This window comes from Sphingopyxis sp. HIX, assembly GCF_001468285.1.
In the GTDB taxonomy this organism is placed as follows: Bacteria; Pseudomonadota; Alphaproteobacteria; order Sphingomonadales; family Sphingomonadaceae; genus Sphingopyxis.
The window spans coordinates 1-57450 of sequence record NZ_LNSB01000033.1 but is presented as its reverse complement, the minus strand read 5'-3'; the positions used below and the strand labels follow the sequence as shown (position 1 = coordinate 57450).

The following is a 57450-nucleotide window of genomic DNA, read 5'->3' as shown; positions in this document are numbered from 1 at the left end:
ATGTACCAGCCGCCGGCGGGCGCTTCGCCGCTGTCGTTCGCGGTCTTCCACGTCGCGCGGCCGTCGGCGACGCGATACTCCTCGGCGGCGTCGCCCGACATGGTCACGCCGCGCACGGTGGTCGCCGCGACGGTCCCGTCGGGGGCGAAGCTGGTCACCTGGTCCATCTCGGTGATCCAGCCGCGCAATTCCTGCGACCAGCGATAGGCGGTGCGGCCGTCGGGAAGCTGCCAGCGCCACTGGTCGCCATGCTTGCCGGCCTCCGAAACGACGACATAATGCGCCGCGTCGGCGGGGGGCTTGAGCAAGTCTTCCTTGGGAACGGGCTTCGACGCCGCCGCGGGGGCGGGGGCCGCGTCATGCGCGAAGACGGGAAGGGCGGCGGTAGAGGCCAGCAGGGCGGCGGTCAAAAGCAGGCGCATCATATTCTCCCCTGTGCGCGGTAAAGCGCGACAATGGGTGGAGAATTTCGGCGCGCGAAGCAAGATGCGACGGGCGGCGACCGTGCATCGACGAAGGCGGTTCAGTCGCGCTTCTGCAGCCCGATCACCGCGTGCATCGGCAGCTCGGCGTAGATGTGCGGGAAGAGGTCGCCGCCGCGCGCGGGTTCCCAGCGGACGCTGTCGCCGAGGCAGGCGAGGTCCACCTCGGCGATCATCAGGCCCGACTGACCCGCGAAATATTTGGCGATCGTCGCCTCGAGCTGCTCGGCGGTCGACAGGTGGATATAGCCGTCGGCGATATCCACCGGGGCGCCGCGGAAGACGCGCTCGCGCTCGAAATCGGCCCATTGCTGCGCGGTGAGCACCTTGAAGGCCGTGGGCGCCGTCATTCCGATGGCGCCTCGGTCTCGGGCGTTTCAGCCGCGGCGTCGCCCTCTTCCTCGTCGCTGTCCTCGATCAGCGCCGCCGAGACGACATGCTCGTCATCGGCCACGTTGAAAAGCTTCACGCCCGCCGAGCCGCGGCCGATGACGCGCATCGAATCGAGCCCCATGCGGATGAGCTTCGCCTGGTCGGTGACGAGCATCAGCTGGTGTATCTTGGTCGCGGGGAAGCTCGCGACGACGAGGCCGTTGCGCGCGATATTGTCGATGTTGGTGATCCCCTGGCCGCCGCGGCCGGTGCGGCGATATTCATAGGCCGAGGAGAGCTTGCCATAGCCGTTGGCGCAGACGGTGAGGATGAACTCCTCGCGCGCTGCGAGTTCGGCCATCCGCTCGGCGGGGAGCGTCGGTTCGTTCTCATTGTCCTTCCACGGCGCGGCGCGCAGATAGGCCTCGCGCTCCTCGCTGGTCGTGCCGACCTTGTGCAGGATCGAGAGCGAGATCACCTCGTCGCCGTCGGCGAGGCGCATGCCGCGCACGCCGGTCGAATTGCGGCTTTGGAACTCGCGGACGTCGTCGCCGGCGAAGCGGATCGCCTTGCCTTGGCGGGTGGCGAGCAGCACGTCGTCGCTTTCGTCGAGCAAAGCGACGCCGATCAGCCGGTCGTCCTCGTCCTCGCCCTCGAACTTCATCGCGATCTTGCCGTTCGAGGGGATGTTGGTGAAAGCGTCCATGCTGTTACGACGCACATTGCCCTTCGCGGTTGCGAACATGACGTGCAGCGCGCCCCATTCATTCTCGTCCTCGGGCAGCGGGAGCACGGTCGAGATGGTCTCGCCGGTGGCGAGCGGCAGCAGGTTGATCATCGGACGGCCGCGCGTCGCGGGCCCGCCCTCGGGCAGGCGCCACACCTTCATGCGATAGACCTTGCCCGCGGTCGAGAAGAAGAGCACCGGCGTGTGCGTCGAGGTGACGAACAAATTGGTGACGACATCCTCGTCCTTGGTCGCCATGCCGGCGCGGCCCTTGCCGCCGCGGCGCTGCGCGCGGAAGGTTTCGAGCGGGGTGCGCTTGATATAGCCGTCGAGGGTGACGGTCACGACCATCTCCTCGCGCTCGATCAAATCCTCGTCCTCGATGCCATCCGCGGCGGGGGCGACGATCGTGCGGCGCGGGGTAGCAAATTCGTCGCGCACCGCGACCAGTTCCTCGCGCATCACGCCATAGAGTTTGACGCGGTCGGCGAGGATCGAAAGCAGTTCCTCAATCTCGGCTGCCAACTCCCCGAGTTCCTTGCCGATTTCATCGCGGCCGAGCGCCGTGAGGCGGTGCAGGCGGAGATCGAGGATCGCCTTCACCTGCACTTCGGACAGGCGGTAGGACGTGCCTTCTTCGGCCTCGCCCTCGATCGCCTCGACGAGGCGGATGTAAGGCGCGATCTCGCCGATCGGCCATTCGCGCGCGAGCAGCGCCTCGCGCGCGGCGGCGGGCGAGTTCGAGCCGCGGATGATGCGGACGACTTCGTCGAGGTTGCTGACCGCGACGACGAGGCCGAGCAAGATATGCGCGCGGTCGCGCGCCTTGCCGAGCTGATATTTGCAGCGGCGGGTGATCACCTCTTCGCGGAACTCGATGAAGGCCGATAGAATGTCCTTCAGCCCCATCATCTCGGGGCGGCCGCCGCGGATCGCGAGCATGTTCGCTGGGAAGCTCGACTGCGCCGGGGTGTGGCGCCAGAGCTGGTTGAGCACGACGTCGGCGGTCGCGTCGCGCTTCAGCTCGATCACGACGCGAACGCCCTCGCGGTTGGTTTCGTCACGGATGTCGGCGACGCCCTCGATGCGCTTGTCGCGCGCCGCCTCGGCGATCTTCTCGACCAGGCCCGACTTGCCGACCTGGAAGGGAATCGACGTCAGAACAATCGATTGACGGTCGTTCCTGCCTTCCTCGATGACGTACGTCGAGCGCATCATGATCGAACCGCGGCCGGTCAGATAGGCGTTGCGCGCGCCGCCCTGGCCCAGCATCATCGCGCCGGTCGGGAAGTCCGGGCCGGGGATGATCGCCATCAGTTCCTCGAGGCTGAGCGCCTCGCCGCCTTCGAGCTGACGGTCGATCATCGCGACGGTCGCGTCGATCACTTCGCCGAGGTTGTGCGGCGGGATGTTGGTCGCCATGCCGACCGCGATGCCGCCGGCGCCGTTGACGAGCAGGTTTGGATAGCGCGCGGGCAGCACCATCGGCTCACTTTCGGAGCCGTCATAATTGGGCTGGAAGTCGACCGTGTCCTTGTCGAGGTCGTCGAGCAGGGTGATCGCGACCTTGGCGAGGCGCGATTCGGTGTAACGCATTGCGGCCGGCGGATCGGGGTCCATCGAGCCGAAATTGCCCTGGCCGTCGATCAGCGGGACGCTCATCGACCAGTCCTGCGTCATGCGCGCGAGCGCGTCGTAGATCGAGCTGTCGCCGTGCGGGTGATATTTACCCATGACGTCGCCGACGATGCGCGCCGATTTGCGATAGGGCTTGCCGGCGACATAGCCGCTTTCATAGGCCGAATAGAGGATGCGGCGGTGCACCGGTTTCAGGCCGTCGCGCACGTCGGGGAGCGCGCGGCTGACGATCACGCTCATCGCGTAATCGAGGTAGGACGTCTTCATCTCGTCGACGATGTTGATCGGCGAAATGCCGTCGTCGGGCGATTCCATAGGCGTATTTTCTTCGGTCAAGACCCGGCCTTTTTTCTGCTTTTCGGGAGGTGGTTCCGGTCTAGCCGAAGGGGGCGGCAAAGGCCAGCGATTCGGGCGATTTTCGCAGGAATATTTCACTGCCGAAACGCGTGCTTTAGCCGCGCAGAATGACGTCACGACGGCGCGAAAGCGGGGCTTGCCAATCGGCCTTCCGCGCCTAAAGGTCGGGCGGTGAGAATGACGCCGAGTTTCGCCCGCCGATGGCCCTGATCGCGCTGATCGGCGCGTGCGAGAGCGTGCCCGACGGCGGGCTGCGCGCGCTCGTCACCGTCGCCGGAGAAACGCTGATCGAGCGCCAGGCGGCGCGGCTCGCCGATGTCGGCGTCACCCATATCGCGATCGCGGTCGCGGCGGTGCCCGCCGACCTGCTCGCGACCTGCGACCGCATCCGCCGCCGCGGCATGAAGGTGACCCCGGTGCGCGAAGCGAGCGACCTGCTCGCGCTGGTCGAGGGCGACGACCGCATCATCCTGGTCGCCGACGGGCTGCGCGCCGGGGGCACGCATTATGCGGCGATCGCCAAGCCGGGCTCGCCCGCGATCCTGGTCACCGGCGACACGGTGCTGACGCAGGGGTTCGAACGCATCGACGCGACGCGGCGCTGGGGCGGGCTGGCCAGCATTTCGGACCATATGGTCCGCGAACTCGCCGAGATGCCGGGCGAATGGGACATGATCCTGACGCTGCTGCGCATGGCAGTGCAGGCGGGCGCCCGGCGGCTCTATTGCGAGCCGGCCCTGTTCGAGCAGGGCGAGATCGCGATCGTCGCCGACCGCCCGACCGCAGCGCTGATCGAGCAATCGAGCCTGCAACGCGTCGAATATGGCGGCATGGGGCTGGGGCGATCGGCGATCATGATGCCCGTGGTGCGGCTGCTAGGGCCGTTGCTCGTCAAATCCTCGGCGACCGCGCGCTATTTGCCCTATGTCACCGGCCTGCTCTGGATCGCGGTCGCGGCGCTCGCGGCGAGCGGGCTGGCAGCGGCGGGGGCGCTGGTTGCGATCCTCGGCGGTTTCGGTCTCGCGGCGATGCGCTTCGTTGCGGCGTTCCGCGCCGAAAGCGCGGCGCAGGACCGGGTGCGCCACATGATCCGCAGCTTCGCCTGGCTGCTGCTCGCGCTCTTTCCCTGGCTCGTCGCGCTCGGTGGGACGCGGCACGAGATGCCGCCCTTTTCGGAGGCCGCGCTGGCGCCGTGCCTCGCCGCGGCGATCCTGCTCGCGCGCTGGCTTTACGAGGATTCGGGCGAGCGGCGGCGCTTTCACTGGCTGCTGCCCGACGCTGACCAGGCGTGGATGATGCTGGCACCCGCGCTGATTTTCGGCTTCGCGCCGCTGATGTTCGCGATCCTGCCGCTGCTCGCGCTGTTCCAGATCTTGCTGTGGGTGCGCCTCGCGCGGCGGCCCGAGGCCTGATCCATCGCCGCGATCAAGGTTTAGTCGGCATTAACGCCAAGCTGCTATGCGCGAGTGAAGATGGCTGAGACCCCTCTCTTTTCGCAGCTGGCGTCGGTGAATCCGGCGCTGTCGGCGCGCCTGCAGGAAAGCACGGCTTTCCTCGCGGCGCCGGCGGCGACGCGATTGTCCGAAGAGCAGCGCGCGCTGATCCTGGGGATCGCGCGGCGGCTGGTCGAGAGTGTGGCGGGACTGCTGGGCGGCGCGGTCGATTCGCTTGCCTTGTGGGACGATTGGGCGGCACAGGGATTGCCCGGCGCCGCGCAGCTTTCGGGCCTGTGCTTCGCCCGCGCCGAGGAACATCGCTGGCGGGGCCAGCCGGTGCAGGACGTCGGCGAGGCGCCGCCGCCGCGCGTCATCGCCGCCGACGCTGCGATCGACGTGCCGGTTGCGGCCGACGATCCGCTGTCGGCGATCGACCGCGCCTATCTGGCGTTGCAGATTGCCGACCGGCGGCGTTTCGACGCACTGGGGCATCCGCGCATCGCGATGGAGGATATGGACCTCGACCTGCTCCGCGCCTTGCTGCTCGACATCGCGGCCTGGGCTCTCGTGCAGGCGGGCAAGGACAGCGCCGAGGCGGCGCGGCTGGGCGAAGCGGTGCGCGGCGCGCTGGCGCAGCATCGCCCCGAGCGCGGGATCGATCGCGCGGCGGCCGACTATCATGCGGCGCTGGCCGGGGTCGGGGCGGGGGCGCTGGCCGACGGCGCGGCGGCGGCGATCGCGCGCCACGACTGGCCGAGCTTCATCGCGCTCGCCGCGGCGACGCATAAATATCGCTACGACGCGATGGCGCTGGCGCTGATCACCGCCGAACCCGCGCAGCTGGCGCCGATGCTCGCGCCGCTGCTGCGCGACCAAGCGGCGCTGGTACCGCTCGAAGGATCGCTGGCGATGCTGCCGGGGCGCGCGGTCGCGAGCGCGGCGCCCGACGATTATACCGCGGCCTTGCAGGCGCGCGCGGCGCTGTTCGGCGAAGCGGAAGGCGCGGCATGATGGCCGAGCGCGTCATTCGCGGCCGCATCGACCGCGGCGGGATTCTCGTCAGCGGCGACGCGCCGCTGCTGCGCCTGCAGCAGCGCGCGGGCGGCGGCGAGGGTAGGCCGCTGGCGCTGCCCAATCTGGCGCGGCTCGTCGCGCTGGCGCAGCGGCTGCAGCGCGAGATCAGCCGGCCTTTGATCGCCGCCGACGACCATAGCGACATCCATGCGCTGGTGCGCATCCTGCCCGATGCCGAGGGCGCGACGCTGGAGATCAGCGACTGGCGCACGCGGCCGGTCATGCAGTCGCAGATCCCGCCGGTGACCGAGGTCGCGGCGGTGTCGCCGCGCGCGTGGATGTGGGAAAGCGACGTCCAGCTGCGGCTGATCGCGCTGACCGCGGGCGCCGAGGCCGACGCCGTACCGGCGGAGTGGGAAGGGCGCTCGCTGTCCGAGCTGTTCGAATTGCAGCCCGATGCCGACGGGCATTTTGCGGTACTGCGCGCGCTTGCGCGGCAGGCGCGCTTCGCCGGGCAGCTGGTGCGCACCGACGACGGCAAGGGCGGGCGGATGGCGATGACGCTGGCCGCCGAGCCCTTGTTCGACGCGACGGGGGGCTTCACGGGCTTTCGCGGCACCGTGCTGCCCGACGACGCGCCGCCGCCGGCGCCGGCACCCGCGGCGCTCACCGATCCCGCCTTCGGCTCGCTGCCTTTGTCCGACCCCGCCTTTGGGCGTCGCATCGACGGCGCGCTGCGCGGGCCGTTGGCGCGCATCATCGCGACCGCGGAGACGATCTCGGGCCAGTTCGACGGGCCGATCCGCGCCGATTATGCGCGCTATGCCGGCGATATAGCGCATGCGGGGCGGCATCTGCTGGGGCTGGTCGACGACCTCGCCGACCTCCAGAATATCGAGCGGCCGGGGTTCAAGGCGGCGCGCGACGAGATCGACCTCGGCGACCTCGCACGGCGCGCCGTGGGGCTGCTCGGCATGAAGGCCGAGGAAAAGGGCATCCGCATCGACGCGCCGCCCCTCGACGACAAGATGCCCGCGACGGGCGAGTTCCGCCGGGTTTTGCAGGTGCTGCTCAACCTGCTCGGCAATGCGATCCGCTATTCGCCCGAGGATTCGATGATCTGGATCCGCCTCGACCGCGACGGCGACCGCGCGACGGTGACCGTCGCCGACCAGGGGCAGGGGATCGACGCCGCGCAGCAGGCGGTGGTGTTCGAGAAATTCGAGCGACTGGGCCGTACCGACAGCGGCGGATCGGGGCTGGGCCTCTATATCGCGCGGCGGCTGGCACGCGCTATGGACGGCGACCTGACGGTGGACAGCGCGCCGGGGCAGGGGGCGAGGTTTACGCTGAGCTTGCCGGCGCGGGACGCCTGAATCGAAACGGCGGCGCAGTTTCCTGCGCCGCCGTTCGAAATTCCCTTGAAACTAGCGTTTATCGCTTGTCGACCGGCACGTACGGGCGCTGCGTCGGGCCCGTGTAGAGCTGGCGCGGGCGGCCGATCTTCTGCGCGGGGTCCGAGATCATCTCGTTCCACTGCGCGACCCAGCCGACAGTGCGGGCGAGCGCGAAGAGCGCGGTGAACATCGTCGTCGGAAAGCCGATCGCCGACAGGATCACGCCCGAGTAGAAGTCGACGTTGGGGAACAGCTTCTTGTCGATGAAATAGGGGTCGTTGAGCGCCATTTCCTCGAGCTGCAGCGCGACCTCGAACACCGGGTCGTTGACCTTGAGAGCCTCGAACACCTCGCGCACGGTCTTCTGCATCACCGTCGCGCGCGGGTCGTAATTCTTGTAGACGCGGTGGCCGAAGCCCATCAGGCGGAACGGGTCGTCCTTGTCCTTGGCGCGCGCGATATATTCGGGGATGCGTTCGGGACGGCCGATTTCGCGCAGCATGTTGAGCGCGGCCTCGTTCGCGCCGCCATGCGCAGGGCCCCACAGGCAGGCGATGCCCGCGGCGATGCACGCGAAGGGGTTCGCACCCGACGAACCCGCGAGGCGGACGGTCGAGGTCGACGCATTCTGCTCGTGATCGGCGTGGAGGATGAAGATGCGGTCGAGCGCGCGCTCGACGACGGGGTTCACGACATATTCCTCGGCGGGCACGCCGAAGGTCATGCGCAGGAAATTGCCGGTGTAGCTCAAATCGTTGCGCGGATAGACGAAGGGCTGGCCGACCGAATATTTATACGCCATCGCCGCGATCGTCGGCATCTTCGCGATCAGCCGGTGGCTGGCGATCATCCGCTGGCGCGGATCGTGGATCTCGGTCGAGTCATGGTAGAAGGCGCTGAGCGCGCCGACCACGCCGCACATCACCGCCATCGGGTGCGCGTCGCGGCGGAAACCGCGGTAGAAGGTCGCGAGCTGCTCGTGCAGCATCGTGTGGCGGGTGATCGTATTGTCGAAGTCGGCGAGTTCGTCGGCGCTCGGCAGCTCGCCGTTGAGGAGGAGGTAGCAGACCTCCATGAAGCTCGAATGTTCGGCGAGTTCGCCGATCGGGTAACCGCGGTGGAGGAGCACGCCCTCGTCGCCGTCGATATAGGTGATTTCCGATTCGCAGCTCGCGGTCGAGGTGAAGCCGGGGTCGTAGGTGAAGGCGCCGGTCTGGGCGTAGAATTTGCGGATGTCGACGACGTCGGGGCCGACGGTGCCCTTGAGCACCGGATTGTCGACGGTGGTGTCGCCCAGGGTGATTTTTGCAGTTTCGGTCATGTCATTCCCCTGATCTTGCGGCGGGAGAGTCGCGGTGGCTACGCCCCTGCCGGATTATTGTGCGCTGCGTCAAGTCGCGCCAGGCTGGCATCGCGGCCCAGCAGCAGAAGCACGTCGAAAATACCCGGCGATACGGTGCGCCCCGTGAGGGCCGCCCGCAGCGGCTGGGCCAGTTTCCCCAGCCCGACGCCGGCCGCTTCGCTTTCCTCGCGAACCGCGGCCTCCACCAATTCCTGCGACCATGTCGGCAGCGCGCGCAGACGATCGGCGATCGACGCGAGCATCCCCTCCGGCGTGTCCTTTAGCACCGCCGCGGCCTTGTCGTCCATCGCCAGCGGTTCGGGGACGAAGAGGAAGGTCGCGCCGTCGGCGATCTCGTGCAGCGTCTTGGCGCGCGGCTTGAGCGCGGGCATCGCCGCTGCGAGCAGATCCCGCTCGGCGGCGGTGAGGTCACGGCCGAGCAGCTTGCCCGTCATCGGCGCGACGAGCGCGGCGAGGCGAGTATCGTCGGCCTCGCGGAGATAATGGCCGTTGAGATTCTCGAGCTTTTTGAAGTCGAAGCGCGAGGGCGAGCGGCCGACATGGTCGAGGTCGAACCATTCGGTCGCCTGTTCGCGGCTGATGATCTCGTCGTCGCCATGGCCCCAGCCCAAGCGAAGGAGATAATTGTTCACCGCTTCGGGCAGGTAACCCATCTCGTCGCGATAGGCGTCGACGCCGAGCGCGCCGTGGCGCTTCGATAATTTGGCGCCGTCGGCGCCGTGGATCAGCGGCACATGCGCATAGACCGGACGGCGCCAGCCCATCGCGTCGATGAGGGCCAATTGGCGGAAGGCGTTGTTGAGATGGTCGTCGCCGCGGATCACATGCGTCACGCCCATATCGTTGTCGTCGACGACGACGCTGAGCATATAGGTCGGGGTGCCGTCGCTCCGGAGCAGGACGAAATCGTCGAGCTCGGCATTCTGGACGGTGACCTCGCCCTGCACCTTGTCGTGGATCGTCTCGGCGCCGTCCTGCGGCGCGCGCAGGCGCACGACGTGCGGGACCGCGGGGTCGCCGTCGCTGCGGTCGCGCCAGGGGCTGCGGACGCGGAAGGGCAGGCGCTTTTCCTGCGCCTCGGCGCGCATCGCGGCGAGTTCGTCCTGCGTCAGGTAGCAGCGATAGGCGGCGCCACTGGCGAGCAGCTCGTGCGCGACGTCGGCGTGGCGACCGGCGCGCGCGAACTGGAACACCGTCTCGCCGTCCCAGTCGAGGTCCAGCCACTGCATGCCGTCGAGGATCGCGTCGATCGCGGCGTCGGTCGATCGCGCGCGGTCGGTATCCTCGATGCGCAGCAGGAACTTGCCGCCATGGTGGCGCGCGAACAGCCAGTTGAACAGCGCAGTGCGCGCGCCGCCGATATGCAGGAAACCCGTGGGCGACGGGGCGAAACGCGTGACCACGTCTGCGCCGGTCGCTTCGGATGATATTGCTTGATTTTCGGTTGCCACCACGGCCTCTTTCACTCACTTTGCCGGCCCCGGCGAAGGTCCGGGGGCGGGGTTCGGGGGTGCCCCTAGCATGGCGACAAGGCCGCTTCAAACGCCCATTGGCATGGCGGTCGCGGCGGCGATGCGGCGGCTGTCCGAAAGCATCGAGGCGCGGCTCGACGCCGAGCGCGAGCGGATAGCGCTGTGGCTGCCGGTGATGCTGGGCGCGGGGATCGCGGCCTGGTTCTCCTTGCCCACCCAGATGCACTGGATCGGCCTGTTGCTGGCGCTCGCGGCGCTGGCGCTCACGGGATTGCTCATGGGGTGGCAGCGGCGCGCGGGGCGGATGCTGGTCCTTGGCAGCGCCGTGGCGGCGGCGGGGATGCTGTTGATCTGGGGGCGTGCGCTGTGGGTCGAGGCGCCGGTGCTCGCGGCGCCGGTGGTCACGCAATTTTCGGCGGTGGTCGAAAGTGTCGAGCCGCTGCCCGCCAAGGGCCAGGTGCGGCTGATCCTGCGTCCGCACGGCCGCCCCGACCTGCCGCCGCGCGTGCGGCTGACCGCCGACGGGGTGCAGGGGGCGGGGATCGCGCCGGGCGAAGCGGTCGGGCTGCGCGCGCGGCTGATGCCGCCGCCCGCGGCGAGCCTGCCCGGGGGTTATGATTTTGCGCAGCGCGCGTGGTTCGACCGGCTGGGCGCGGTCGGGACGGTGCTCGGCGAGATCCGGCGTGCGCCGGGGGCGGGGCAGGGCGAGCAGACGCTGCGCGCGCGGCTGAGCAGCCATATCCATCAGCAGATCGACGGATCGGCGGGCGGGATCGCGGCGGCGCTGGTCGCGGGCGACCGCGGCGCGATCGACCCCGCCGACGAGGAGGCGATGCGGCGGAGCGGGCTCGCGCATCTGCTGTCGATCAGCGGGCTGCACGTCACCGCGGTGGTGGGTTTCGCGATGCTGCTGGCGATGCGGCTGCTGGGCTTGAGCCGGCGGCTCGCGCTCGGCGGCTATGTGCTGCCGCTCGCCGCGGCGGTCGCGGCGCTGGCGGGGGGCGGTTATACGCTGCTGGCGGGGGCCGAGGTGCCGACCTTGCGCTCGTTCATCGCGGCGCTGCTGGTGCTCGTGGCGATCCTGCTAGGGCGCGAGGCGCTGACCCTGCGGCTGGTCGCGGCGGGCGCGCTGATCGTGCTGCTGTGGCGGCCCGAGGCGCTGGCGGGGCCGAGCTTCCAGCTGAGCTTCGCGGCGATCACCGCGATCGTCGCGCTGCACGAGGGGCGCTGGATGCAGCACTTCATGGCGCGGCGCGAGGAGGGCTGGCCGCGGCGGCTGGGGCGCGGGATCGTCGGGCTGGTGATCACGGGCCTGGTGGTCGAAGTCGCGCTGGCGCCGATCGCGCTCTTCCATTTCCACAAGGCGGGGCTCTACGGCGCGCTGGCCAATGTCGTCGCGATCCCGCTGACCACTTTCGTGATCATGCCTGCCGAGGCGCTGGCTCTGCTGTTCGACGCGGTCGGGCTCGGTGCGCCCTTCTGGTGGGTAGCCGAGCAGGCGCTGAAGCTGCTGATCTGGCTCGCGCACAGCGTCGCCGATGCGCCGGGCGCGGTCGCGACGCTGCCGGTGTTTCCGCCCTGGGGTTTCGGGCTCGCGGTGTTCGGCGGGCTGTGGCTGCTGTTGTGGCAGACCGGCTGGCGGCGCTGGGGCGCGGTGCCGTTGCTCGCGGGCATGGCGGTGCTCTTCGTCCAGCCGCGGCCCGACCTGCTTGTGACGAGCGACGGCAAGCATGTCGCGGCGGCGCTGCCCGATGGCAGCTATGCGCTGCTGCGCGACCGCGCGGGCGATTATGTGCGCGATTCGGTCGCCGAGGCGGCGGGGATCGACGCGCCGCTCGGCGCGCTCGCCGAGCTCGACCATGTGATATGCAACCGCGACTTCTGCCGCTGGCGCCAGCGCGGGCGGACGATCCTCGCGGCGCGGGGCCGCGACCGGATCGAGGGGAGCGAGATGGCGGCGGCGTGCGCGGCGGCCGATGTCGTGATCAGCGACCGCTGGCTGCCGCGCGAATGCGTGGGGCGCTGGCTCACGGTCGATCGCGACAGCCTGCCCCAGACCGGCGGGCTCGCGCTTTATCTGGGCGAGCCGCCGCGCGCAGCGGCCAGTCTACGTGCGGGCGACGAACATCCGTGGCGCCGCCCGCCGCAGGTCAGTGGTAACGACGAAGCAATCCCGACAATTTCCCCTGCACCATGACGCGCTCGGCCTCGTAGCGCTGGGGCTCATAGGCGCTGTTCGCGGGGTCGAGGCGGATCATCTTGCCCTCGCGGCGGAAATATTTGAGCGTCGCGTCCTGTCCGTCGACGAGCGCGACGACGATGTCGCCCTCGCGCGCGGTGCTGACCTTCTGGATCAGCGCATAGTCGCCGTCGAAGATGCCCGCCTCGACCATCGAGTCGCCCGAGACCTCGAGCGCATAATGTTCGCCCGCGCCGAGCAGCGCGGCGGGGACGGCGAGATTGTTGTAATCCTCGAACGCCTCGATCGGCACGCCCGCGGCGATCTTGCCGTGCAGCGGAACCTCGACGATGTCGTTCGCGGCGATCGGCTTGAGCTGGGGCGCGGGCTGGCGCAGCGGGATCACATTTTCACGAACTTTATGCATATCGGCGATCTTGCCGCCCTCGGGAAGTTTGACCACTTCGAGCGCGCGGGCGCGGTTGGGGAGGCGGCGAAGGAAACCGCGTTCCTCCAGGGCGCTGATAAGGCGATGGATTCCCGACTTGGACTTGAGGCCCAGCGCTTCCTTCATCTCCTCGAACGACGGCGAGATGCCGCTCGCGTCGAGCTTTTGCTGGATGAAGTGGAGCAGTTCATGCTGCTTGGCGGTCAACATCGGGCGTTCTCCATGAAGCCGGTTCGGACATAAGGAGAACGATAAAGGAACAGATGCGAACTTGTCAAGCGATGTCGATATAAGCGGCGACATCGCCCGCGTCGCGGGGGGCAGCGTCGATCTCGCGCAGGACGAGCGCCGTCGCGGCGGCGAGCGGGAAGGTGCGGCCGCTGTCCTGGCTGTCGAACACCGCGAGGCCGCCGTGGTGCAGCTGCGCGCGCAGATAGTCGCGGCGCTTGCCGCCGGGCCCGAGCGCGGCGCGCAGCGGGGCGTGGCGGATCTCGGGGAGCGGCGCGGCGGCGCCGGCGAGGTGGCGGACGAGCGGAATCAGGAACAGCGTCGCGGTGACGAAGGCCGACGAGGGGTTGCCGGGCAGCCCGAGCAGCAGCGCGTCGCCGAGCGTTCCGGCGATCAGCGGCTTGCCCGGGCGCATCGCGATCTTCCAGAAATCGAGCGCGCCGCCGGCATCGTCGAGCGCGCCGCGGACATGGTCGTGATCGCCGACCGAGGCGCCTCCGACGGTGACGATGACGTCGTGACGTCGTGCCAGGTCCTTCAGAACCTTGGACAAAGTCTCGCGGTCGTCGCGGATGTGGAGCGGCAGGCCGACGACCGCGGGCTCGGCGGCGAGCATCGCGGCGAGCATCGTGCCGTTGCTGTCGGGGATCTGGCCGGGGGCGAGCGCGTGGCCCGGCTGGACGAGCTCGTCGCCGGTGGTGAGGATCGCGACGCGCGGGCGGCCCCCGACGACAAGCTGCGCGCCGCCGCCCATGATCGCGGCGGCGATCGCGCCGGGGGTCAGGCGGCTGCCCGTGGGGAGGAGCGTCGCGCCGGTCGCAAAATCGCTCGCGCGGTCGCGGACATGCTGGCCGGGCAGCGTCGGGGCGGGGTCGGTCAGTGTGAGCGTGGCGCCGTCGACCGCGACATCTTCCTGAATCAGTACGGTGTCGGCGCCTTCGGGGAGGGGCGCGCCGGTGAAGATGCGCATCGCTTCGCCGCGGCTGAGCGGCGCGGCGGCGACGGCGCCCGCGGCGACCTCGCCGGCGACGGTCCAGGGGCCGGGCAGGTCGGCGTGGCGGATCGCATAGCCGTCCATCGCCGAGAGCGGCGCGGCGGGCTGGTCGCGCCGGGCGATGACGTCTTCTGAAAGATAGCGGCCAAGCGATTCGGAAAAAGCGACTTTTTCGGGCGCGAGCGGGGCGCGGAGTGCGAGGAGCCGGGCCTGGGCTTCCTCGACCGGGAGCAATTTGCTCATGCCGCGGACCAGTCGCCCGAGCGGCCGCCGCTCTTTTCGAGCAGGCGGATGTCGCCGATCATCATCGCGCGATCGAGCGCCTTCGCCATGTCGTAGAGGGTGAGCAAAGCGACCGAGGCGGCGGTGAGCGCCTCCATCTCGACCCCCGTGGGGCCCGTGGTCGCGGCGGTCGCGGTGACGGCGATGCCGTTCGCTTCCCAGGTGAAGTCGACACCGACCTTGCTCAGCGCGAGCGGGTGGCAGAGCGGGATGAGGTCCGAGGTGCGCTTGGCGGCCATGATGCCCGCGATGCGCGCGGTCGAGATGACGTCGCCCTTGGGGGCGTTGCCGCTGCGGATCGCTTCGAGCGCTTGCGGAGACATGGCGATGCGGCCCGCGGCGACGGCGTGGCGCTGGGTCGCGGGCTTGGCGCCGACATCGACCATATGCGCGGCGCCGCTGTCGTCGAGATGAGTCGGTTTGAGCGTCATGCCGGGGAGCGAAGCAAGGCGGGGGCGGAAAGGCAAGGGGAATGGATGCACGTGGCCCCGCGGCAACCTCCTCGCCTTCATCCACACTATTGGACCCACATGCTTGTGGAGAAATCGCAGACGGCCGTTGCCCGCGCATCCGCAACGAGGATAGTCTCGACCGTGCGACCAGCGGTTTGCGCCTTTCGGAACAGGAGATGAGTTTGTCACGCTTGCGCTTTGTCATTCCCTCGCTCCTGATTGCGAGCTGTCTGGCCGGACCGGCTGGTGCGCAGGCGGGCAAGACCGGCGGGGTGCCCGCCAGGATCGACATTCCGAAAGTCGAAAAGGAGGGCGTGTGGCAACCGACAGCCGACGGCATACAGGTGCCGCTATGGCCTGCACACGTCCCGCTCGCAAAGCCGGATACCGGCGATCATCCCGAAGCAACCGGCAATGGCTCTCCCCTGGTCGGCGGCAGGCCGTGGCATTGGGCCAGCTATGTCACGCGGCCGACGATGACGATCTATCGGCCGAAAGGGCGCAATAGAGGCACGACGATGCTGGTGTTGCCAGGCGGCGGATTCCACGCGGTGGCGACCGATCTGGAAGGCACCGAGATTTGCGAGTGGGTCGTTCGGCAGGGTATGACCTGCGCCCTGCTGAAATACCGGACGCCGCAAGTGTGGCCGAAGGAAAAGGGGAAACAGCAGCGACCGAAGATCCTCCTGGGTCTGGAAGACGCCCAGCGCGCGATGGGGCTGTTGCGGGAGCGGGCCGCGACCTACGGCGTCGAGCCGAACAAGATCGGCGTCATCGGTTTTTCGGCTGGCGCGTATCTCGCGGCGAATATGAGCAACACCGAGGAGCGCAGCTATCCGCCGGCCGACGCGGCAGACCGCCAATCCCCGCGGCCCGACTTTGCCATCATCGCCTATACCGCGCGAATGCTGGATAACAGCAAGGGGAGGAACAGCCTGGAACTGCAACCATGGGTCGAGATCAGCGCGAAGGCGCCGCCGACGTTGATCATCCACGCCATGGACGATCCCATCGACGATATCCGGCAGGCGATGGCCTATGCGCTGGCACTGAACGACGCGGGGGTGCCGGTCGATATGCGGCTGTACGCGAAGGGCGGTCACGCCTTTGGGATGCGGCCGACCGGCGATCCGATCACCACCGAATGGCCGGGGCAGGTCGAGCAATGGCTGCACAGCCTCGGCATGTTTTGATGCCGGATCGGTGGAGCCGAGGGGGCCGTTCTCGATCCTTGTTTGCAAAGGTCGCGCGGTTGGGGCGCGGCAACCAATCGGCGGCTAGCGCCGGACAGCTGGCTGCCGGCTAACCCCCAACATCAACCGCGGCCCTCCAGCAACGCCATCGTCGCAGCGGTCACGTCGGCCTGCCGCATCAGGCTTTCGCCGACTAGGAAGCTGTTCACGCCGCTTGCCGACAGGCGCTGGCAGTCGGCGTGGGTGGCGATGCCGCTTTCGCCGACCAGCAAGGTGCCCGGCGGGACCAGCTTGGCGAGTCGTTCGGTGACCGCGAGGTCGGTTTCGAAGGTTTTGAGATCGCGGTTGTTGACCCCGATCAGGCGCGATTGGAGCTGGCTCAGCGCGCGGTCGAACTCGGCCTCGTCATGGACTTCGACGAGGACGTCCATGCCGCGGTCGATGGCAGCCGCTTCGATCTCGCGCATCGCGCCGTCGTCGAGCGCGGCGACGATGATCAGGATCGCGTCGGAGCCGATCGAGCGTGCTTCGGCGACCTGCCACGGGTCGATCATGAAATCCTTGCGCAGCACGGGCAGGCTGCACGCGGTTCGCGCGGCGATCAGATATTCCTCATGGCCCTGAAAATAGGGCGCGTCGGTGAGCACCGAGAGGCAGGCGCCGCCGCCGGCCTCATAAGCGCGGGCGTGGTCGGCGGGGTTGAAATCGTCGCGAATCAGTCCCTTGGAGGGCGATGCTTTCTTGATTTCGGCGATCAGTGCGAATTTGCCCGCGTCGATCTTCGCCTGCAACGCCTTGTGGAAGCCGCGCACGGGGCCGGCGTCGATCGCGTCGAGATCGGCGATGCTGCGCGACTGGCGGCGCTCGGCGACTTCCTCGGCTTTGGTCGCCAATATCTGCGTGAGTTTGTTCATTTATAAGCGATCCAGCAGTCGAGCAGCGTGTTGGCGAGGCCCTTGTCGATCGCCTCGGCGGCTTCCTCGGCGCCTTCGGTGCGCGTTTCGACCGCGCCCGCGACGACAAGCGCCTCGGCGGCGTTGTAGAGCACCGCATCGCGATAGGCGCCGGGGTCGCCCTGGAGCAAAGCGCGGAGGGCTTGGGCGTTGCATTCGGCGTCGCCGCCGCGCAGTTCCTCGAGCGGGCGCGTCGGCAGGCCGGCGTCGGCAGCATGGCTGCGCTGCATGACGACGCCGTCGGGGGTGACCACCGCGACCTCGTTGCCGCCCGCGAGCGACAGTTCGTCGAGCCCCTCGTCGCCCGAGACGACGCGCGAATGCTCGGTGCCGAGGCGGTGCAGCGCCTCGGCATAGACGGGGACATAGGCGGGGCGCGCGATGCCGACGAGCTGGCGCGTGACGCGCGCGGGGTTGGCGAGCGGGCCCATGAGGTTGAAGATCGTCCGGCGGCCGAGCGCGCGGCGGATCGGCATGATGCGCTTCATCGCCGGGTGGCGCGTGCCCGCGAAGAGGAAACAGATGCCGAGGTCGGCGAGCTGCGCTTCGGCCATGCGGTCGGCGCGGTCCATGTCGAGGCCGAGCGCTTCGAGCGTGTCGGCGGCGCCCGATTTGGAGGAAGCGGCGCGATTTCCGTGCTTTGCGACGGGAACCTCGCACGCCGCCACGACGATCGCGACCGCGGTCGAGACGTTCAAGGTGTGGTGGCCGTCGCCGCCGGTGCCGCAGACGTCGATCGCGCCCGCAGGCGCTTCGACCGGGATCAGCCGGTCGCGCATCGCCTGCGCCGCGGCGGCGATCTCGACCATCGTTTCGCCGCGGTCGGCGAGCGCCGTCAGGAAACCCGCGACATCCTGGTCGCTGCCGCCGCCGTCGAGCATCACGCTAAACGCGTGCGCGGCCTCGTCATGATCCAGCAGCGCGGCGGGATCGGGGAAGGGGCCGAACCGGCTCATAGGCCCAAGCGTTCGTGTACCGGCAGGCCCGCGCTCGCCATGAAGTTCGCGAGCATCGCATGGCCATGTTCGGTGGCGATGCTTTCGGGGTGGAACTGGACGCCGTGGATCGGCAGGTCGGCGTGGCGGAAACCCATCACCGCGCCGTCGTCGCTGGTCGCGTTGATCAGCAGGCTCGGCGGAATGTCGACGACCTCGAGGCTGTGGTAGCGCGTCGCGGTGAGCGGCGAGGGCAGGCCTGCGAAGAGCCCGCTGCCGTCGTGGCAAACGGGCGAGGTCTTGCCGTGCATCAGGTGACCGCGCTGGACCGTGCCGCCGAAATGCTGGCCGATCGCCTGGTGGCCGAGGCACACGCCGAGCAAGGGGCGCGCGGCGTCGGCGCAGGCGGCGACGAGGTCGAGGCTGATCCCGGCCTCGTTGGGGGTGCAGGGGCCGGGCGAGATGAGGATCGCCTCGGCACCGGTCGCGAGGGCTTCGGCGGCGGTGAGCGCGTCGTTGCGTTCGACGCGCACCTCGGCGCCCAGCTCGATCAGATAATGAACGAGGTTGAAGGTGAAGCTGTCGTAATTGTCGATGACGAGGATCATGGGGTTGGGCCGTAATGCGGGAAGCCGCGCGAGTGAAGCAATATTGCGTGCGGAAAACCGAAGCTTTGCTTTGTCCGTCATGCCGGGCTTGACCCGGCACCCGCCTTTCCCTGTCTTGAGAAAGGCAGGCCCCGGATCAAGTCCGGGGTGACGATGGGCGGGACGTCGGCGATCTACTCCGCCATCAGCTTCGCGAGATCGTCTTTCCAGAACTTCGCCCACGTGTGCGTGCCGTGGCCCTTGGTTTCGGGGCTCGCGGGGATCAGGATGAATTTCGCGCGCGGCATGCGCGGCGCGGCCTTTTCGGTGATGCCGTAGAGCGGCGGGTTGATGAAATCGTCGGCGCTGTTGATCCAGAGCACCGGGACGGTGATTTTTTCGAGGTCCGCCCAGGGGTTGTAGGTGCGCGAGCTTTCGAGCTGGTAGATGGTGTCGTTGGCGTCATTGCGGCCGTAGACGCGCGCGAAAGCCTCATCCTTGTACTTCTCCGCCGCCTCGCGCGTCGGATATTGCGCCTGCAGAGCATAGGGGTTGGCGCCCGCTATGATGCTGAGCGTCGCGGCGGTGCGCAGGCCCGCGGCGGGCGGCGCGCTATAATTGCCCTCCTGCCACGCGGGATCGGCCTTGATCGCGTCGATCGACAGCGTGCGCCACATGCGGTTCTGCCCCGCAATCTCGACCGGCAGGCAGGCGAAGGGCGCGAGGCGCTCGGCGAAGCCGGGCCAGGCCTCGCCCCAGACGAAGGCGTGCATGCAGCCCATCGAGGTGCCGAGGATCAGCTTCAGCTTCTTCACCCCGAGCTTTTCGGTGAGCAGGCGGTGCTGCGCGGCGACCATGTCGGCATAGTCGTATTTCGGGAATTTCATGCGGAGGCCGTCGCTCGGCTTCGATGAGCCGCCGTGGCCGATATTGTCGGGGAGAATCACATAATATTTCGACGTGTCGAGCGGCTGGCCGGGGCCGAAAAGCTCCTTCGCGAACTGCGGCTGGAAGAATTGCTTGCCGGTGCCGCCGGTGCCGTGGAGGATCATCACCGCGTTGGTGACATTGCCCGCAGCGTCGCGCTGCGGCGTGCCGAGCGTGGTGTAGTGGATCTTGAGCTCGGGCAGTTTCTCGCCGGTGGCGAAGGTGAAATCCTTAAGGATGACGTCGGCTTCGGTGGCGCCTTCGACCTGGGCGTGGGCAAGATTTGGGGCGAGGGCGGCGCCGGCGAGCAGCAGGGCGAGGGGGGCGAGGATTTTCAGCATGGCGTGAGGCTAGTCCGGGGAGCGGTGGGTGACAAGGATCAGCGGGCCGAGCGGGTAGCGGCCGTCCATGCGGTCGCTCGCCGGATCCCAGAGCGCCGAGACGGTGCCGTCGAGGAAGAGCGCGTCGCTGGTCTTGGCATGGTCGCGCATCAGCGCGGCGAGGGTGCCGAAAGAGACGGGCTCGTCGGAGATGACGAAATGCGCGCGGCCTTGCGGGTCGACGCCGACCGCGTTGCGGATTTTCAGCGAAGTGCCGTCGGGTGAAATCTGGAGGTTGAGCGCGCCGCCGATCAGCAGCATCGGGCCCGACTGGGTGCCGAAATTCGGGCGCTGCGTCACTTTGGTCGCGAAATCATCGCTGGTCATCACCTGCCAGCCGCCGTCGGGCTCGCCGAAGAAGACGCCGTTGGGTTTCAGGTAGAAATTGCCGCCGCCGTCGCGGGTGTTGAGCGGGTAGAGGCGTTGGCCGTCCTCGGCATAATAGCCGATGGGTTCGCTGCCGGTATCGTACATGCCGCCGTTGACCGCGAAGGCGACCGTGGCGGGATCGACATCCTCGGCGAGGCCCGCGAAGCCGCGGTAGATGACGCCGTTTTTGCCGGTGATTTTCGTGGAGATGCGGTGCTGGCCGGGGAGGGCGATGCATTCGGTGAAGCGTTTGCCGTCGAAGGTGACGGACTTACAGGCCGAGGGTTTGGGCGGCTTGGCGGGCGCGGTGGGCCGGTCGCCGTCGCTGAGCGCGAACCAGGCCCCGGCAACCAGCGCGGCGCCCAGCAGGAGCGCCGCGACGCGTTTCACTGGCCGTAGCCGGGCGTGCCCGCGAGGCGCACCGCTTCGCGCGCGGCGGCGAAGAGCGCGCCGGCCTTGGCCTCGCACTCGCGCTGCTCGTAGGCGGGGTCGCTGTCGGCGACGATGCCCGCGCCGGCCTGGACGTGCATCTCGCCGTCCTTGACGATGGCGGTCCTGAGCACGATGCAGCTGTCCATATTGCCGTCGGGGGCGAAATAGCCGACGCCGCCGGCGTAGGGCCCGCGCGCATCGGCCTCGAGCTCGGCGATGATCTGGCAGGCGCGGACCTTGGGCGCGCCGCTGACCGTGCCCGCGGGGAAGCCCGCGAAGAGTGCGTCGATGGCGTCCTTGTCGGGCGCGATGCGGCCGATGACGTTCGACACGATGTGCATGACGTGGCTGTAATATTCGACGGTGTAGCTGTCGGTGACGACGACGCTGCCGCCGACCGCGGCGCGGCCGACGTCGTTGCGGCCGAGGTCGAGCAGCATCAGATGCTCGGCGCGTTCCTTGGGGTCGGCGAGCAGGCTGTCGCGGTTCTCGACATCCTCGGCGCCGGTGCGGCCGCGCGGGCGCGTGCCCGCGATGGGCCGGATCGTGATCTCGCCGTCGCGCACGCGCACGAGGATCTCGGGCGACGAGCCGATCAGCGCGAAGCCGGGCAGGTCGAGGAAATAGAGGAAGGGCGAGGGATTCACGCGGCGGAGCGCGCGGTATAGGTCGAAGGGCGGCAGGTCGAAGGGGGTCGAGAAGCGCTGCGACAGCACGACCTGGAAGATGTCGCCCGCGGCGATATAATCCTTCGCGGTCGCCACCATCGACGCGAAATGCTGCGGCGCGATCGCCGGGTTGGCGGCGATAGCGGTGGGGTCGGTCAGCGTCGTCGCGCGCGCCGCGTGCGGGTTGGCGCTGGAGAGGCGCGCGGCGATGGTGTCGAGCTTGTCCTGCGCGGCGTCGATCATCCGGTCGATCGCGCCGTCGGCGTCGGGCCAGATCGGCGCGATCAGGAAAAGCTCGTCGGCGAGGCGGTCGAAGACGAGGATCACCGTCGGGCGCACGAAGACCATGTCGGGCAGGCCGAGCCCGGCGCCCGGCGCGCGCGGGATGCGCTCGACGAGGCCGATGGTCTCGTAAGCGAAGAAGCCGACGAGCGTCGCGAGCGCCTTGGGCAAAGCCGCGGGCACGTCGAAGCGGCATTCGGCGACGAGGTCGCGCAGCGCCTGGAGCGCGGGGGCGGCGACCGGCGTGAAGGCGGTGCGGTCGTGCTGCCATCCGCGGTTGATGCGCGCGGTATCGCCGCGCACCTCGAGCATCAGGTCGGGGTCGAGCCCGACCAGGCTGTAGCGCCCGCGCGTCTCGCCGCTCTCGACCGATTCGAGCACCCAGTCGCCGCGGCCGGGTTCGATCAGCTTGAGCGCCGCCGAGACTGGGGTCTCGACGTCGGCGATCAGCCGCTGCCAGACGACCGCGCCGTCGCCGCGCGCGAGCGCCTCGAGCGCCGCAGCCCTGCCTTCGAGCGCCACCTTATTGCGCGACCGGGGTTTTGCCGGTCAGTTCGTCGCGCAGCTGTTTGACCAGCTTCTGGTTGATCTTCACCCCGACGCGGCGCTTCGCCTCGGCGATCAGCTGCTCGGCGAGTTCGGGGCCGAACTGCTTGGCCAGCGACTGCGAGAGGCCGGCCACCATCCGCGGGTCGATTTCCTTGGCCTCGGGGCGCTTCACCTCGCCGAGCTGGAGCACCATCCAGCCGCGGTTGCCGGGGATTTCGAGCGTCTTGACCGTGTTCGGCGCCATCGAGAAGAGCAAAGCCAGCTCGGGGGGCACGCGCTCGCCATTGCGGCCGAGTTCGCCGCGGCGCCCACCGATCGTCTGGATGCTGCCGGCCTGCGGCCCGGCGGCACGCACGGCGTCGGCGAAGCTCGCCTTGCCCTCGACCGCCTTGACGATGCCGCGCGCCTTGTCGCGCGCGATCTTCTGGCCCTGCGCCAGTTTCCAGTCGGCGAGCAGCTCGCCGCGGATCTGCGCGAAAGGCGGCGGCGCGGCGGCGACGATCGACTTGACCGCATAGACCGCGAATTTCTCGTTCTCGACGAGCTGCGCGAGATGCGTCTCGCCCTCGCTGGCGCCCTGGAACGCCTGCGCCATCATCGGTGCGAGGTCGGCGGGGAGTGCATAGGCGGGCTGCGCCGGGGCGCGGCCGCTGGGCAGGATCGCCGGGGTCTCGACGAGCGTCAGCTTGCGGTCGCCGGCGATCTCCTCGATCGACACGCCGCCGTTCGCCGCGTCCTGGACGGCGTTGTAATAAGTGATCAGCGCCTCTTCGGCCTTGTTCTTTTCGAGCTGGGCGCGGATTTCGGGGGTCGCCTGTTCGAGCGTCTTCGCCGCGGTGGTGGTGATCGCGTCGACCTGCGCCACCGACCAGCCGAGGTCGGTCTGCGTCGGGCCGAGCACGTCGCCGCGCTTGGCGGCGAAGGCGGCCTTGGCGGCGGCGGCGTTGGTCAGCCCCGAGTAAGCGGTCTGGGTGACGTCGCCCGACGGCGCGGCGGTGAGCCCGACGGCCTGCGCGGCGGCGGCGAGCGCGGTACCGCCGCGGACCTTTGCGGCGATCGCATTGGCGGCGGCCTGGTCGGGGGCGATCACCTGCATGAATCGGCGCGTCTCGCTGGCGGCGAAGCGCGCGGCGTTCGCCTTGTAGAGGTCGGCGATTTCCTTGTCGGTCACCGCGGGAACGGGGGCGACGTTACGGTCGAACACGGCATATTGCAGGATTCGGCGCTCGGGGATGCTGAAGCGCGAGCGATTGTCCTTGAGATATTGCTGCAGCGCCGCGTCGCCCGGATCGTTCGACGGGGCGAAGCTGCTGGCGGGGATGAAGGTCGCCTGGCCGCGGCGTTCCTCGACGAGGAGCGCCGCATAAGGAAAGGCCATACCGTTGCCGGTGCGCGGGGTGGTGCCCGCGGGCGCGCCGAGCTGCTGCATCAGCAGCAGGGTTTCGATCTGGCGGCGCAGCTGCATCTCGCTGACCCCGCTCTCGCGCAGATAGGCGTTGTAGCGTGCCTGGTCGAAGCTGCCCGAGACGCCGGCGAAGGCGTCGGCGATCTGGCCGTCGACGAGGCGCTTGCTGACCCCGAAGCCGAGGTCGCGCGCGAACTGGCGGAAGGCCGCGCCCTGGATCACGTCGTCGAGCACGGCGTCGAAGCCGCCTTCTTCGATAAAGGCTTCGCGCGTCAGGCCGGGCTGCTGCTGGCGCGCGCGGTCATAGGCCTGGTTGATGCTCTGACGCAGTTCGGCGAGGCCGATCTGTTCCTCGCCGACGTCGGCGACGGTGGTGTCGCCCATGCCGCCGCCGAAACCCGTGTTGCCCACGTCGCTCAGCGCAAAGAGCACGCCGATGAGGCCGATGAAGGCGAGGGCGAAGATCTTGCCGAAGGTGGAGGAAAAGAGGCTGCGGATCGCGGTAATCATCGAGCGGGCATTCTTTCGAGCGGGCGCGCGGACGCGCGGTTCGGTGCGGCTTTAGGCGGGACGGGCGATGGCATCAAGGCGGGAAAGGCGGCTTGCCACTGGCGCCCGCGCACCGCTAGGGCGGCGGCAGGCAGAGATAGTGGAGGGAGCGAAGATGGCGCGGCGCAAATATGTGGTCGGCAACTGGAAGATGAACGGGCTGTCGGACGCGGTGACCGAAGCGCAGGCGATCTTCGCCGCGGCGGACGAGCACCCCGCGGTCGACGTCGCGATCTGCCCGCCCTTCACGCTGATCGGCGCGATGGCGGCGGCGCTGCCCGAAGCCGCGATCGGCGGGCAGGACTGCCACGCCGCGGCGTCGGGCGCCTATACCGGGTCGGTCGCGGCGGCGATGCTGGTCGATGCCGGCGCGACGCTGGTGATCGTCGGGCACAGCGAGCGGCGCGAAGGCTGCGGCGAGGGCGATGCCGAGGTGAAGGCCAAGGCCGAGGCGGCGCTGGCGGCGGGGCTGAACGTGATCCTGTGCGTCGGCGAGCCGCGCGCCGTGCGCGAGTCGGGCGGGGCGATCGATTATGTGCTGGCGCAAGTGCGCGAATCGCTGCCGGTGGAATTCGATCCGGCGCGCCTCGCGATCGCCTATGAGCCGATCTGGGCGATCGGGACCGGGCTGGTGCCGACGGTGGACGATGTCGCGGCGATGCATGGCGCGATCCGCGCGGCGCTGGCCGAGCGGATCGGCGCGGGCGCCGAGGTCATGCGACTGCTCTATGGCGGGTCGGTCAATGGCGAGAATGCCGCGGAGCTGTTGGGCGCGGGCGACGTCGACGGGGCGCTGGTCGGCGGTGCGAGCCTGACCGCGGCGAAATTCATTCCGATCGTGGCGGCGGGGGCGGGGCTCTGACCTCCCCTCCCGCACGCGGGAGGGGCAGCGAGACTTACGAGCTTGCTCGTTAGTCGCAGTGGGGTGGGCTATGGCTACGCTGCTTGCCCACCCCCGACCCCTCCCGCAAGCGGGAGGGGAGAAAGAGGTCAGCCGAGCTTTCCAGCTATGCCTTGAAGCCGCGGCCCTTCGCCTCTATGTGCACCGCCAGACCGGCCGCGGTGCGGCCCCATGAATTTTCCGGGAACTATCGATGTCGAACCTCTTCACCTTCCTGCTCGTCGTCCAGGCCGTCGTCGCCGCCGCGATGATCGGGGTCATCCTGATGCAGAAGTCGGAAGGCGGCGGGCTCGGCGTCGGCGGCAGCCCCGCGGGCCTGCTTTCGGCGCGCGGCGCGGCCGATTTCATGACGCGCGCGACCACCGTGCTCGCGACCGCCTTCGTCGCGCTGTCGATCATCCTCGCCGCGATGGCGTCGGTGCGCGGCTCGGGCGGCTCGACGATCGACACCTCGCTGTCGAAGGCCGGCCAGGCCACCCCGGCTACCGGCGGCGCTTCGCCGCTGACCGGTCCTGCGCAGGCCCCGGCGACGAGCACCACCGGTGCGCCGCAGGCGCTGCCGAGCGACGATCCGCTCGCCGCCGCCGCGGCCGCGGGCGCGCCGCCGGCCGAGGCGCCGGCTCCCGCCAAGAAGTAAGCGGCGGCGCCGTAGGGCGCTTCCGACTCCCGCATTCGCAGGCGGCGGAATTATTTCCGCCGTTCGCGATTCGACGGCTTGCGCCGTCCCCCTCCTGTTGAGTAAGTCTTTCCTCCCATGGCGCGGTTCATTTTTATCACCGGCGGCGTGGTCTCCTCGCTTGGCAAAGGTCTGATGGCGGCAAGCCTCGCGGCTTTGCTGCAAGCGCGTGGCTATCGCGTCCGTATCCGGAAGTTCGACCCCTATCTGAACGTCGATCCGGGCACGATGTCGCCCTATCAGCATGGCGAAGTCTATGTGACCGACGACGGCGCGGAGACCGACCTCGACCTCGGCCATTACGAGCGCTTCACCGGCGTCGCGGCGCGGCAGAGCGACAATGTCACCTCGGGCCGCATCTATCAGCAGATCATCACCAAGGAACGCCGCGGCGATTATCTGGGTGCGACGGTGCAGGTGGTCCCGCACGTTACCGACGCGATCAAGGCGTTCGCGCGCACCGATATCGACGACCTCGACTTCGTGCTGTGCGAGATCGGCGGCACCGTCGGCGACATCGAATCGCTGCCGTTCATCGAGGCGATCCGCCAGCTGCGCAACGAAGAGGGGCGCGACAAGACGCTGTCGGTGCACGTCACGCTGGTGCCGTACATCGCCGCCGCGGGCGAGCTCAAGACAAAGCCGACGCAGCATAGCGTGCGCGAACTGGCGTCGCTGGGCGTCCAGCCCGACATCCTGCTCTGCCGCTGCGAAAAGCCGTTGCCCGAGGGCGAGCGCGCGAAGATCGCGCAATTCTGCAACGTGCGAAAGGAAGCGGTGATCCCGGCGCTCGACGCCGACAGCATCTATTCGGTGCCGGTGCAATATCATGGCGAGGGGCTCGACGGCGAAGTGCTGCGCGCCTTTGGCATCCACGACGCGCCCGAGCCCGACCTGTCGCGCTGGTACGACATCATGGACCGCAAGCAGCACCCCGAGGGCGAAGTCACGATCGGCGTCGTCGGCAAATATGTGTCGCTGCCCGATGCCTATAAGAGCCTGAACGAGGCGCTGGTGCATGGCGGCATGGCGAACCGGGTGAAGGTCAACATCCGCTGGCTCGACGCCGAAATATTCGAGGAAGACGGCAATCTCGCCGAAAATCTCGAGCCCTTGCACGGCATCCTGGTCCCCGGCGGCTTCGGCGAACGCGGCTCGGAAGGCAAGATTTCGAGCGTGCGCTTCGCGCGCGAGCGGAATGTGCCCTTTTTCGGCATCTGCCTCGGCATGCAGATGGCGTGCATCGAAGGCGCGCGGAATACCAGCGGCATCCAGAATGCGTCGAGCACCGAATTCGGCAAGACCGACGAGCCGGTCGTCGGCATGATCACCGAATGGATGAGCGCCGAGGGCCTGCAGCAGCGCGGCGCCGACACCGACCTTGGCGGGACGATGCGGCTCGGCGCCTATGAGGCGAGACTCTCGCCGAACAGCCATGTCGCGGCGGTCTATGGTTCGAACGAGATCAGCGAGCGCCATCGCCACCGGTACGAGGTCAATGGCGCCTACCGCGACCGGCTCGAGGACGGCGGGCTGGTCTTCTCGGGCATGTCTCCCGACGGCATGCTGCCCGAAATCGTTGAAAGACCGGACCATCCGTGGTTCATTGGGGTGCAATTCCATCCGGAGCTCAAGTCGAAGCCCTTCGACCCGCACCCGCTCTTCGCCGGGTTCATCGAGGCGGCGGTGAAGCACAGCCGGCTGGTCTGAACAGGGGAAAACGGGGCTTATGGATCACGCGAAACTCGCCGAACTACAGGGCCCCGACAGCATATTCTCCGGCCTGACGGTCCAGGACTGGGCCGACATCGCGGGCCGCGCGGTGCAGGTTCAATTCGGCAAGGGCAAGGAACTGCTCTGCCAGGGCGACCCCGGCGACAGCCTGCTGATCCTGACCAGCGGCACCGCGCGCGTGTCGATGCTGACCGCGGGCGGGCGCGAGATCGTGCTTGCCTATGCCGAGCCTGGCGCGGTGCTGGGCGAGATCGCGCTGCTCGACGGCGGCGAGCGCACCGCATCGGTGACCGCGACGAGCGCGGGCGGCGGCCTGCAACTGGGGCGCAACGCGCTGCGCGATTTCGTCACCAGCCACCCCGAATTCGCCTGGTCGCTGATGCAGCAGCTCGCGCGGCGGTTGCGCACCGCCGACCAGACGATCGAGAGCGACCGCGCCTATGCCTCGGGCCCGCGGCTCGCGCGCTATTTGAAGCGCCTGATTCGCAAGGACAGCCCCGATACGTCGCACCGCGTCGAACTCAGCCAGACCGAGCTCGGCAATTTTGCGGGGATGAGCCGCGAGCATATCAACCGGCAGCTCAAAAGCTGGGAGGAATCGGGGGTCATCTCGCTCGAACAGGGGCGCGTGCGCGTGCTCGATACCGAGATGCTCGAGGATATCAGCGAGAGCGAGGGGTAGGGCGTCCGGCGCAATCCTGTTCGAGCAGAGCGCGCCTCCTTTCGCGAACGAAGGCCGGCCTTGGAAAATCATGATGACGGCGAGGCCATGCATGTTCGCGAGGGCGATCCTATTATTCTTGGCGGCATCGGGGATGGGCGGGGCCTGCTGGGCCAAGGACATCCCCCATCTCACTGCCGAGCAATGGCGCGAGGATGTCGATGCGCTCGTCGCGGGGATCGAAACGAAGCACCGCGACCCCTGGAACTTCGTCTCGCGGGCCAAGGTCGAGCAACTCGCCGATGAGGCCAAGCGCGCGGACCGGGTCGAGGATCATGCCATGGTCGTCGCGCTCCAACGCATCGCCGCGGCGATCGGGGACGGGCACAGCTTCGTCGCCGTCTCCGATCGCTACGCGCGCTATCCCTTCGAAGTGAGCTGGATCGAGGACGGCTTTTACGTCGTGCGGGCGGCTCCGGCGCATGCCGCGATGCTCGGCGACAAGCTGGTCGCGATCGACGACGTCCCGATCGAGAAGGCCACCGAAAAACTCCTGGATCTGGTGCCGCGCAACGAGAATCGCTGGCACGAACGCCATGTGCTCGCGGGCCTGTTGACGCAGGCCGAGCCCCTGAATGCGCTTGGGGTGTCGCGCAGCCTGCGCCGGGCGGCTTTCGGCTTCGAGACCGCGGACAAGCGGCGCTACGACAGGCGCTTCGCGGCGCAGGCGCCGGCGGACAGACCCGGTTATGTGACGATCGGTCCCGGCGGCCGGCCAGCGGCCTATGAAGCCGCCCGCGGTCTTCGGCTGCGCATGCTCGGCGACGTCGCGCATCTCGATTTCGCGAGCTATCATGCGCTGGCGGCGGACAGCCCGGCCATCTGGGCCGCGATCGACACGGCGAAAGCCCGCGCGCTGATCGTCGATTTCCGGAAAAATGGCGGCGGTTCGCTGCCCGCGGGGCGGCAATATCTGGTCTATCCGGCCTGGGAGCGGTCGCAATTGAATCGCGAGGGCTGCCTGTTCGTGCTGACGGGCCCCGCCACCTTTTCGGCCGCGATGACCAATGTCACCGACATGCGCCGCGAGACCGAGGCCATCCTCATTGGCCTGCCGACGGGGGCGAACCCGAACGGATATCAGGAGAATGGCTGGTTTTCGCTTCCGAATTCGGGCTTGCGCGTGTCGGTCGCCCAGCGCCGGTATCGGTTCGACGCGCCCGGCACGACCGCGGTGATGCCCGATGTACCGGTCGAGCAAGGGATCGCGGACTGGCGGAACGGGCAGGACACCGTCCTGAACACCGCACTGTCCAGGGCGCAGGATTGCACGCGTCGGAGCCTAGCCGCCGAATAGCTTTTCCCGGCAAAATCGGGCCACGAATCACAACGCCCGGGCCTCTGGAGAGACCCGGGCGCCTGTGACGAACTACCGCCATCCCCCTTTTGCGTGGACGAGGCGAAGCGTCCACACTCCCCGGAACCGGGCCTTTAGCCGCGTGATCCAGAAGTCATTGGGGTAGGCCCCCGGGGACGGCTTGTCACCCTCTGGCGGTTAGCATGCGATGCTTTTGCCCGCGCCTGTGGCCGATGGGCAACAGATTTTGCGAATCGCTCGCAAGTGGATCGCGGGCATCGCGGCCATTGCCAGCGCCGGGGCGCGCCCCTAAAGCGGCGCTATGACCGCGATTTCCCGCCGGTCCGAGGGACCGACCCGCTCATGATCTTGCGTCCGTACGAGCGCACCATCTTCAAACGCTATCTGCTTCCGCATCGCGGCGAGGGTTTCATCTTCGTCGCCGCGGCGTTCAGCTTCACCGCGGTGATGCTGGGGGTCGCCGCGCTGGTCATCGTAATGAGCGTGGTGAACGGGGTGCGCGGCGAGCTGTTCGACAAGATCGTCGGGCTGAACGGCCATGCGGTGGTGCAGGGTTTCGGCGGGCGCATCGACAATTGGCGCGACGTGCTGAAGGAAGTGCGCGCGACGCCGGGGGTGACCGAGGCGACGCCGATCGTCGAACAGCCGCTGCTGACCACCTTCAACGGCCGGGTCGAGGGGGTCGCGGTGCGCGGCATGCTGGTCGCCGACATCCGCAACAACAATATATTGAAGGGCGAGGTGCTGCAGGGCAGCCTCGCGCGGCTCACCGACGGGTCGGGCGAGGTCGCGCTGGGCTCCGAACTGGCACGCAACCTGGGCGCGACGGTCGGCTCGCGGATCACGATCATCAACCCCGCGGGGCGCTCGACGCCGTTCGGGACGGTGCCGCGCGAGATCAGCTACCGCGTCGGCGCGATCTTCGAGATCGGGGTCTACGACTTCGACAAGACTTATATCATCATGCCGATGGCCGATGCGCAATTGCTGCTGCTCACCGGCGACCAGATCGGGCTGATCAAGGTCGAGACCGAGGATGCCGACCGGGTCGGCGAGATACTCGACCCGCTGGCGCAGAAACTGGCGGCGCAGGCGGTGGTCTCCGACTGGCGGTCGATGAACAGCAGCCTGTTCGAGGCGCTGTCGGTCGAGCGCGTCGCGCTGTTCGTGATCCTGTCGCTGATCATCCTGGTCGCGGCGTTCAACATCGTGTCGTCGCTGATCATGCTGGTGCGCGCCAAGACGCGCGACATCGCGATCATCCGCACGATGGGCGCGCCGCGCAATTCGGTGCTGCGCATCTTCGTCGCGATCGGGGTGTCGATCGGCGTCGGGGGGACGATCGTCGGGCTGATCCTCGGTTTCGTGGCGCTCTATTTCCGCAAGGGCATATTGAACGGCATCGGATATCTGTCGGGGCAGAATCTATGGGACCCGTCGGTGCGCTTCCTGACCGAGCTGCCGTCGAAGCCCAATCCGGTCGAGATCGCCGTGGTGGTGGTGATGACCATCGTCTTCAGCTTCCTCGCGACGCTCTACCCGGCCTATAAGGCTGCTAACACGGATCCCGTGCAGGTGCTGCGCTATGAATGACGTGCTGCAACTGGTCGGGTTGACCCGGCATTTCGAGCAGGGCGGGGCGCGGATCGACGTGCTGCGCGGGGTCGACGCGCGGCTGCGCCCGAGCGAGATCGTCGCACTGCTGGGGCCGTCGGGATCGGGCAAGTCGACCCTGCTGCAAGCCGTCGGGCTGCTCGAGGGCGGCTTCGGCGGCAAGATCATGATCGACGGCGAGGATGTGACGCGCTTCGACCAGGATGCGCGGACCGCGACGCGGCGCGAGAAGATCGGCTTCGTCTATCAGTTCCACCATCTGCTGCCCGATTTCAACGCGGTCGAGAATGTCGTGCTGCCGCAGTTGATCCGCGGCACGGGTCAGTCCGAGGCCGAGGAACGTGCGGCGGAACTGCTGACGCGGCTGGGGCTCGCCGAGCGGCTGCACCACAAGCCGAGCAAGCTGTCGGGGGGCGAGCAGCAGCGCGTCGCGGTGGCGCGCGCGCTGGCGAACCGGCCGCTGCTGGTGCTCGCCGATGAGCCGACGGGCAATCTCGACGAGGCGACGTCGGACAAGGTGTTCGACCAGTTCGTGTCGCTGGTGCGCGACCATGGCTCGGCGGCGCTGGTCGCGACGCACAACGAGCGGCTGGCGGCGAAGATGGACCGCGTGCTGCGCTTGCACGAAGGGCGGGTGGCGGCATGATGGCGAAGGTGGAAACCAGGGGAGGTCGGAATGGGACTTTATGATCTTTCGGCGAAACTGCCGGGTGGTGCGACGCAGTCGCTGGCCGATTACAAGGGCAAGGTGCTGCTGATCGTCAACACCGCGTCGAAATGCGGCTTCACCCCGCAATATGAGGGGCTGGAGGAGCTGTATCGCGATTACAAGGATCGCGGGCTGGAAATCCTCGCTTTCCCCTGCAACCAGTTCGGCGCGCAGGAGCCCGGCAATGCCGAGGAAATCGCGAATTTCTGTTCGCTGACCTATGACGTGTCCTTCCCGCTGATGGCGAAGATCGACGTCAATGGCGACGATGCCGATCCGATCTTCAAGCATCTGAAGAAAGAAAAGACCGGGCTGCTCGGCAGCGGGATCAAGTGGAATTTCACCAAATTCCTGGTCGACCGCGACGGCAAGACCGTCTCGCGCCACGCGCCGACGACGAAACCCGAGCAATTGCGCAAAGAGATCGAGGAATTGCTGGGGTAGCTCTTCTGCTCTCTCTCCTTCAGGGGAGAGATACGCAGGCCTCGCAGCTTGCTGCCTGGCCGGAGTTGAGAGGGGTTTCCGAGCCTTCGAGGGCCAAGCCCCTCTCCAAGCTTCGCTAGCTCCTGACGGAGCAAGCTGCGCTATCCTCTCCCCTGAAGGGGAGAGGGCTTTGGAGCGCAGCGTCGCCGCTAGCTGATCGTCACCGCCGGCGGCGTCATCATCGGTCCGGTGATCGCGGCGGTGATCAGGCCGATCACGAAATAGGCGGCGATCGCCGCGACGATGAGGATGAGCACGAAGACCACCGCGCGGTCCTGCGGCACCTTCATCACCGGGGTGGCGCCGAGGTAGAGCAGGTAGAGGCCGTAGAGGCTCGCGAGCAGGCCCAGCGCCGCGATGGCGGGGACGATGCCGAAGATCCCGCCGAGATAGCCCGCGGTCCCGGCATAGGCCGCGAGCTTCATCGCCTGCGTGCGGTCCGATGTCCCGCCGAACGACGGCGCGAGCGCGTCGATGATGAAGGTGATCACCCACACCGAGACGAGCGCGAGCAGATAACCGACGATCGCCTGCGTGAGGCCGGCCATCAGGCTGGGCTTGAAGCTGACCCCGAAGAGCTGGATTCCGAACACCTGCATGCCGATGAAGCCGGCGATCGGACCGATGGCGGCGAGGGGAACGACGTAGCGCATGAAAATGCCCTGTGCCGAGTCGGGCTCGGTCGCGACGACCTGCCACTCGCTTTTAGGCTGTAAAATCATTGCTTTGGCTCGTGCGATCAGGCTGGCGGAACCGTTGCTCATGGTCACTTTCCCCTTGCTGCTTCGATGGCGGCGATTGGGGCATGGATTGCGGCCGGATGCAATGAAAAGGCCATTTTCGGGGACACGGCACGCGCGATTGAGCATGGCCGAATCGCCCTTGTCACGATAGCGTCATGCCATGGCCTACAGCCCCTTTGTCCCCCTGCGCGTCTTTTCCAGCTACACCATGCTCGAAGGGGCGATCGACCCCAAGGCGATTGCCAAGGCGGCGCGCGAGCGCGGCTTTCCCGCGGTGGCGATCTGCGACCGCAACGGGCTTTACGGCGCGATGGCGTTCGGCGAGGCGTGCAAGGCGGCGGGGGTGCAGCCGATCGTCGGCATTTACCTGAGCGTCGCGCGGCCGGGGCCGCGGCTGGCGAACGGCGCGCCGCAGATCGACTGGCTGGCGCTCTTTGCGCAGGACGAGACGGGCTACGACAATCTCTGCGCGCTGGTGTCGGCGGCGCATCTCGGGCGGCCGGTCGAGCAGGACCCGCATGTCACTTTGGCGTCGCTCGCGGGCAAGACCGACGGGCTGATCTGCCTGACCGGCGGCGGCGAGGGCGCGCTGACGCGATTGCTCGCGGGCGAGCAGCAATCGGCGGCCGAAGATTATGTCGAGCAGCTCGAAGCGCTGTTCGGCGGGCGGCTCTATATCGAATTGTCGCGGCGCGGCGACGCGGCCGAGAAGGCGGCCGAAAAGGCGCTGCTCGACATGGCCTATGCGCGCGCGCTGCCGATCGTCGCGACCAATCCGGCCAATTTCGTCGAGCCGCAGTTCCACGCCGCGCATGATGCGATGCTGTGCATCGCGCAATCGGCCTATGTCGAGAGCGAGGACCGGCGCGTGTCGAGCCCCGAGGCGTGGCTGAAGCCCGCCGAGGCGATGGAGGATGCGTTCTCCGACCTGCCCGAGGCGATCCGCAACAGCGTCGTGATCGCGCAGCGCTGCGCCTTCATGGCGCCCAAGCGCGCGCCGATCCTGCCGAGCCTTGCGGGCGACCGCGAGGGCGAGGCGGCGCAGCTCGCCGCCGACGCGCGCGCGGGGCTGGAGGCGCGGCTGGCGCTCTATCCTGATCTTCGTGAGGAAGAGCGGAACGCCTATGTCGCGCGGCTCGACTTCGAAGTCGGGGTCATCGTTCAGATGGGCTTCCCCGGTTATTTCCTGATCGTCGCCGACTTCATCAAATGGGCGAAGATGCACGACATCCCGGTCGGGCCGGGGCGCGGGTCGGGCGCGGGCAGCGTCGTCGCCTGGGCGCTGACGATCACCGACCTCGATCCCCTGAAGCTGGGCCTGCTGTTCGAGCGCTTCCTCAACCCCGAGCGCGTGTCGATGCCCGACTTCGACATCGACTTCTGCGAAACGCGGCGCGGCGAAGTGATCCGCTATGTGCAGGAGAAATACGGCCGCGACACCGTCGCGCAGATCATCACCTTTGGGAAGCTGAAGGCGCGCGCGGTGCTGAAGGACACCGGCCGCGTGCTCCAGATGAGCTATGGCCAGGTCGACCGGCTCGCGAAGCTGGTGCCCAACCATCCGACCGACCCCTGGACGCTCGACCGCGCGCTGAACGGCGTCGCCGAGCTGATGACCGAATATAAGCAGGACGACGGGGTGCGCCGCCTGTTCGACATGGCGCGCCAGCTGGAGGGCCTGCCGCGGCACAGCTCGACCCACGCCGCGGGCGTGGTGATCGGCGACCGGCCGCTCGACCAGCTCGTCCCGCTCTATCGCGACCCGCGCTCGGACATGCCCGTGACCCAGTTCGACATGAAATATGTCGAGAGCGCGGGGCTGGTGAAGTTCGACTTCCTTGGTTTGAAGACGCTGTCGGTGCTCAAGGAGGCGCGGCGCTTGCTCGCGCTGCGCGGAATCGACGTCGATCTCGACGCGCTCGCGTGGGATGACCCGGCGGTCTATGAATTGCTCCAGCGCGGTGAGACGGTCGGGGTGTTCCAGCTGGAATCCGAAGGCATGCGGCGCACGCTGTCGGCGGTGAAACCGACCAATTTCGGCGACATCATCGCGCTCGTCGCGCTCTATCGCCCGGGGCCGATGGACAATATCCCGCTGTTCGGCGCGCGCAAGAACGGGCGCGAGCCCATCGCCTATCCGCATTCCCTGCTCGAGGGCATCCTCGCAGAAACATACGGCATCTTCGTCTATCAGGAACAGGTGATGCAGGCGGCGCAGATCCTAGCCGGCTACAGCCTCGGCGGCGCCGACCTCTTGCGCCGCGCGATGGGCAAGAAGGTCCAGGCCGAGATGGACGCGCAGCGCGACACCTTCGTCAAGGGCTGCGGCGAGCATAATGGCATCGACGCCAAGGCGGCGAACGAGCTGTTCGACTTGATCGACAAATTTGCAGGCTATGGCTTCAACAAGAGCCATGCCGCGGCCTATGCTTTACTATCGTACCAGACGGCGTGGCTGAAGGCGCATCATCCGCACGAATTTTTCGCGGCGTCGATGTCGTTCGACAGCCATCAGACCGACAAGCTCTCGATCTTCATCGACGATATGCGCCGCTTGAACGTCGGCATCGCGCCGCCGTCGATCAACGACAGCGAGGCCGATTTTTCGGTCGGCGAGGCCGATGGCGAGCTGGCGGTGCGCTATGCGCTCGGCGCGCTGAAGGGTGTCGGCGAAAAGGCGATGGAGGCGCTGGTCGCCGAGCGCCGCGCGCATGGCGATTTTGCGAGCCTCGACGATTTTGCCGGGCGGATCGATCCGAAGCAGCTCAACCGGCGGCAGATCGAGGCGCTGGCGGGGGCGGGGGCCTTCGATCCGGTCGAGCCCGAGCGGCCGCGCGCCTATGCCGGGGCCGAGGCGTTGCTCGCCTGCGCGAACAGCAGCGCGCACGAGCGTTCGACGGGGCAGGGCGGGCTGTTCGGCGGCGACGTCGACCTCGCGCCCGCGCTGCAATTGCCCGCGGCCGAACCCTGGACGCTGGGCGAACGGATGACGCGCGAGAAGGAGGCGTTCGGCTTCTATTTCTCGGCGCACCCGGTCGAGCAATATGAGGCGATCGTCGCGGCGCGCGGCGCCCGCAGCTATGGCGACATCTGCGCCAATGTCGTGATGACGCCGGGGACGCGCATCCCGATGGTGATGGCGGCGATGGTCGAAAGCGCGCGCCCGCGCGTGTCGCAGCGCGGCAATCGCTTCCTGAACCTGACCTTGTCCGACCGCAGTGGCCAGTTCCAGTCGAGCTGCTTCGACGAGATGGCGGGCAAGGTGCTGGAAACGCTCGCGGGTTATGGCGGCTGCGCGATGCTCAACGTCGAACTCGACCTGCTCGAGGGCGAGGAGACGCCGCGCGTGACGGTGCGCGGGGCGCAGCCGCTCGCCGATATCGCGGCGACCGCGGCGCTGCAGCTCGAATGCCGGATCGAGGCGGCCGACGCGGTGACCGAGCTGGCGCGGCTCGCCGAGCGGCGTGACGATGCGCGCGGCGCGATCATCGTCACCACGCCCGATCCCGACACCGGGCGCGACATCCGGATCAACCTCGGCCGCCGCTTCGCGCTCGACCCCGACCTCGTCGCGCGGCTCGAACTGGTCGCGGGGTTGGTCGAGCCCAAGCTGTCGCTCGCGGCGCCGAAGGATTTCCGCGTGCGCGGATAGCGCTTGCGCCCCCGCCATTCTCGGCCTTATCCAAGGCAAAACCACAAAGAGGATGCCGAAATGGGAATGCAGGGCCAGCCGTTACTCGTCACCAGCCTGATCGACCATGCCGCGCGCGAGCATGGGGGGCGCGAGATCGTGTCGCGCTGGGCCGACGGCAGCATGACGCGGTCGACCTGGGGCGAGGTGGGCCGCGACGCGCGCCGCTTCGCCGCGGCGATGACACGGCTCGGGCTGACCAAGGGCGACCGCATCGCGACGCTGGCGATGAACCACGGCCATCACCTCGTCAGCTGGTACGGCAGCGCCGGCATGGGCGGGGTGCTGCACACGGTGAACCCGCGATTGTTCGACGAGCAGCTGGTCTACATCATCAACCATGCCGCGGACCGGGTGCTGTTCTTCGACGCGATGTTCCTGCCGATCGTCGAGCGGCTGCGCGATCAATTGCCGACGGTCGAGCATTTTATCCTGTTCGATGCGCCCGCGCGGGACGGCTATCTCTCGTACCGCGACCTGATCGACGCCGAGGACGGCAGTTTCGAGTGGGTGGCGCTCGACGAGCGCGATCCGGTGGGGCTCTGCTATACCAGCGGCACGACGGGCAATCCCAAGGGGGTGATCTACGAGCATCGCTCGAACGTCATCCACGCGATCACCGAGATCCAGCCCGACGTGTTCGACATGGCGAACCGCAGCGTCGTGCTGCCGATCGTGCCGATGTTCCACGCCAACAGCTGGGGCATTCCCTTCGCCGCGGCGACGGTGGGGGCGAAGCTGGTCTTTTCGGCGAGCAACGATGCGCAGATCCTCTGCGACCTGATCCACAATGAGGGCGTGACGCACAGCGCGGGCGTGCCGACGGTGTGGATCGCGATGTTCGCGCATATGGATGCGACGGGGATCGGTTACGGCAAGCTGAAGCGTGTGATCATCGGCGGCTCGGCGTGCCCGCGCGCGATGATCGAGCGCTTCATGCGCGACGATATCGAGGTCGCGCACGCCTGGGGCATGACCGAAACCTCGCCGATCGGGACGATGGGCAAGCGCCCGTGGAACTGGGACGCGATGAGCTTCGACGAGAAGGTCGACAATGTCGCCAAGCAGGGCTGCCCGCCCTTCGGGGTCGAGCTGCGCACCGTCGACGACGACGGCGCGCTGCTGCCGCGCGACGGCGAGACGAGCGGGCGGCTGCAGATCCGCGGGCCGTGGATCATCCAGCGCTATTTCCGTGCCGATGAGGATGCGGCCGACGACGACGGCTGGTTCGACACCGGCGACGTCGCGGTGATCCACCCCGACGGGGTCATGCAGATCACCGACCGCGCGAAGGATGTCATCAAGTCGGGCGGCGAATGGATTTCGTCGATCGAGCTCGAAAATGCCGCGGTCGGCGCGCCGGGGGTGCAGGAAGCCGCGGCGGTCGGCGTCTATCATCCGAAGTGGGACGAGCGGCCGATCCTGCTGATCGTGAAGAAGCCCGGCGCCGAGACGAGCGAGGCGGTCATCGTCGATTATTTGAAGGACAAGGTCGCCAAATGGTGGCTGCCCGACGAGGTCGTCTTCGTCGACGAATTGCCGCACACCGCGACGGGCAAGATCCTGAAGCGCCAGATCCGCGACGATTACAAGGATTACAAGCTGAAGTCGCTGGTGGGGGCCTAGAACAGCTCCATCTGCCCATCCCTCTCGGGCGGGCGGAAGAGGTCGCTGCGGATCGGGGGGAAGCTCTTGTCCAGGCCATGCGCGCGCGCGGCGCGTTTGACGCGGGTGCGGATGAGCTGGGCCCAGACGCCGTGGCCCTTCATGCGGGTGAAGAAATTGGGGTCGTTGTCGCGGCCGCCGCGGATGTCCTGGACCATGTGCATGACCTTGTCGGCGCGGTCGGGATAATGCGCCGCGAGCCAGGCGCGGAAGAGCGGGGCGACCTCGTACGGCAGGCGCATCAGGATGTACGAAGCACGAATCGCGCCAGCCTCGGCGGCCGCCGCCATGATCGCCTCGATCTCGTGATCGGTGATCGCGGGGATGATCGGCGAGATATTGACCTGCGTCGGCACGCCCGCGTCGATCAGCGCCCGGATCGCGGCGAGGCGGCGGCGCGGGTGCGGGGCGCGCGGCTCGAGCGTGCGCGCGATGGCGGGGTCGAGGCTGGTGACCGAGACCGCCACGCCGACGAGACCGTCCTTCGCCATCCCCGCGAGCAGGTCGATGTCGCGCAGGATGCGGTCGGACTTGGTGGTGACGATGAGCGGGTGCTTCGTTTCGGCGAGCACCTCGATCACGCCGCGGGTGATGCCCCATTCGCGCTCGATCGGCTGGTAGCCGTCGGTGTTGGTGCCGATCGCGAGCGGTGCGGGCTTGTAGTTGCGCTTCGCGAGTTCGGCGCGGAGCAGCTTCGCCGCGTCGGGCTTGGCGAAGAGCCTGCTCTCGAAATCGAGGCCGGGCGAGAGGTCGTGGAAGGCGTGCGTCGGGCGCGCGAAGCAATAGATGCAGCCATGCTCGCAGCCGCGATAGGGGTTGATCGAGCGATCGAAGCCGATGTCGGGCGAGGCATTGCGCGAGATGATCGTCTTGGGATGCTCGACGGTGACGGTGGTGCGCAGGCGTGGGGCGGCGCCGTCGACGGTTTCGGATTCATCGAGCCAGTCGCCGTCGGCCTCGCGGCCCAGCGAGCCGGTGCGGGTCGGACGAAGATTGGTCGGCGCACCGCGGCCGGCGATGGGGGGTAGGGCTTTGGGCGATTCCACCTTGCAATGGTATCGCCTTGACAGGAACAAAGGAAGAACATTTGTGATCGTTGCTCCCGCGAAGCGGGTATCGGTTCTCTTCTTCGTGCCTTTGCGCCTTTGCGTGAAATCAGAAAATCTCACGCAAAGGCGCAAAGGCACGAAGAAGGAATAAGATGGATTCCCGCATTCGCGGGAATGACGATATTGCAGTTCTACTCGGTCAACCGCGGGATCAGGTCGACGAAGTTGCAGGGCTTGTGCCGAGAATCCAGCTGGGTCGACAAAATGCCGTTCCACGCATCCTTCACCGCGCCGGTCGAGCCGGGGAGCGCGAAGATGTAGGTGCCGCGCGCGACCACGGCGCAGGCGCGCGACTGGATCGTCGAGGTGCCGATCGTCTGGTAGCTCAGCCAGCGGAAGAGTTCGCCGAAGCCCGGAATATCCTTGCCGTCGAGCGCGTGGAGCGCCTCGGGGGTGACGTCGCGGCCGGTGACGCCAGTGCCGCCGGTGGTGATCACGACATCGATTTCGGGATTGTCGATCCAGTTATGGAGGCGCGAGACGATCAGCGACTTTTCGTCGCGGATGATCGCGCGGTCGGCGAGGATATGCCCCGCGCCGGTGAGCAGTTCGACGAGCGTGTCGCCCGAGCGATCGTCGTCGAGGCCGCGGGTGTCCGAAATCGTCAGGACCGCGATATGAACCGGTTTGAAGTCGAGACTTTCGTCAATCGGCATTGGTCAGGCCGGGGGCGTAGCTGAGGCGTACCCGGTCCTTGCTGTCGGGGAAGCGCGGCCATTTGCCCTGCGCGAGCGCGGCGCGGCTGACCGAGGGCTTGCCCTGCTGCGCTTCGTACATCCAGTAGTTGCGCAGCACGATGCCGACATAGCCGCGCGTTTCCCAATAGGGGATCGATTCGATGTAGAGCAGGGGGTCGCCGCCATCGCGGACCTCGGTCTGCCAGCGCGCGATCGGCGCGGGGCCGGCGTTATAGGCCGCAATCACTTTCGGCAGCTGGCCGCCGGTCGAGCCGTCGCGGCTGAGATATTCGAGATAGCGCTGGCCGAAGTCCATGTTGACCGCGGGGGTCTTGAGGTCGCCGGGGCCGCTGGCGTCGCCGTTCCAGCGCGCGAGGTCGCGCGCGGTGCCGGGGCGCACCTGCATCAGCCCCATCGCGCCCGCCCCGCTGACCGCAGCACGCTGAAAGCGCGATTCCTGGAGGGTGTGCGCAAAGACGAGCGCGGGATCGACGCGCCAGCCGCCGTTGGGCTCCCATTTGGGCTGGGGGTAGCGCGTCGAGGCCGCGAGCTTGCGCCCCTGCGGCGTGTTGTGCGCGAGGTAGAGCTGCGTTTCGGGCAGGCTCAGCGCATTGGCGATCGCGATCAACTGCTCGTGCTGGCTGGCGTTGCCGATGCGCGCCTGGTGGCGGAGCGCTTCGCCGGCATATTGCTCCTCGCCGATCTCGGCGAGCGCGATCGCGGCGCGGACATTGGGCTGTTCCTCAAGCGCGCGCCAGGCGCTGCGATCGGGGCGGGCGGTCTGCTGGCGCACGACACCATCGCCGAGCGTCTCGGCGGCGAGCAGGCCGTAAAAGGTTTCCTCGTTGGCGGCGGCGGCGCGGAGGCGCGGCTGGACCGCGGCGGGTTCGCCCGCGGCCATCGCGGCGCGCGAGGCCCAATAATAGGCCGCGGCGCGGAGCTCGCTGTCTGGGGCTTCCCTGGCGACCCGGTCGAAAGCGGTCAGCGCGGTGCGATAATCGCGCAGGCGCCACGCGGCGAGGCCCTGCGTCCACGCGCCCTGGGTGGCCCAGGCGCCGCCGTTCTGCGTACAGGCGAGCGACAGGCGCAGCGCGTTTGTGTCGTCATTCTCGATATAATAGGACCAGGCGACCTTCTGCTGCCATTCGGCGCGCGCTTCGGGGCTGAGCTTGTCGATCACCGCGTTGAGCAAAGCCTCTGCGCCCGCGGGGTCGTCGTTCTTGATTCGCTCGGGGATGCTGCTGGCGAGGCCGTTCGCAAAGGGATCGCTGACGCTGTCGGCGCCGACGCGGCGCGGCGCGCTGCCCGCCCAGCTGAGCCGCGTCTGATAGGGGAGCGCCGGGATGTCGGTCGCGCCGCGCTTCGCCGCGAGGCGGCCGAGCTGTTCGGCCTGCGGCAGGTTCGGCGCGCGCGCGAGGATCGGCATGATGTCGGCGACTTCGGCCTTGGGGCTGTTCGGCGCGACGAGCAGTTCGGCGCGCAGGAAATCATGGAGCGGGCCGTTTTCGGCGCCGTCGAGTAGCGCGCGCGCTTCCGCCCAGCGCTGGCCGCGGATCGCGGCGGCGACCTGGCCGTAGAATTGCTTCTGCTTGGGCGAGAGCACGCCCGGCACGGTCTGCGGCGCGGCGGCCATCGGATCGCCCGCGTCGGCGGCGATCGCCGGGCTGGCGGCGGAAAACAGGAGGGCGGCGGCGAGAGCCGTGATCTTTTTCATCTGTCAACGTCCCCGGTTGAACAGTTTGAGACTATCCCAGGCGGCCGCTTTCTGGGCCGGCCGGGCGAGCAGCATCGCGGGATGCGCGATTGCCACCGCCTCCACCTTGCCGCCATCTTGGTTAATATCGAGTAACCTTCCGCGCGCGTCGGGCAGCGCGATTTTCGCCGCCATGCGCGTGATGTCGCTGCCGATGAGGAGCAGGCGTCCAGGGCGCGCGAGGCGGAGGTGGTGCCAGAGCAGCCGGTCGAGATCGGCTGCCGCCGCCTCGTCGCAGCGCCCGCCGGGCGGGCGGGTGACCGCGAGGCTGGCGAGATAGGTGTCGCCGCGCTTCGTGCCGATCGCAGCGAGCATCGCGTCGAGCAATTTGCCCGCGGGGCCGGTGAAGAGCTGGCCATCGCGCTGGTCGTCGACTTCGGGCCAGGCGGTGAGCAGCATCAGCGGCGCGCCGGGCTCGCCCACGGGCAGAACGCGGCGCGTCTCCCACTGGCTGCTGGGGACGTCGGGGTGCTCGGCGAGCCAGCTTTGGAAGGCGGCCCATTCGGTCGGAATCTCGACCGGGCCTTTCGCGACGGGCGCTTCGATCACTTCCTGCCGCTGGAGTGCGGTGGGCAGCGGAGCGATTTCGGGTTCGGGGGCGGCTAAGCGGGGCTTCGGCGCGGGATCGTTCGCGGGAAGCGCGGCGAGCCAGCCCGCCGGCGTCTCGCCGACCAATGCATCGACGCCCGCCAACGACCACCAGTCGTGATAGCTTTGCGCCAGCAACGCAGAGTTTTGCCCACCCATCGATTTGTTTCAAACAGGCAGTTGACGGACGCGTCAATTGGCGGGCATCGCATTTCGTGACAGAATGAGCGCAGGGCACGATGAATGTCCGCGCAGGGACGGCAGAAAGGTATTTGCGGTGAGCGAACGGGAATCGATGCCCTATGACGTGGTCATCGTCGGTGCGGGCCCGGCGGGACTTTCGGCGGCGATCCGCCTCAAGCAGCTGGCGAACGAAGCGGGCAGCGAATTGTCGGTCTGTATCCTCGAAAAAGGGTCCGAGGTCGGCGCGCATATCCTGTCGGGCGCGGTGATCGATCCCAAGTCGCTCGACGAGCTGATCCCCGACTGGCGCACGGCGGGCTGCCCGCTCGCCGAAGTGCCGGTCAACGATAACCAGCATTGGGTGCTTACCAAGAACAAGAAGTTCGGCCTGCCCGAATTCATCTCGCCCGGCTTCATGCACAATAAGGGCACTTATACGGGTAGCCTCGGCAATCTTTGCCGCTGGCTCGCCGAGCAGGCCGAGGGGCTGGGGGTCGAGATCTTTGCGGGCTTCCCGGCGGCCGAGATCCTGTACAATGAGGACGGCTCGGTGAAGGGCGTCGCGACCGGCGACATGGGCGTTGCGCGCGACGGCAGCCACAAGGGCGATTACCAGCCGGGGCTCGAGCTGCACGCCAAATATACCTTCTTCGGCGAGGGCGTGCGCGGGCATCTGACCAAGATGCTGAAGCCGCAGTTCGCCTTGGACGCCGACTGCGAGCCGCAGGTCTATGGCCTGGGGGTCAAGGAGCTTTGGGACATCGACCGCGAGAACCATGCGCCGGGCCGCGTGATCCACACGCAGGGCTGGCCGCTCGACGAAAATTCGAACGGTGGCGGGTTCCTCTATCACCAGGCGAACGGGCAGGTCGCGCTGGGCTTCGTGACCTGGCTCAATTATCGCAACCCGCACACCTCGCCCTTCCAGGAAATGCAGAAGTGGAAGACGCACCCCGAGATCGCGAAGATCCTGAAGGGCGGCAAGCGCGTGTCCTATGGCGCGCGGGCGATCAGCGACGGCGGTTATCAGTCGGTGCCCAAGCTCGCCTTCCCGGGTGGCGCGCTGATCGGCGACAGCGCCGGCTTCCTCAACGTGCCGCGCATCAAGGGGACGCACACCGCGATGAAGTCGGGCATGATGGCGGCCGAAGCGGCCTTCGCGGCGGTGACGGCGGGGCGCGGCGGCGACACGCTCGCCGCCTATCAGGACGCCTATGACGACAGCTGGGTGAAGAAGGAACTCAGCGTGGTGCGCAACGTGCTGCCACTGGTCGAGAAATGGGGCGATTTTTTCGGCACGATCCTGTCGGGGATCACGATGTGGGCCGAGACGCTGAAGATCAAGATGCCCTTCACGATGAAGCATCATCCCGACAACACCACGCTGTACCGCGCGGACATGATGCCGAAGCCCGATTATCCGAAGCCCGACGGCGTCTTGACCTTCGATCGGCTGTCGTCGGTGTTCCTGTCGAACACCAACCATGAGGAGGACCAGCCGGTCCACCTGCAACTGAAAGATCCGTCGATCCCGGTCGAATATAATCTGCCGATGTACGACGAGCCCGCGCAGCGCTATTGCCCGGCGGGGGTCTATGAGATCGTCGGCCAGGATATCGGCGATCCCAAATTCGTGATCAACGCGCAGAATTGCGTCCACTGCAAGACGTGCGACATCAAGGACCCGACCCAGAATATCAACTGGGTCACCCCCGAAGGCGGCGGAGGCCCCAATTATCCGAACATGTAAGCTGGGCCTGCTCGCGGCGGCGGTGCTGATGCCGCTCGCCGCGCAGGCCGCCGATGGCGGAGACGCGGCGCTCAACGCGCTCGCGAAGGCGCGGCTGGCCGAGGATGCGGGCAACCCGCAGATGGCGCTCGCGGCGCTGACGACGGTCGCGAGCGCGGCGCCCGAACTGCCGGGGCTGCGCGGGCGGATGCTCGAACAGGCGATCGAGGCGGGCGATTTCGCCGCGGCGCGGAGCGCGGCCTTCCTGCTGTGGCAGGCGGGCGACCGGCGCTTCGACGCGCAACTGGTGCTCGTCGCCGATGCGCTGCGGCGGTCGGACTGGAAGGGCGCGCAGGCCTATGTCGCGGGGCGGTCGGACAAGACCGGCGGCGATGCGATCGCGCGGCTGGTGACGCCGCCGCTGAGCAGCTGGATCGCGGTCGGTGCGCGCGAGGCGGCGCCCGAACGGCATCTGCTCGGCGCGGGCGATCGCGGGGCGGCGCAGCCAGCGTTCCAGCTCGAGGCGACGCTGGTCCAGCTCGGCGCCAAGCGCCCCGCCGAGGCGGCGGCGCTCGCCGACAAGGTGATCTTGACCGACCGCACGAGCCAGCTCGTCGCGATGCGCGTCGCCGCCGCGCTGGCGAAGGCGGGCGAGGGCGCGGCGGCCGAGCGGCTGCGCGGGCGGGTCGCGCTCGCGGCGGGCGAACGCGAGGATCCGGTGCTGCTGCTGCCCGACCAGCTCGTCACCGGCCCGCGCGGCGGGGTGGCGCATTGGCTGGGGCTGCTCGCCGACGGCTTTGCACGGACGCCGAACAGCAATCCCAAAGTGCCTTTGCTCTTTGCGCGTGTCGCCTTCTGGCTGGAGCCGAACGACTGGCAGGTGCGCGGGGCGTTGCTCGAGGCGCTGGCGGCGAACGGGCAGACCGACGATGCGCTCGGCACGCTCGCCGAGTTTCGCGACCCGCCGCCGGTGCTCGCGATGCGCTATGCCGAGCTGGTTGCCGACAAGGGCGGCTATCCCGCCGCGGTGAATCTCGCCGAACGCGCGATCGCGCGCGAGCCCAAATCGCGCAGCCTGCTGGTGCGCTACGCCGATGTCGCGCGGCGCGGCGGCGACGCGGCGGCGGCGGAGCGCGCCTATGCGGCGCTCGAAGCCGATCTCGGCGACGACGAGAATGACAAGGCGCTGCGCGGCAGTCTGCTGATTGCGCGCGCCGAACTGCTGCTCAAGGCCGACGACTGGGACGCAGCCCAGCCCTTGCTCGACAAGGCGATCAAGCTGCGACCCAACGATCCCAATATACTGAATTTCGTCGGCTATTCGTCGATCGAGCGGCGCAAGAATGTCGACAAATCGCTCGAACAGATCGAGGCGGCCTGGGCGCAGGACCCGCAGAGCGCGGCGATCACCGATTCGCTGGGCTGGGCCTATTTCCTGACGGGCAAGCCCAGCGAAGCGGTGCCGCTGCTCGAAAAGGCGCAGGCGGGCGATCCGGGCAATGCGGTGATCGTCGAGCATCTGGGCGACGCCTATTGGGCGGCGGGGCGGCATTTCCAGGCGCGCTATACCTGGCGCGCGGCGGCGCTGCTCGCCGAGGCCGATATGGCGACGCGGATCGAGGCGAAACTGCGCGACGGGCTGACGCCGGCGACGACCGCGCCATGACTATGCTCGCCGAGACCGGCTGGGCGAAGATCAACCTTGCGCTGCATGTGCGCGCGCGGCGGGCTGACGGCTATCACGAAATCGAGACTTTGTTCGCTTTCGTCGATCATGGCGACACGATCGAGGCGCGGGTGGCCGCGGTCGATGCGCTGGCGATCGACGGCGAGTTCGCCGAGGGGCTGAGCGCGGGCGCCGACAATCTGGTGCTGCGCGCGGTCGCCCTGCTGCGCGAGCGTTATGGCGCCGACCGCGTGCCGCCGCTGGCGGTCAGGCTCACCAAGCGGCTGCCGGTCGCGGCGGGGATCGGGGGCGGGTCAGCCGACGCCGCAGCGATGGCGCGGCTGGTGCGGACGCATTTCCTGCCCGAGCTGGGCGACGCCGTGCTCGCGCGGATCGTTGCGCCGCTGGGCGCCGATGTCGCCGCCTGCGTCGCGAGCCGGACCTGCCTCGGGGTCGGGGTGGGCGAGGAATTGACCCCGCTGCCCGAATTGCGGCTCGGCGGGACGCCGGTGTTGCTGGTCAACCCGCGCCAGCCCGTCGCCACGGGGCCGGTGTTCGCGGCGTGGGACGGCATCGACCGCGGCCCGCTCTATGGCGATCCGGCCGGGCGCGCGAAATTGCTCGCGGCGCGCAACGATCTGCAGCGCCCTGCGGTCGCACAGTGCCCGGCGATCGCCGATATCCTGCTCGAACTCGGCGCGCTCGGCCCTTGGCTCGCGCGCATGTCGGGGTCGGGGGCGACCTGCTTCGCGCTGTTCGATGCGCTGGCCGAGCGCGACGCGGCGTCGGTGAAGCTCGCCGACGGCCATCCGCACTGGTGGCAGATGGCGGGAACGCTGCGATGAGCGAGGCGTGGACCGCGCTCGGCATGCCGCGCGCGGGCGGGGTGCTGCTGATCGGCGACCATGCGTCGAACCATGTGCCCGCCGACATCGACCTCGGCATCGATCCGGCGCTGCTCAATGAGCATATCGCGATCGACATCGGGGTCTCCGAGGTGGCGGCCTTGCTGGTAGAGGCGGGCGTGGTCGATGCGGCGATCCTCGGCGGGGTGTCGCGGCTGGTGGTCGACTGCAACCGCGACGAGGAGGCACCTGGCGCGGTGCCGATCGCGAGCGACGGCCATGCGATCCCGGGCAATGCGCTGGGTCATGACGGGCGCGAGGCGCGGCTGGCGCGTTTCTTCCGGCCCTATCACCAGCATATCGCGGCGACGGTCGCGGCCCACCGCCCGGCGTTCATCCTGTCGCTGCACAGCTTTACGCCCTCGCTGGCGAGCGATCCCGAACAGGCGCGGCCTTGGCAGGCCGGGGTGCTGTACAATGAGGACGCGCGGCTCGCCGCGCCCGCGATTGCGGCGCTGGCGGAGGAGGGGCTGATCGTAGGCGACCAGCTCCCCTATTCGGGCAAGCTGCTCAACGCGACGATGAACCGCCATGCCGAGGCGAATGCTATTCCCTATGTCGGGATCGAGATGCGGCAGGATCTGGTCGGCGATGCGGCGGGGCGGGCGCTCTTTGCCGAGCGGCTTGCTCGTATGTGCAATAAACTGGCATTGTATATCGCCGGATAGGCGTGTAGAGGCGCGTTTCTTCGCTGAATTTTGAAATATTATTATCAGGATTGCTCAAAATGCCTTCATATCGTTCGCGCACCACCACCCATGGCCGCAACATGGCCGGTGCCCGCGGCCTGTGGCGCGCGACGGGGATGAAGGACGGCGATTTCGGCAAGCCGATCATCGCGGTGGTCAACAGCTTCACGCAGTTCGTGCCGGGTCACGTGCACCTCAAGGACCTGGGCCAGATGGTCGCGCGCGAGATCGAGGCGCATGGCGGGGTCGCCAAGGAATTCAACACCATCGCGGTCGACGACGGCATCGCGATGGGACACGACGGCATGCTCTACAGCCTGCCGAGCCGCGACCTGATCGCCGACAGCGTCGAATATATGGTCAACGCGCATTGCGCCGACGCGATGGTGTGTATCTCTAATTGCGACAAGATCACGCCGGGCATGCTGATGGCCGCGCTGCGCATCAACATCCCCGTGGTGTTCGTGTCGGGCGGGCCGATGGAGGCGGGCAAGGTCGTGATCAAGGGCAAGGAGGTCGCGCTCGACCTGGTCGACGCGATGGTCGCCGCCGCCGACGAGAAGTATAGCGACGAGGAAGTCACCGCGATCGAGCAGGCGGCGTGCCCGACCTGCGGTAGCTGCTCGGGGATGTTCACGGCGAATTCGATGAACTGCCTGACCGAGGCGCTGGGGCTGTCTTTGCCGGGCAATGGATCGACGCTCGCGACGCACGCCGATCGCAAGGGCCTGTTCCTCAACGCCGGGCGGCTCGTGGTCGACATGTGCCGCCGCCATTATGAGGAGGACGACCAGAGCGTGCTCCCGCGCAATATCGCGACCTTCGAGGCGTTCGAAAATGCGATGAGCCTCGACATCGCGATGGGCGGATCGACCAACACGGTGCTGCACCTGCTTGCGGCGGCGTTCGAGGCGGGGGTCGATTTCACGATGGAGGATATCGACCGGCTGTCGCGCCGCGTGCCGTGCCTGTCGAAGGTCGCCCCGGCGAAGAGCGACGTGCATATGGAGGACGTCCACCGCGCGGGCGGGATCATGGCGATCCTCGGCCAGCTCGAGCGTGCGGGGCTGATCCACGCGCATCTGCCGACGGTGCACAGCGCGACCTTGGGCGATGCGCTCAACAAATGGGATATCTCGCGCACCAACGATCCCGAAGTGCAGAAATTCTTCATGGCGGCGCCGGGCGGGGTGCCGACGCAGACCGCGTTCAGCCAGGATCGGCGCTGGGACGAGCTCGACCTCGACCGCGAGGCGGGAGTGATCCGCTCGGCGGACCATGCCTTCAGCCAGGACGGCGGGCTCGCGGTGCTGTCGGGCAATATCGCGCTCGACGGCTGTATCGTGAAGACCGCCGGGGTCGACGAGAGCATCCTCAAATTCTCGGGCCCCGCGAAGGTGTACGAAAGCCAGGACGCGGCGGTCGCGGGCATTTTGACCGGGCAGGTCGAGGCGGGCGACGTCGTCGTCATCCGCTACGAGGGGCCGAAGGGCGGGCCGGGCATGCAGGAAATGCTCTACCCGACGAGCTACCTCAAATCGAAAGGGCTGGGCGCGGCCTGCGCGCTGATCACCGACGGGCGCTTTTCGGGGGGCACCTCGGGGCTGTCGATCGGCCATGTCTCGCCCGAGGCAGCCGAGGGCGGAGCGATCGGGCTGGTCGAGAATGGTGACCTGATCAACATAGATATCCCCTCGCGCACGATCACGCTCGCGGTCGCCGACAGCGTGCTCGCGCAGCGCCGCGCGGCGATGGAGGCGAAAGGCGAGGCGGCGTGGCAGCCCGAGAAGGCGCGCCCGCGCAAGGTTTCGGTAGCACTTCAGGCCTATGCCGCGATGACGACGAGCGCCGCGCGGGGAGCGGTGCGCGACCTGTCGCAGCTGAAGGGGGCCAAGGGTTGAGGATCACCGGACTGGCGGCGCTGCCGCTGCTGCTGCTCGCGGCGTGCAGCGACAAGCCGAACAACGCCGACATCGCCGCCGCCGAGGCGAAGCAGTCGCGCGACGCCGCGAACGACGGACGGATCGAGTGTGCGCTCGAGGGCGCCAAGCTGTTCGACCGCACCTGCACGGTGCAGGAAATGAGCGGCGCCGAAGGGGCGGTGCTGGTCGTCGGGCGGAGCGATGTAGGATATCGGCGGCTCCAGATCACCACCGACGGGCGCGGGGTGATTTCGGCCGACGGCGCCGAGGTCGCGAACGTCTCGATCGTCGGCGAGGGCGTGATCGAGGTGGCGATCGGGAATGATCGCTACCGGCTGCCGGCGGATACGGGCGGGGTGGATTGAGCTGAACCGCTTTTGGGGTGAGAAGCTGCCTTTGCTTATTCCAAAGTTCAGGAAAGTTCAGCCCTGTGCGCCTTCCCGACAGGACCTCGGCAACCGCATTTATCGCCGCGTGAAGAGTCGGGATCGACGTTTGCATAGCCGGATAATGTAGGAAAGGCCTTTTTTGACGGCGGTGGTTTTGGGGTGGGGAGCGGACGTTCTTTAATCCTCCCTGCGGCGCAGCCGTGGGGAGGGGGACCATGCGAAGCATGGTGGAGGGGTCGAAGCCTTAGCGTCGGCTTCAGCCCGCCACCCCTCCACCACTCGCTTCGCGAGCGGTCCCCCTCCCCATCGCTTGCGACAGGGAGGATTAAGAGCGACCGCAACCGCCCGAAACCCGTCAATCGAACCTCCGAGTTCTCACCCGCACCGAAACGCGCTACCACGGTGCGATGTCCGTTCCCGCCGACGCCCCGATCCTGACCACCGCCGCGATGCGTGCGGCCGAGGCAGCTTGCGCGGCATCGGGAACCTCGCTTGCCGAACTGATGGACCGCGCGGGCGCCGCAGTCGCCGATACCGCCTGGCGCATGGCGGCAGGCGGGCCGGTGCTGATCCTGTGCGGGCCGGGGAATAACGGCGGCGACGGCTATGTCGCAGCGCGGCTGCTCGCCGGGCGCGGGGCCGAGGTGCGGGTGGCGGCGCTCGCCGAACCCGCGACCGATCTGGCACGCGCGGCGTGGGCGCGGTGGGAGGGGCCGGTCGAGGCGCTATCCAGCGAGACCGCGGCGGCACCGCTCGTCGTCGATGCCCTGTTCGGCGTCGGACTGACGCGGCCGGTCGGCGACGAGCTCGCGACGATATTGCGGCGCTTTGCCGGGCGACGGGTGCTCGCGGTCGATGTGCCAAGCGGGGTCGATGGCGACGGCGCGCAGGTTTGGGCGCCGCCGCTGCCCGCGGATGTGACCTTGGCGCTGGGGGCGCTCAAGCCGGCGCATGTGCTGCTGCCGGCTGCGGCGCAGTGCGGGCGCGTGTCGCTGGCGCCGATCGGGATCGCGGCGGACCGGGCGATGCGCACCGCGCCGAAATCCGCAGTCGCGGCGCCGGGGGCGACCGCGCACAAGTTCAATCGCGGGATGGTGCTGGTGCGCTCGGGACCGATGCCCGGAGCGGCCCGGCTGACCGCCGCGGCGGCACTGCGCAGTGGAGCGGGCTATGTGGTGCTCAGCGGCGCCGAAAGCGCGCCTCTCGATGCCATCATTGCCGAAGAGGCCGGCCGGTACGGCGAGCGGCTGGGCGATGCGCGCGTGGGTGCGGTGGTCGTGGGGCCGGGCTATCCGGCTGGCGACGATCTGGAGGGCGATGTTGCGGCAGCGCTCGATGCGGGCAAGTCGCTGGTGCTCGATGCCGCCGCGATTGCCGCGGCGCTGCCGCGCCTGCGGACGCTCGGCGGGGCGGTGCCGACGATCCTGACCCCGCACGAAGGGGAATTCGCCAAGGCCTTTCCGGGGCTCGAAGGCAGCAAGATCGACCGCACGAAGGCTGCTGCCGCCGATGCCGGCGCGGTGGTGATCTACAAGGGCGCCGACACCGTCATCGCCGCGCCCGACGGACGCGTTGCGGCGGCCTGGCCGGGCAGCCCCTGGCTCGCCACCGCAGGGACCGGCGACGTCCTCGCGGGGGCGTGCGGGGCGATGCTCGCGCGCGCGGGCGATGCCTTCGAAGCGGCGGTTGCCGCGGTGGGCTGGCATATTGCGCGCGCGCAGGCTATTGGCGCCGGCCTCGTCGCCGACGATCTGGTGGCCGACGACCTGCTGAAAGACTGATGTGAGCGAAACCGCCCTGATCACCCGCATCGCCGCGCGCGGCGACGGCGTCACCGACGACGGCCGCCATGTCGCGGGCGCCGCGCCGGGCGACCGCGTGCGTCCCGATGGCATCCTCATTCCAGGGCCGAACCGCGCCGAACCGCCGTGCCGCCATTTCGGCAAATGCGGCGGGTGCCAGTTGCAGCATGTCGCCGAGGCGGCGCTCGCCGACTATGTCCGCGACCGCGTGATCGGCGGGCTCGAGGGGCAGGGGGTGAACGCCGACGAGGTGCTCCCCGCGCTGCTGTCGCCGCCGCACAGCCGCCGCCGCGCAGCGCTGACGGCGCTGCGCACGGGGCGGCAGGTCGCGATCGGCTTCAATGCGGCGCAGAGCAACCAGATCGTCGACATGCGCATGTGCCCGCTGCTGCTGCCCGAACTGTTCGCGCTGGTCGAGCCGGTGCGCGAATTGCTGGGGCTGATCGCGCCGCAGCGGCGGCCGGTGAAGGTCAAGCTGCAGATGCTCGACCAAGGCGTCGAACTGGTGCTGGAGGGGGTGAAGGCCGAGGGGCTCGACGCCGCGATGGCGCTGCAGGATTTCGCGGGCGCGCACCGGCTCGCGCGCTTCGTCATCGACCAGGGCGACGGGCCCGAGACCCTGTGGCAGCCCGATCCGCCGACGGTGCGTTTCGGCGGCATCGCGGTCGAGGTGCCGGTCTTCGCCTTCCTGCAGCCGACGGTTATCGGACAGGACGCGCTGATCGACGCGGTGACGCGGGCGATCGGCGACGCGGGCGTGGTCGCCGACCTGTTCGCCGGGGTCGGCACCTTCGCATTGTCGGTGCAGGCGGGGCGGAAAGTCTATGCGGCCGAGGGCGCGCGCGATGCGATCGCGGCGCTGATGGGAGCGGCGAACCGCGCGCGGGCGCTGGTCGCGACCGAGCATCGCGACCTGTTCCGGCGGCCGCTGGTCCCGGCCGAGCTGAACCGCTTCGGCGCCGTGATCCTCGATCCGCCGCGCGCGGGAGCCGAGGAGCAGGTCAAGGAACTGGCGGCGGCGAGCGTGCCGGCGATCGCCTATGTCAGCTGCAACCCTGCGAGCTTTGCGCGCGACGCGAAGATATTGGTTGCGGGCGGGTACAGGCTCGACTGGGTGCAGCCGGTCGGGCAGTTCCGCTGGTCGACGCATGTCGAGCTGGCGGGACGGTTTTCGCGCTGAAGCTCCCCTCCCGCAGGTGGGAGGGGATGCCAGATCAATGCAGCACGAACCCCATGAAGGCGTGCACGCACAGCGCCAGCAGCGCGAGGCTCGCCAGCGCGAAGATCGCGAAACGCCACATCACGCGGTTGACCGTCACCTGCACCAGGCTGTGCAGGATGCGCAGCACCACATAGGCCCAGGCAATCTGCGTGTTGAGCCCGCCGCCCATACCGCCGATCGCGAGCGCCAGCGCGACGGCGTAGAAGACCGTCGGCTGCTCCATCAGATGGTTGTAATTATGCGCCTTCCACTGGACCTCGGGCGGCAGCACGTCGTCGAGATTCTTGCCGGTGCCGCCGACCATCTTGGCGGCGTCGATCTTGGCGCGGCTCATCGCGGGGATGCGCGTCGCGTACATCCACACCCACATCACCATCGACCACAGCGCGAGCGTCGCGACCGGCCCCAATATAGCGTTGGTTTCCATATTCTTCTCCCCCTCAACCCAGAGTTGCGATCACCGCGAGCAGCGCCAGCGCCAACAGGCATATCGTCGACAGCCCGAAGATCGCGAAGCGCACCGGGATGCGGTTGACCATCGACTGCCAGAAGCTGTGGATCACGCGCAGCACGACATAGGCCCAGGCGATCCACACGACATAGGCGGGATAGCCGCCGACCGCGTGCAGGATCAGGATCACCGCGTAGAAGAGCGTCGGCTGTTCGAGCAGATGCGTATAATTGTGCGATTTCCAGTTGGTGAGCGGCGGCAATATGCCCTCGAGGTCACCGCCGCGGCCGCCTGGCGGCGCGGCCTTGAGGTCGATCCCCGACTTGGCGAGCGCGCGGAAACGCGTCACCGCGGTCCACACCAGCATCACCAGCGTCCACAGGATCAGCACCGCGCCCGGTGCGAGGATGTTCGGCGTCATATCGCTCCCCCCTTTGTTTGGCCGCGATGCTAGGGATCGCGCGCCGATATGCAATTGCCCAAATTCACCCGCGCCGTGCCGCGAGTTCGGCGCGGATCGCTTCGCCGTCGCCGTCGATCCGCGGCGCGAAGCCGATGTCGCGCACCGGCGCCGCGCCATATTTCACCGGCGGCTGCATCTCGTAAAAGCCGCCGACGTCGGGATGGACGCGGTGGCGGAAGAAGCCCGTTTGGGCGAGGTGCGGGTCCTCGCGGATGTCCTGCAGGTCGCGCACCGACATCGCCGGAATGTCGTTCTGGGCGAACAGCGCGAGCCATTCGGCGGTCGAGCGCGCCGGCGTGCGCTCGGCGATCGCGGTGTAGACGAGCGGCATATGCTGCGCTTTCGCCTTCGCCGCTTCGAATTCCGGCGTCGTGAGCAGTTCGGCGCAGCCGAGCAGCCCGAGCAGCCGCGCGGTCGATTCGGGTGTGTAGGGGACGATCGCGAGATAGCCGTCGCTCGTCGGGAAGGGCTGGCGCGTCGGGTCGAGCTGGCGCGGATAACCCGCGGGGCCGATCGGCGGGTCGAGCGTGTCGTCGCGGAGGTGCTCGACCATCATGAAGCTGGTGAAGCATTCGAACATCGACACTTCGACCGCCTGGCCCTCGCCGGTGCGCAATTTGTGGATCAGCGCCGCGAGGATCGCCTGCGCGCCATATTGGCCCGCCACCTTGTCCGCGATCAGCGAAGGCAAATAGCGCGGGCGCGGGTCGCCGTCGACGCGCGGGAGCAGGCTGGTGGTGCCCGTCGCGGCCTGGATGACGTCGTCATAGGCCTGGAGGTCGGCATAGGGCCCGTCCTGCCCGAAGCCGGTGCCATGGACATAGACGATGTCGGGCTTGATCGCCCGGCAGCCCTCATAATCGAAGCCCAATCGCGCGATCGCCTTGCCGCGGACATTGTGGAAAAAGACGTCGGCGGTCGCGATCAGCTCGCGCAGCACCGCAGCATCGTCGGGTTGCTTCAGGTCGAGCGCGATCGATCTTTTGCCGCGATTGACCGTCAGGTGGACCGACCCCATCGTCGGGTCGGGAATGCCGTTGCCGAGGTAGCGCGAAATGTCGCCGAGCCCCGGCGCCTCGACCTTGATCACCTCGGCGCCGAGATCGGCGAGCATCTGCGTCGCATAGGGGCCGAAGATGACCGTGGTCAGGTCGACGATCCGGATTCCCTTAAGCATGGCCACCGGCATCGTCTCCCTTCGTCATTGTGTTTCGGGCGAATGGTTGCGGAAGAAAACCGAAGAGGCAATGCCCGTTTGCGTGAGGGCGTGTTTTTCGCGCCGTCGGCGCCCGTGCAACCCGGCGCGGTGTTGCGGCGTTTCGGCGACGGGGGTCTGAGAGGAGATCTTCCGATGATCAGGACCAAAAACCTCGCCGCGCTGGGCATGAGCGCCCTGCTGCTTTCCGCCGCGCCGGTGTCGGCGCAGAGCGATACGCAGCCATCGACCGAAAAGCAGAAGGTCCGGGTGGGCGACATATTGGGGTCGCTGTTCGGCGACCGGCTGGGCACCTCGACCTCGATCGAAGGCCAGTGGGCGGTGGGCCGCAAGCCCCTCAACACCAATCGCACGCAATTCCACACGCGGATCGACAGCGACGTCCGCGCGGGCACGCTGACGCAGGCCAATGGCACGCGGATGAAGTCCGAATATGACGAGCTGGTCGCGCTCGAGACGCGCTACGGCGCCGACGGGCGCTTCACCACCGCCGAGCGCACCGAACTCGGCGACAAATATGGCACGCTGACGCAGGCCCTGTCCGAGGGTGGCTATGCCGACACGCGCGAGCCCGACACGCTGGCGGTCGCCGACGGCAAGGCCGAATTCACGCGCCGCGTCGACGCGCAAGTCAGCGCGCGCCGGCTGACGCGCACCGCGGGCACGCGGCTCAAGACCGACTATGCCGCGCTGATCACGGCAGAGGCGACCTATGCGCGCGACGGGATCAGCGCCAGCGAGCGCGACGACCTCGACGCGCGGCTCGATGCGCTCGACGCGCGGGTGGGCGACACCAGTTACGGCAGCAATCCGGTGGTGCTCGACAACAAGACGCGGCTCGCCAATGTCGATAATGCGCTGCGCACCAGCGGACTCAGCACGAGCGCGCAGGCGCAGGTACGTGTCGAGGCGGGCGACCTGACGCGGCTCGACGCCGCCTATGCGCGCGCGACGCCTTCGAGCGACGATCGCGCTTATCTGGAGCGGCGGATCGCCGAGCTGGAGGTGAAGGCGAAGGTGAAGCGCTGACCGGGCATTACGCCGCGGTTTCGGCCGCCGGCTCGCCGCTGCGCGCGGCGTAGATCGCCGAAATCTGGCGATAGGCGCGCGAGCGGAAGGCGAGGATCGTCGCGAGCACGCCGAGCAGGCCGGTCAGCGTGAAGACGATCGCGATGCCGCGCTCGGCGCCGCGGCCGTACCAGCCGCCGATCGCGTCGGCGCCCGCACCGTCGGTCATCAGCGGGACGAAGACGAACTGCGTCAGCGGCGCGATGACGAAGGCGGTGACCGGCGCCGCGGCCTGCTCGACCGCCTGCGCGAAGCCGAAGACGCGGCCCTGCCGCTCGAAGGGTACGACCTTCTGCAGCGTCGTATGCTCGGCGGCCTCGGCATAGGGGCCGAGGAAGAGCCAGATGAAGCAGCCGATCGCCAGCAGCGGGATCGACGACTGGATGGTGAACACCGCGGCGACCGACCAGACGATGAAGTTGACCAGCAGCAAGGTGCGGACCGGATTGGCGCCAAGCCCGGTGCGCGCGATGAGTGCGCCGCTGAGGATGAAGGCGCAGGAGACGAAGGCCCACAGCAGCCCCCATTGCTCGACGGGCATCAGCGACAGGCCATAGGCGTCCATCAGCGCCATGAACACGCCGCCGAGCAGATTGTTGAACGCCGAGAAGAAGATCAGCGCGAACAGCCCCGAAATCCCTGCGACGAGGCGGATCGTGCCCGCGAGATCGACGCGGCGTGGGGTGTCGGTGTCGGTTTCGGGGCGCGGCTCGTCGATATGGACGAAGAGCAGATGGACCGCGGCCGCCAGCGAGAGGATCATCGCGAAGCCCAAGGTCGCGACCATCCCGCCCCAGGCGACGAGGAAACCGCTGATCGCCGAGGTGGTGAGGAAACCGACGCCGGTGACCATGCCGACGAGCCCGTTCGCCCTGTCGCGCCGGTCCTCGGGGATCAGCAGGGTGACGATCGTCGGCAGCGCGATGTTGCGGATATTGCCGGCGATCGCGCCGAGCATCGTCAGCAGCACGAACAGCCAGAGCGCGGGCTGCGCGGTGTCGGCGGTGCGGATCGCGGGGACGAGCATCAGCGCGCCGAGCGCGGCGCCGTAGAGCGCGAGCGAGGCGATGCTCGAGGCGATCATGACTTCGCGCTTGCGATGATGGTCGACGAGGCTGCCGAACCAGATCGCGAGCGACGCGGTGAGCACCAGGAAGATCCCCGCGATCATCCCCGTCGCGAACACCGACCGCGTTTCGAGAAAGATCCAGAAGGTCAGCGCGAACCACACCGTGAAATTGACGATGTTGGCGACGAGGTTGTTGGCGAGGAGGTGGTGGAAGGGGGGCATGG

Annotated in this window: 48 protein-coding genes (1 of these 48 only partly in view); 24 read left to right on the top strand and 24 right to left on the bottom strand. The window is 68.2% G+C overall.

From position 1 onward, the window contains the following. From ATE62_RS15725 to gyrA, 3 genes are all read right to left on the bottom strand, one after another. On the bottom strand, window positions 1–425 hold the 5' portion of the coding sequence (locus tag ATE62_RS15725) for an amidohydrolase family protein (RefSeq protein WP_058810198.1). It extends 1651 nt beyond the left edge of the window; only the first 425 of its 2076 coding nucleotides appear in the window; it begins with the start codon at window positions 423–425; its stop codon lies beyond the left edge, outside the window. Between the two features lie 98 nt (window positions 426–523). Continuing rightward, entirely contained in the window at window positions 524–832 is a 309-nt protein-coding gene (locus ATE62_RS15720) for a DUF952 domain-containing protein (protein WP_058810199.1), read from the bottom strand. Then, window positions 829–3534 carry a DNA gyrase subunit A gene (gene gyrA / locus ATE62_RS15715; RefSeq protein WP_156420672.1) on the bottom strand — a complete coding sequence of 902 codons (2706 nt, stop codon included), beginning with the start codon at window positions 3532–3534 and terminating at the stop codon, window positions 829–831. Before gyrA ends, ATE62_RS15720 begins: the two co-directional genes overlap by 4 nt. A gap of 242 nt (window positions 3535–3776) precedes the next feature. Here gyrA and ATE62_RS15710 point away from each other — a divergent pair, with 242 nt between their 5' ends. From ATE62_RS15710 to ATE62_RS15700, 3 genes are read left to right on the top strand one after another with little or no spacing between them, the layout of a single operon-like run. Continuing rightward, complete coding sequence (locus ATE62_RS15710; protein ID WP_058810201.1) at window positions 3777–4988, top strand: hypothetical protein; 1212 nt, start codon at window positions 3777–3779, stop codon at window positions 4986–4988. Between the two features lie 60 nt (window positions 4989–5048). Beyond that, the gene (locus ATE62_RS15705) at window positions 5049–6023 is read left to right on the top strand and encodes a hypothetical protein (RefSeq protein ID WP_058810202.1); all 975 of its coding nucleotides are present in this window, start codon (window positions 5049–5051) and stop codon (window positions 6021–6023) included. Next, a complete protein-coding gene (locus ATE62_RS15700; RefSeq protein ID WP_058810203.1) occupies window positions 6020–7402 on the top strand; it encodes a sensor histidine kinase in 1383 nt (460 codons plus the stop codon). The genes ATE62_RS15705 and ATE62_RS15700 overlap by 4 nt, the downstream gene beginning before the upstream one ends. 58 nt (window positions 7403–7460) lie before the next feature. On the opposite strand, the gene ATE62_RS15695 is transcribed toward ATE62_RS15700, so the two are convergent. Together ATE62_RS15695 and gltX are read right to left on the bottom strand one after the other, a co-directional pair. Further along, the gene (locus tag ATE62_RS15695) at window positions 7461–8744 is read right to left on the bottom strand and encodes a citrate synthase (RefSeq protein WP_058810204.1); all 1284 of its coding nucleotides are present in this window, start codon (window positions 8742–8744) and stop codon (window positions 7461–7463) included. Between the two features lie 38 nt (window positions 8745–8782). Continuing rightward, window positions 8783–10237: a glutamate--tRNA ligase gene (gene gltX, locus ATE62_RS15690; RefSeq protein ID WP_156420673.1), complete on the bottom strand. Its 1455-nt coding sequence runs from the start codon at window positions 10235–10237 to the stop codon at window positions 8783–8785. Window positions 10238–10340: 103 nt separating this feature from the next. Between gltX and ATE62_RS15685 the strand changes: the two genes are divergently transcribed. Then, window positions 10341–12455: a ComEC/Rec2 family competence protein gene (locus tag ATE62_RS15685; protein WP_231736288.1), complete on the top strand. Its 2115-nt coding sequence runs from the start codon at window positions 10341–10343 to the stop codon at window positions 12453–12455. Here ATE62_RS15685 and lexA read toward each other — a convergent pair. The 3 genes from lexA to moaC form a co-directional block, all read right to left on the bottom strand. After that, window positions 12409–13095 (bottom strand): transcriptional repressor LexA, encoded by a 687-nt coding sequence (lexA, locus tag ATE62_RS15680; RefSeq protein ID WP_058809392.1) that lies wholly within the window; start codon window positions 13093–13095, stop codon window positions 12409–12411. The two genes, ATE62_RS15685 and lexA, sit on opposite strands and share 47 nt — an antisense overlap. Before the next feature lie 64 nt (window positions 13096–13159). Beyond that, a complete protein-coding gene (locus ATE62_RS15675) occupies window positions 13160–14350 on the bottom strand; it encodes a molybdopterin molybdotransferase MoeA (protein WP_058809391.1) in 1191 nt (396 codons plus the stop codon). Further along, window positions 14347–14820 (bottom strand): cyclic pyranopterin monophosphate synthase MoaC, encoded by a 474-nt coding sequence (moaC, locus tag ATE62_RS15670; protein ID WP_058809390.1) that lies wholly within the window; start codon window positions 14818–14820, stop codon window positions 14347–14349. Before moaC ends, ATE62_RS15675 begins: the two co-directional genes overlap by 4 nt. Window positions 14821–15032: 212 nt before the next feature. On the opposite strand from moaC, the gene ATE62_RS15665 reads away from it, so the two are divergent. Beyond that, window positions 15033–16034 (top strand): alpha/beta hydrolase, encoded by a 1002-nt coding sequence (locus ATE62_RS15665; protein ID WP_231736287.1) that lies wholly within the window; start codon window positions 15033–15035, stop codon window positions 16032–16034. Between the two features lie 122 nt (window positions 16035–16156). Here the strand turns inward: ATE62_RS15665 and trpC are convergent, their stop codons facing one another. The 7 genes from trpC to ATE62_RS15630 all read right to left on the bottom strand — a co-directional run bounded on the left by trpC (window position 16157) and on the right by ATE62_RS15630 (window position 24031). Next, window positions 16157–16948, bottom strand: a complete 792-nt coding sequence (gene trpC, locus ATE62_RS15660; protein ID WP_058809388.1) for an indole-3-glycerol phosphate synthase TrpC — start codon at window positions 16946–16948, stop codon at window positions 16157–16159. Beyond that, window positions 16945–17943 (bottom strand): anthranilate phosphoribosyltransferase, encoded by a 999-nt coding sequence (gene trpD, locus ATE62_RS15655; RefSeq protein WP_058809387.1) that lies wholly within the window; start codon window positions 17941–17943, stop codon window positions 16945–16947. The genes trpC and trpD overlap by 4 nt, the downstream gene beginning before the upstream one ends. Beyond that, window positions 17940–18530, bottom strand: a complete 591-nt coding sequence (locus ATE62_RS15650; RefSeq protein WP_058809386.1) for an anthranilate synthase component II — start codon at window positions 18528–18530, stop codon at window positions 17940–17942. Before ATE62_RS15650 ends, trpD begins: the two co-directional genes overlap by 4 nt. Before the next feature lie 173 nt (window positions 18531–18703). Then, window positions 18704–19777, bottom strand: coding sequence for an alpha/beta fold hydrolase (locus ATE62_RS15645; RefSeq protein ID WP_058809385.1), 1074 nt, complete (start codon window positions 19775–19777; stop codon window positions 18704–18706). A gap of 9 nt (window positions 19778–19786) precedes the next feature. Further along, the gene (locus tag ATE62_RS15640; RefSeq protein WP_058809384.1) at window positions 19787–20575 is read right to left on the bottom strand and encodes a phosphodiester glycosidase family protein; all 789 of its coding nucleotides are present in this window, start codon (window positions 20573–20575) and stop codon (window positions 19787–19789) included. After that, entirely contained in the window at window positions 20572–22089 is a 1518-nt protein-coding gene (locus ATE62_RS15635) for an anthranilate synthase component I family protein (RefSeq protein WP_058809383.1), read from the bottom strand. The genes ATE62_RS15640 and ATE62_RS15635 overlap by 4 nt, the downstream gene beginning before the upstream one ends. 1 nt (window position 22090) lies before the next feature. Further along, window positions 22091–24031 carry a peptidylprolyl isomerase gene (locus ATE62_RS15630; protein ID WP_058809382.1) on the bottom strand — a complete coding sequence of 647 codons (1941 nt, stop codon included), beginning with the start codon at window positions 24029–24031 and terminating at the stop codon, window positions 22091–22093. Between the two features lie 154 nt (window positions 24032–24185). On the opposite strand from ATE62_RS15630, the gene tpiA reads away from it, so the two are divergent. The 8 genes from tpiA to ATE62_RS15590 all read left to right on the top strand — a co-directional run bounded on the left by tpiA (window position 24186) and on the right by ATE62_RS15590 (window position 32187). Then, complete coding sequence (gene tpiA, locus ATE62_RS15625) at window positions 24186–24932, top strand: triose-phosphate isomerase (RefSeq protein ID WP_058809381.1); 747 nt, start codon at window positions 24186–24188, stop codon at window positions 24930–24932. 232 nt (window positions 24933–25164) lie between these two features. After that, the gene (secG, locus tag ATE62_RS15620; RefSeq protein ID WP_058809380.1) at window positions 25165–25608 is read left to right on the top strand and encodes a preprotein translocase subunit SecG; all 444 of its coding nucleotides are present in this window, start codon (window positions 25165–25167) and stop codon (window positions 25606–25608) included. Between the two features lie 117 nt (window positions 25609–25725). Continuing rightward, window positions 25726–27357 carry a CTP synthase gene (locus ATE62_RS15615; RefSeq protein ID WP_058809379.1) on the top strand — a complete coding sequence of 544 codons (1632 nt, stop codon included), beginning with the start codon at window positions 25726–25728 and terminating at the stop codon, window positions 27355–27357. 19 nt (window positions 27358–27376) lie between these two features. After that, entirely contained in the window at window positions 27377–28063 is a 687-nt protein-coding gene (locus ATE62_RS15610) for a Crp/Fnr family transcriptional regulator (RefSeq protein ID WP_058809378.1), read from the top strand. 118 nt (window positions 28064–28181) lie between these two features. After that, window positions 28182–29399, top strand: coding sequence for a hypothetical protein (locus ATE62_RS15605; protein WP_156420617.1), 1218 nt, complete (start codon window positions 28182–28184; stop codon window positions 29397–29399). 363 nt (window positions 29400–29762) lie between these two features. Further along, complete coding sequence (locus ATE62_RS15600; protein WP_058809376.1) at window positions 29763–31013, top strand: lipoprotein-releasing ABC transporter permease subunit; 1251 nt, start codon at window positions 29763–29765, stop codon at window positions 31011–31013. Next, window positions 31006–31680, top strand: a complete 675-nt coding sequence (locus tag ATE62_RS15595; RefSeq protein WP_058809375.1) for an ABC transporter ATP-binding protein — start codon at window positions 31006–31008, stop codon at window positions 31678–31680. The genes ATE62_RS15600 and ATE62_RS15595 overlap by 8 nt, the downstream gene beginning before the upstream one ends. Window positions 31681–31710: 30 nt before the next feature. Further along, entirely contained in the window at window positions 31711–32187 is a 477-nt protein-coding gene (locus ATE62_RS15590; RefSeq protein WP_058809374.1) for a glutathione peroxidase, read from the top strand. Between the two features lie 188 nt (window positions 32188–32375). Here ATE62_RS15590 and ATE62_RS15585 read toward each other — a convergent pair whose 3' ends face one another. Further along, window positions 32376–32990: a Yip1 family protein gene (locus tag ATE62_RS15585; RefSeq protein WP_058818556.1), complete on the bottom strand. Its 615-nt coding sequence runs from the start codon at window positions 32988–32990 to the stop codon at window positions 32376–32378. 139 nt (window positions 32991–33129) lie between these two features. Here ATE62_RS15585 and dnaE point away from each other — a divergent pair, with 139 nt between their 5' ends. Together dnaE and ATE62_RS15575 are read left to right on the top strand one after the other, a co-directional pair. Then, the gene (dnaE, locus tag ATE62_RS15580) at window positions 33130–36621 is read left to right on the top strand and encodes a DNA polymerase III subunit alpha (RefSeq protein ID WP_058809372.1); all 3492 of its coding nucleotides are present in this window, start codon (window positions 33130–33132) and stop codon (window positions 36619–36621) included. Window positions 36622–36681: 60 nt separating this feature from the next. Continuing rightward, a complete protein-coding gene (locus ATE62_RS15575) occupies window positions 36682–38286 on the top strand; it encodes a long-chain fatty acid--CoA ligase (protein WP_058809371.1) in 1605 nt (534 codons plus the stop codon). On the opposite strand, the gene ATE62_RS15570 is transcribed toward ATE62_RS15575, so the two are convergent. The 4 genes from ATE62_RS15570 to ATE62_RS15555 form a co-directional block, all read right to left on the bottom strand. Continuing rightward, window positions 38283–39371 carry a PA0069 family radical SAM protein gene (locus ATE62_RS15570; protein WP_197411724.1) on the bottom strand — a complete coding sequence of 363 codons (1089 nt, stop codon included), beginning with the start codon at window positions 39369–39371 and terminating at the stop codon, window positions 38283–38285. The two genes, ATE62_RS15575 and ATE62_RS15570, sit on opposite strands and share 4 nt — an antisense overlap. Before the next feature lie 194 nt (window positions 39372–39565). Beyond that, the gene (moaB, locus tag ATE62_RS15565) at window positions 39566–40090 is read right to left on the bottom strand and encodes a molybdenum cofactor biosynthesis protein B (protein ID WP_058809370.1); all 525 of its coding nucleotides are present in this window, start codon (window positions 40088–40090) and stop codon (window positions 39566–39568) included. Continuing rightward, entirely contained in the window at window positions 40080–41825 is a 1746-nt protein-coding gene (locus tag ATE62_RS15560) for a lytic transglycosylase domain-containing protein (protein ID WP_058809369.1), read from the bottom strand. The genes moaB and ATE62_RS15560 overlap by 11 nt, the downstream gene beginning before the upstream one ends. A 3-nt stretch (window positions 41826–41828) precedes the next feature. Next, the gene (locus ATE62_RS15555) at window positions 41829–42611 is read right to left on the bottom strand and encodes a uracil-DNA glycosylase family protein (protein WP_058809368.1); all 783 of its coding nucleotides are present in this window, start codon (window positions 42609–42611) and stop codon (window positions 41829–41831) included. Between the two features lie 118 nt (window positions 42612–42729). On the opposite strand from ATE62_RS15555, the gene ATE62_RS15550 reads away from it, so the two are divergent. The 8 genes from ATE62_RS15550 to ATE62_RS15515 all read left to right on the top strand — a co-directional run bounded on the left by ATE62_RS15550 (window position 42730) and on the right by ATE62_RS15515 (window position 52917). Then, window positions 42730–44385, top strand: a complete 1656-nt coding sequence (locus ATE62_RS15550) for an electron transfer flavoprotein-ubiquinone oxidoreductase (RefSeq protein WP_058809367.1) — start codon at window positions 42730–42732, stop codon at window positions 44383–44385. 28 nt (window positions 44386–44413) lie between these two features. Further along, window positions 44414–46030 (top strand): tetratricopeptide repeat protein, encoded by a 1617-nt coding sequence (locus ATE62_RS15545; RefSeq protein ID WP_231736290.1) that lies wholly within the window; start codon window positions 44414–44416, stop codon window positions 46028–46030. Further along, window positions 46027–46875 (top strand): 4-(cytidine 5'-diphospho)-2-C-methyl-D-erythritol kinase, encoded by an 849-nt coding sequence (locus tag ATE62_RS15540; protein WP_058809366.1) that lies wholly within the window; start codon window positions 46027–46029, stop codon window positions 46873–46875. Before ATE62_RS15545 ends, ATE62_RS15540 begins: the two co-directional genes overlap by 4 nt. Beyond that, window positions 46872–47603, top strand: a complete 732-nt coding sequence (locus ATE62_RS15535; protein WP_058809365.1) for an N-formylglutamate amidohydrolase — start codon at window positions 46872–46874, stop codon at window positions 47601–47603. The genes ATE62_RS15540 and ATE62_RS15535 overlap by 4 nt, the downstream gene beginning before the upstream one ends. Window positions 47604–47662: 59 nt before the next feature. Continuing rightward, a complete protein-coding gene (ilvD, locus tag ATE62_RS15530) occupies window positions 47663–49525 on the top strand; it encodes a dihydroxy-acid dehydratase (RefSeq protein WP_058809364.1) in 1863 nt (620 codons plus the stop codon). Then, on the top strand, window positions 49522–49911 hold the full coding sequence (locus tag ATE62_RS15525) for a hypothetical protein (RefSeq protein WP_231736286.1): 390 nt from the start codon (window positions 49522–49524) through the stop codon (window positions 49909–49911). The genes ilvD and ATE62_RS15525 overlap by 4 nt, the downstream gene beginning before the upstream one ends. A gap of 431 nt (window positions 49912–50342) precedes the next feature. Next, window positions 50343–51716: an NAD(P)H-hydrate epimerase gene (locus ATE62_RS15520; RefSeq protein ID WP_058810620.1), complete on the top strand. Its 1374-nt coding sequence runs from the start codon at window positions 50343–50345 to the stop codon at window positions 51714–51716. Between the two features lies 1 nt (window position 51717). Beyond that, window positions 51718–52917, top strand: coding sequence for a class I SAM-dependent RNA methyltransferase (locus tag ATE62_RS15515; protein ID WP_058810619.1), 1200 nt, complete (start codon window positions 51718–51720; stop codon window positions 52915–52917). A gap of 34 nt (window positions 52918–52951) precedes the next feature. Here the strand turns inward: ATE62_RS15515 and ATE62_RS15510 are convergent, their stop codons facing one another. The 3 genes from ATE62_RS15510 to ATE62_RS15500 form a co-directional block, all read right to left on the bottom strand. Beyond that, window positions 52952–53386 carry an MAPEG family protein gene (locus tag ATE62_RS15510; protein WP_058810618.1) on the bottom strand — a complete coding sequence of 145 codons (435 nt, stop codon included), beginning with the start codon at window positions 53384–53386 and terminating at the stop codon, window positions 52952–52954. 13 nt (window positions 53387–53399) lie between these two features. Next, entirely contained in the window at window positions 53400–53831 is a 432-nt protein-coding gene (locus tag ATE62_RS15505) for an MAPEG family protein (RefSeq protein ID WP_058810617.1), read from the bottom strand. A gap of 64 nt (window positions 53832–53895) precedes the next feature. Further along, entirely contained in the window at window positions 53896–55050 is a 1155-nt protein-coding gene (locus tag ATE62_RS15500) for a CaiB/BaiF CoA transferase family protein (protein WP_231736289.1), read from the bottom strand. 174 nt (window positions 55051–55224) lie between these two features. Here ATE62_RS15500 and ATE62_RS15495 point away from each other — a divergent pair, with 174 nt between their 5' ends. Continuing rightward, on the top strand, window positions 55225–56118 hold the full coding sequence (locus ATE62_RS15495) for a hypothetical protein (RefSeq protein WP_058810616.1): 894 nt from the start codon (window positions 55225–55227) through the stop codon (window positions 56116–56118). A gap of 7 nt (window positions 56119–56125) precedes the next feature. Here ATE62_RS15495 and ATE62_RS15490 read toward each other — a convergent pair. Next, window positions 56126–57450, bottom strand: a 1325-nt coding sequence (locus ATE62_RS15490) for an MFS transporter (protein ID WP_058810615.1), incomplete at its 5' end; no start/stop codon positions are given.

Excerpts from the sequence above, each read along its gene's own strand:
- ATE62_RS15720 (WP_058810199.1), bottom strand. The coding sequence starts at position 832 with ATGACGGCGCCCACGGCCTTCAAGGTGCTCACCGCGCAGCAATGGGCC.
- gyrA (WP_156420672.1), bottom strand. The coding sequence starts at position 3,534 with ATGGAATCGCCCGACGACGGCATTTCGCCGATCAACATCGTCGACGAG.
- ATE62_RS15710 (WP_058810201.1), top strand. The coding sequence starts at position 3,777 with ATGGCCCTGATCGCGCTGATCGGCGCGTGCGAGAGCGTGCCCGACGGC.
- ATE62_RS15705 (WP_058810202.1), top strand. The coding sequence starts at position 5,049 with ATGGCTGAGACCCCTCTCTTTTCGCAGCTGGCGTCGGTGAATCCGGCG.
- ATE62_RS15700 (WP_058810203.1), top strand. The coding sequence starts at position 6,020 with ATGATGGCCGAGCGCGTCATTCGCGGCCGCATCGACCGCGGCGGGATT.
- ATE62_RS15695 (WP_058810204.1), bottom strand. The coding sequence starts at position 8,744 with ATGACCGAAACTGCAAAAATCACCCTGGGCGACACCACCGTCGACAAT.
- ATE62_RS15685 (WP_231736288.1), top strand. The coding sequence starts at position 10,341 with ATGGCGGTCGCGGCGGCGATGCGGCGGCTGTCCGAAAGCATCGAGGCG.
- lexA (WP_058809392.1), bottom strand. The coding sequence starts at position 13,095 with ATGTTGACCGCCAAGCAGCATGAACTGCTCCACTTCATCCAGCAAAAG.
- ATE62_RS15675 (WP_058809391.1), bottom strand. The coding sequence starts at position 14,350 with ATGAGCAAATTGCTCCCGGTCGAGGAAGCCCAGGCCCGGCTCCTCGCA.
- moaC (WP_058809390.1), bottom strand. The coding sequence starts at position 14,820 with ATGACGCTCAAACCGACTCATCTCGACGACAGCGGCGCCGCGCATATG.
- trpC (WP_058809388.1), bottom strand. The coding sequence starts at position 16,948 with ATGAACAAACTCACGCAGATATTGGCGACCAAAGCCGAGGAAGTCGCC.
- trpD (WP_058809387.1), bottom strand. The coding sequence starts at position 17,943 with ATGAGCCGGTTCGGCCCCTTCCCCGATCCCGCCGCGCTGCTGGATCAT.
- ATE62_RS15650 (WP_058809386.1), bottom strand. The coding sequence starts at position 18,530 with ATGATCCTCGTCATCGACAATTACGACAGCTTCACCTTCAACCTCGTT.
- ATE62_RS15645 (WP_058809385.1), bottom strand. The coding sequence starts at position 19,777 with ATGCTGAAAATCCTCGCCCCCCTCGCCCTGCTGCTCGCCGGCGCCGCC.
- ATE62_RS15630 (WP_058809382.1), bottom strand. The coding sequence starts at position 24,031 with ATGATTACCGCGATCCGCAGCCTCTTTTCCTCCACCTTCGGCAAGATC.
- tpiA (WP_058809381.1), top strand. The coding sequence starts at position 24,186 with ATGGCGCGGCGCAAATATGTGGTCGGCAACTGGAAGATGAACGGGCTG.
- secG (WP_058809380.1), top strand. The coding sequence starts at position 25,165 with ATGTCGAACCTCTTCACCTTCCTGCTCGTCGTCCAGGCCGTCGTCGCC.
- ATE62_RS15615 (WP_058809379.1), top strand. The coding sequence starts at position 25,726 with ATGGCGCGGTTCATTTTTATCACCGGCGGCGTGGTCTCCTCGCTTGGC.
- ATE62_RS15610 (WP_058809378.1), top strand. The coding sequence starts at position 27,377 with ATGGATCACGCGAAACTCGCCGAACTACAGGGCCCCGACAGCATATTC.
- ATE62_RS15600 (WP_058809376.1), top strand. The coding sequence starts at position 29,763 with ATGATCTTGCGTCCGTACGAGCGCACCATCTTCAAACGCTATCTGCTT.
- ATE62_RS15595 (WP_058809375.1), top strand. The coding sequence starts at position 31,006 with ATGAATGACGTGCTGCAACTGGTCGGGTTGACCCGGCATTTCGAGCAG.
- ATE62_RS15590 (WP_058809374.1), top strand. The coding sequence starts at position 31,711 with ATGGGACTTTATGATCTTTCGGCGAAACTGCCGGGTGGTGCGACGCAG.
- ATE62_RS15585 (WP_058818556.1), bottom strand. The coding sequence starts at position 32,990 with ATGAGCAACGGTTCCGCCAGCCTGATCGCACGAGCCAAAGCAATGATT.
- dnaE (WP_058809372.1), top strand. The coding sequence starts at position 33,130 with ATGGCCTACAGCCCCTTTGTCCCCCTGCGCGTCTTTTCCAGCTACACC.
- ATE62_RS15575 (WP_058809371.1), top strand. The coding sequence starts at position 36,682 with ATGGGAATGCAGGGCCAGCCGTTACTCGTCACCAGCCTGATCGACCAT.
- moaB (WP_058809370.1), bottom strand. The coding sequence starts at position 40,090 with ATGCCGATTGACGAAAGTCTCGACTTCAAACCGGTTCATATCGCGGTC.
- ATE62_RS15560 (WP_058809369.1), bottom strand. The coding sequence starts at position 41,825 with ATGAAAAAGATCACGGCTCTCGCCGCCGCCCTCCTGTTTTCCGCCGCC.
- ATE62_RS15555 (WP_058809368.1), bottom strand. The coding sequence starts at position 42,611 with ATGGGTGGGCAAAACTCTGCGTTGCTGGCGCAAAGCTATCACGACTGG.
- ATE62_RS15545 (WP_231736290.1), top strand. The coding sequence starts at position 44,414 with ATGCCGCTCGCCGCGCAGGCCGCCGATGGCGGAGACGCGGCGCTCAAC.
- ATE62_RS15540 (WP_058809366.1), top strand. The coding sequence starts at position 46,027 with ATGACTATGCTCGCCGAGACCGGCTGGGCGAAGATCAACCTTGCGCTG.
- ATE62_RS15535 (WP_058809365.1), top strand. The coding sequence starts at position 46,872 with ATGAGCGAGGCGTGGACCGCGCTCGGCATGCCGCGCGCGGGCGGGGTG.
- ilvD (WP_058809364.1), top strand. The coding sequence starts at position 47,663 with ATGCCTTCATATCGTTCGCGCACCACCACCCATGGCCGCAACATGGCC.
- ATE62_RS15520 (WP_058810620.1), top strand. The coding sequence starts at position 50,343 with ATGTCCGTTCCCGCCGACGCCCCGATCCTGACCACCGCCGCGATGCGT.
- ATE62_RS15510 (WP_058810618.1), bottom strand. The coding sequence starts at position 53,386 with ATGGAAACCAACGCTATATTGGGGCCGGTCGCGACGCTCGCGCTGTGG.
- ATE62_RS15505 (WP_058810617.1), bottom strand. The coding sequence starts at position 53,831 with ATGACGCCGAACATCCTCGCACCGGGCGCGGTGCTGATCCTGTGGACG.
- ATE62_RS15500 (WP_231736289.1), bottom strand. The coding sequence starts at position 55,050 with ATGCTTAAGGGAATCCGGATCGTCGACCTGACCACGGTCATCTTCGGC.
- ATE62_RS15495 (WP_058810616.1), top strand. The coding sequence starts at position 55,225 with ATGATCAGGACCAAAAACCTCGCCGCGCTGGGCATGAGCGCCCTGCTG.